Source organism: Reinekea sp. (assembly GCF_982785585.1).
Window position 1 is genome coordinate 1 of sequence record NZ_CEYAVF010000012.1, and the last position, 57,671, is coordinate 57,671.

48 protein-coding genes and 1 tRNA gene (1 of these 49 running past the window's edge) are annotated in these 57,671 nt (G+C 55.3%); 25 read left to right on the plus strand and 24 right to left on the minus strand.

What is annotated here, in order from left to right; all coding sequences use genetic code 11:
* Positions 1 to 237 precede the first annotated feature (237 nt).
* The 3 genes from bamJ to AC4FIC_RS06565 are packed head-to-tail and all read left to right on the plus strand — an operon-like array spanning position 238 to position 2,207.
* Positions 238 to 714 carry a BamJ family beta-barrel-assembly machinery protein gene (gene bamJ / locus AC4FIC_RS06555; RefSeq protein ID WP_273286580.1) on the plus strand — a complete coding sequence of 159 codons (477 nt, stop codon included), beginning with the start codon at positions 238 to 240 and terminating at the stop codon, positions 712 to 714.
* Between the two features lie 9 nt (positions 715 to 723).
* The gene (gene thiL / locus AC4FIC_RS06560; protein ID WP_476194215.1) at positions 724 to 1,686 is read left to right on the plus strand and encodes a thiamine-phosphate kinase; all 963 of its coding nucleotides are present in this window, start codon (positions 724 to 726) and stop codon (positions 1,684 to 1,686) included.
* 41 nt (positions 1,687 to 1,727) lie between these two features.
* Entirely contained in the window at positions 1,728 to 2,207 is a 480-nt protein-coding gene (locus AC4FIC_RS06565) for a phosphatidylglycerophosphatase A family protein (protein WP_100256130.1), read from the plus strand.
* 122 nt (positions 2,208 to 2,329) lie between these two features.
* Here AC4FIC_RS06565 and ptsP read toward each other — a convergent pair whose 3' ends face one another.
* Together ptsP and AC4FIC_RS06575 are read right to left on the minus strand one after the other, a co-directional pair.
* Complete coding sequence (ptsP, locus tag AC4FIC_RS06570; protein WP_100256131.1) at positions 2,330 to 4,576, minus strand: phosphoenolpyruvate--protein phosphotransferase; 2,247 nt, start codon at positions 4,574 to 4,576, stop codon at positions 2,330 to 2,332.
* A 57-nt stretch (positions 4,577 to 4,633) separates the two neighbouring features.
* On the minus strand, positions 4,634 to 8,491 hold the full coding sequence (locus AC4FIC_RS06575) for an FG-GAP-like repeat-containing protein (protein ID WP_476194216.1): 3,858 nt from the start codon (positions 8,489 to 8,491) through the stop codon (positions 4,634 to 4,636).
* A 360-nt stretch (positions 8,492 to 8,851) separates the two neighbouring features.
* On the opposite strand from AC4FIC_RS06575, the gene AC4FIC_RS06580 reads away from it, so the two are divergent.
* The 6 genes from AC4FIC_RS06580 (at position 8,852) to AC4FIC_RS06605 (ending at position 14,091) form a co-directional block, all read left to right on the plus strand.
* Positions 8,852 to 8,928: transfer RNA gene (locus AC4FIC_RS06580), tRNA-Ile, on the plus strand.
* Between the two features lie 307 nt (positions 8,929 to 9,235).
* Positions 9,236 to 10,603 carry a substrate-binding protein gene (locus AC4FIC_RS06585; protein ID WP_100256133.1) on the plus strand — a complete coding sequence of 456 codons (1,368 nt, stop codon included), beginning with the start codon at positions 9,236 to 9,238 and terminating at the stop codon, positions 10,601 to 10,603.
* A 112-nt stretch (positions 10,604 to 10,715) separates the two neighbouring features.
* Positions 10,716 to 11,615, plus strand: a complete 900-nt coding sequence (locus AC4FIC_RS06590) for a branched-chain amino acid ABC transporter permease (protein ID WP_227003746.1) — start codon at positions 10,716 to 10,718, stop codon at positions 11,613 to 11,615.
* Positions 11,615 to 12,589, plus strand: a complete 975-nt coding sequence (locus AC4FIC_RS06595; RefSeq protein WP_100256134.1) for a branched-chain amino acid ABC transporter permease — start codon at positions 11,615 to 11,617, stop codon at positions 12,587 to 12,589. The genes AC4FIC_RS06590 and AC4FIC_RS06595 overlap by 1 nt, the downstream gene beginning before the upstream one ends.
* Before the next feature lie 10 nt (positions 12,590 to 12,599).
* Positions 12,600 to 13,352: an ABC transporter ATP-binding protein gene (locus tag AC4FIC_RS06600; protein WP_100256135.1), complete on the plus strand. Its 753-nt coding sequence runs from the start codon at positions 12,600 to 12,602 to the stop codon at positions 13,350 to 13,352.
* A gap of 10 nt (positions 13,353 to 13,362) precedes the next feature.
* Positions 13,363 to 14,091, plus strand: coding sequence for an ABC transporter ATP-binding protein (locus AC4FIC_RS06605; protein WP_273286570.1), 729 nt, complete (start codon positions 13,363 to 13,365; stop codon positions 14,089 to 14,091).
* A 77-nt stretch (positions 14,092 to 14,168) separates the two neighbouring features.
* Here the strand turns inward: AC4FIC_RS06605 and AC4FIC_RS06610 are convergent, their stop codons facing one another.
* Positions 14,169 to 16,007 (minus strand): carbohydrate binding domain-containing protein, encoded by a 1,839-nt coding sequence (locus AC4FIC_RS06610; protein WP_273286569.1) that lies wholly within the window; start codon positions 16,005 to 16,007, stop codon positions 14,169 to 14,171.
* A gap of 641 nt (positions 16,008 to 16,648) precedes the next feature.
* Between AC4FIC_RS06610 and AC4FIC_RS06615 the strand changes: the two genes are divergently transcribed.
* The 5 genes from AC4FIC_RS06615 to AC4FIC_RS06635 all read left to right on the plus strand — a co-directional run bounded on the left by AC4FIC_RS06615 (position 16,649) and on the right by AC4FIC_RS06635 (position 19,637).
* Positions 16,649 to 17,023 (plus strand): glutaredoxin family protein, encoded by a 375-nt coding sequence (locus tag AC4FIC_RS06615; protein WP_100256138.1) that lies wholly within the window; start codon positions 16,649 to 16,651, stop codon positions 17,021 to 17,023.
* Positions 17,024 to 17,324: 301 nt separating this feature from the next.
* A complete protein-coding gene (locus AC4FIC_RS06620; RefSeq protein ID WP_100256139.1) occupies positions 17,325 to 18,281 on the plus strand; it encodes a CsgG/HfaB family protein in 957 nt (318 codons plus the stop codon).
* A complete protein-coding gene (locus tag AC4FIC_RS06625) occupies positions 18,281 to 18,610 on the plus strand; it encodes a hypothetical protein (protein WP_476194218.1) in 330 nt (109 codons plus the stop codon). Before AC4FIC_RS06620 ends, AC4FIC_RS06625 begins: the two co-directional genes overlap by 1 nt.
* Positions 18,611 to 18,949, plus strand: a complete 339-nt coding sequence (locus AC4FIC_RS06630) for a DUF4810 domain-containing protein (RefSeq protein ID WP_100256141.1) — start codon at positions 18,611 to 18,613, stop codon at positions 18,947 to 18,949.
* Position 18,950: 1 nt separating this feature from the next.
* On the plus strand, positions 18,951 to 19,637 hold the full coding sequence (locus AC4FIC_RS06635) for a DUF799 domain-containing protein (RefSeq protein WP_476194916.1): 687 nt from the start codon (positions 18,951 to 18,953) through the stop codon (positions 19,635 to 19,637).
* A gap of 29 nt (positions 19,638 to 19,666) precedes the next feature.
* Here the strand turns inward: AC4FIC_RS06635 and AC4FIC_RS06640 are convergent, their stop codons facing one another.
* Positions 19,667 to 20,701, minus strand: a complete 1,035-nt coding sequence (locus tag AC4FIC_RS06640; protein WP_100256143.1) for a LacI family DNA-binding transcriptional regulator — start codon at positions 20,699 to 20,701, stop codon at positions 19,667 to 19,669.
* 323 nt (positions 20,702 to 21,024) lie between these two features.
* Here AC4FIC_RS06640 and AC4FIC_RS06645 point away from each other — a divergent pair, with 323 nt between their 5' ends.
* From AC4FIC_RS06645 to AC4FIC_RS06660, 4 genes are all read left to right on the plus strand, one after another.
* Positions 21,025 to 21,924, plus strand: coding sequence for a sugar phosphate isomerase/epimerase family protein (locus AC4FIC_RS06645; protein ID WP_100256144.1), 900 nt, complete (start codon positions 21,025 to 21,027; stop codon positions 21,922 to 21,924).
* A 110-nt stretch (positions 21,925 to 22,034) separates the two neighbouring features.
* Entirely contained in the window at positions 22,035 to 23,207 is a 1,173-nt protein-coding gene (locus tag AC4FIC_RS06650) for a Gfo/Idh/MocA family protein (RefSeq protein ID WP_273286564.1), read from the plus strand.
* A 21-nt stretch (positions 23,208 to 23,228) separates the two neighbouring features.
* Entirely contained in the window at positions 23,229 to 24,170 is a 942-nt protein-coding gene (locus tag AC4FIC_RS06655; protein WP_273286562.1) for a sugar phosphate isomerase/epimerase family protein, read from the plus strand.
* An 87-nt stretch (positions 24,171 to 24,257) separates the two neighbouring features.
* Positions 24,258 to 25,175 (plus strand): TIM barrel protein, encoded by a 918-nt coding sequence (locus AC4FIC_RS06660; protein WP_273286561.1) that lies wholly within the window; start codon positions 24,258 to 24,260, stop codon positions 25,173 to 25,175.
* Positions 25,176 to 25,245: 70 nt separating this feature from the next.
* Here AC4FIC_RS06660 and AC4FIC_RS06665 read toward each other — a convergent pair whose 3' ends face one another.
* Positions 25,246 to 25,455, minus strand: a complete 210-nt coding sequence (locus tag AC4FIC_RS06665) for a cold-shock protein (RefSeq protein ID WP_100256148.1) — start codon at positions 25,453 to 25,455, stop codon at positions 25,246 to 25,248.
* An 804-nt stretch (positions 25,456 to 26,259) separates the two neighbouring features.
* Between AC4FIC_RS06665 and AC4FIC_RS06670 the strand changes: the two genes are divergently transcribed.
* A complete protein-coding gene (locus AC4FIC_RS06670) occupies positions 26,260 to 27,522 on the plus strand; it encodes a TIGR03862 family flavoprotein (protein ID WP_100256149.1) in 1,263 nt (420 codons plus the stop codon).
* A gap of 16 nt (positions 27,523 to 27,538) precedes the next feature.
* On the opposite strand, the gene AC4FIC_RS06675 is transcribed toward AC4FIC_RS06670, so the two are convergent.
* Positions 27,539 to 28,021, minus strand: a complete 483-nt coding sequence (locus AC4FIC_RS06675) for a GNAT family N-acetyltransferase (protein ID WP_158524272.1) — start codon at positions 28,019 to 28,021, stop codon at positions 27,539 to 27,541.
* A 648-nt stretch (positions 28,022 to 28,669) separates the two neighbouring features.
* Between AC4FIC_RS06675 and AC4FIC_RS06680 the strand changes: the two genes are divergently transcribed.
* Positions 28,670 to 32,521: a S8 family serine peptidase gene (locus tag AC4FIC_RS06680; protein WP_273286558.1), complete on the plus strand. Its 3,852-nt coding sequence runs from the start codon at positions 28,670 to 28,672 to the stop codon at positions 32,519 to 32,521.
* A 116-nt stretch (positions 32,522 to 32,637) separates the two neighbouring features.
* Here AC4FIC_RS06680 and AC4FIC_RS06685 read toward each other — a convergent pair whose 3' ends face one another.
* Positions 32,638 to 34,134, minus strand: a complete 1,497-nt coding sequence (locus AC4FIC_RS06685) for an aldehyde dehydrogenase (RefSeq protein WP_287420563.1) — start codon at positions 34,132 to 34,134, stop codon at positions 32,638 to 32,640.
* 241 nt (positions 34,135 to 34,375) lie between these two features.
* Between AC4FIC_RS06685 and aptA the strand changes: the two genes are divergently transcribed.
* The 3 genes from aptA (at position 34,376) to AC4FIC_RS06700 (ending at position 38,955) form a co-directional block, all read left to right on the plus strand.
* A complete protein-coding gene (gene aptA / locus AC4FIC_RS06690) occupies positions 34,376 to 35,692 on the plus strand; it encodes an omega-aminotransferase AptA (protein WP_100256153.1) in 1,317 nt (438 codons plus the stop codon).
* Positions 35,693 to 35,884: 192 nt separating this feature from the next.
* Positions 35,885 to 37,171, plus strand: coding sequence for an NAD(P)/FAD-dependent oxidoreductase (locus tag AC4FIC_RS06695; protein ID WP_100256154.1), 1,287 nt, complete (start codon positions 35,885 to 35,887; stop codon positions 37,169 to 37,171).
* Positions 37,172 to 37,350: 179 nt separating this feature from the next.
* On the plus strand, positions 37,351 to 38,955 hold the full coding sequence (locus AC4FIC_RS06700; RefSeq protein ID WP_100256155.1) for an ABC-F family ATPase: 1,605 nt from the start codon (positions 37,351 to 37,353) through the stop codon (positions 38,953 to 38,955).
* 79 nt (positions 38,956 to 39,034) lie between these two features.
* Here AC4FIC_RS06700 and speB read toward each other — a convergent pair whose 3' ends face one another.
* The 3 genes from speB to AC4FIC_RS06715 form a co-directional block, all read right to left on the minus strand.
* A complete protein-coding gene (gene speB / locus AC4FIC_RS06705; RefSeq protein ID WP_100256156.1) occupies positions 39,035 to 40,015 on the minus strand; it encodes an agmatinase in 981 nt (326 codons plus the stop codon).
* A 259-nt stretch (positions 40,016 to 40,274) separates the two neighbouring features.
* On the minus strand, positions 40,275 to 41,627 hold the full coding sequence (locus AC4FIC_RS06710; protein WP_100256157.1) for a glutamine synthetase family protein: 1,353 nt from the start codon (positions 41,625 to 41,627) through the stop codon (positions 40,275 to 40,277).
* On the minus strand, positions 41,624 to 42,388 hold the full coding sequence (locus AC4FIC_RS06715; RefSeq protein ID WP_100256158.1) for a gamma-glutamyl-gamma-aminobutyrate hydrolase family protein: 765 nt from the start codon (positions 42,386 to 42,388) through the stop codon (positions 41,624 to 41,626). Before AC4FIC_RS06715 ends, AC4FIC_RS06710 begins: the two co-directional genes overlap by 4 nt.
* A gap of 541 nt (positions 42,389 to 42,929) precedes the next feature.
* Here AC4FIC_RS06715 and AC4FIC_RS06720 point away from each other — a divergent pair.
* Complete coding sequence (locus tag AC4FIC_RS06720) at positions 42,930 to 44,291, plus strand: glutamine synthetase family protein (protein ID WP_100256159.1); 1,362 nt, start codon at positions 42,930 to 42,932, stop codon at positions 44,289 to 44,291.
* 26 nt (positions 44,292 to 44,317) lie between these two features.
* Here the strand turns inward: AC4FIC_RS06720 and AC4FIC_RS06725 are convergent, their stop codons facing one another.
* From AC4FIC_RS06725 to AC4FIC_RS06740, 4 genes are all read right to left on the minus strand, one after another.
* Positions 44,318 to 44,995, minus strand: a complete 678-nt coding sequence (locus AC4FIC_RS06725) for a hypothetical protein (protein WP_100256160.1) — start codon at positions 44,993 to 44,995, stop codon at positions 44,318 to 44,320.
* Positions 44,996 to 45,033: 38 nt separating this feature from the next.
* A complete protein-coding gene (locus tag AC4FIC_RS06730) occupies positions 45,034 to 45,846 on the minus strand; it encodes a flagellin N-terminal helical domain-containing protein (RefSeq protein ID WP_100256161.1) in 813 nt (270 codons plus the stop codon).
* 137 nt (positions 45,847 to 45,983) lie between these two features.
* Entirely contained in the window at positions 45,984 to 46,382 is a 399-nt protein-coding gene (pcaC, locus tag AC4FIC_RS06735) for a 4-carboxymuconolactone decarboxylase (protein ID WP_100256162.1), read from the minus strand.
* Positions 46,383 to 46,541: 159 nt separating this feature from the next.
* Entirely contained in the window at positions 46,542 to 47,837 is a 1,296-nt protein-coding gene (locus AC4FIC_RS06740) for an NAD(P)/FAD-dependent oxidoreductase (protein WP_100256163.1), read from the minus strand.
* Positions 47,838 to 48,070: 233 nt separating this feature from the next.
* On the opposite strand from AC4FIC_RS06740, the gene AC4FIC_RS06745 reads away from it, so the two are divergent.
* Complete coding sequence (locus AC4FIC_RS06745) at positions 48,071 to 48,583, plus strand: cupin domain-containing protein (RefSeq protein ID WP_452595866.1); 513 nt, start codon at positions 48,071 to 48,073, stop codon at positions 48,581 to 48,583.
* Positions 48,584 to 48,674: 91 nt separating this feature from the next.
* On the opposite strand, the gene AC4FIC_RS06750 is transcribed toward AC4FIC_RS06745, so the two are convergent.
* The 10 genes from AC4FIC_RS06750 to hypF all read right to left on the minus strand — a co-directional run.
* A complete protein-coding gene (locus tag AC4FIC_RS06750) occupies positions 48,675 to 49,163 on the minus strand; it encodes a hypothetical protein (protein ID WP_100256165.1) in 489 nt (162 codons plus the stop codon).
* 148 nt (positions 49,164 to 49,311) lie between these two features.
* The gene (locus AC4FIC_RS06755; protein WP_100256166.1) at positions 49,312 to 49,824 is read right to left on the minus strand and encodes a hydrogenase maturation protease; all 513 of its coding nucleotides are present in this window, start codon (positions 49,822 to 49,824) and stop codon (positions 49,312 to 49,314) included.
* A 6-nt stretch (positions 49,825 to 49,830) separates the two neighbouring features.
* On the minus strand, positions 49,831 to 51,126 hold the full coding sequence (locus tag AC4FIC_RS06760) for a Ni/Fe hydrogenase subunit alpha (RefSeq protein ID WP_273286546.1): 1,296 nt from the start codon (positions 51,124 to 51,126) through the stop codon (positions 49,831 to 49,833).
* 23 nt (positions 51,127 to 51,149) lie between these two features.
* Positions 51,150 to 51,944, minus strand: a complete 795-nt coding sequence (locus tag AC4FIC_RS06765) for an NADH-quinone oxidoreductase subunit B family protein (protein WP_100256168.1) — start codon at positions 51,942 to 51,944, stop codon at positions 51,150 to 51,152.
* 9 nt (positions 51,945 to 51,953) lie between these two features.
* Positions 51,954 to 52,805 carry an FAD/NAD(P)-binding protein gene (locus AC4FIC_RS06770; protein WP_273286545.1) on the minus strand — a complete coding sequence of 284 codons (852 nt, stop codon included), beginning with the start codon at positions 52,803 to 52,805 and terminating at the stop codon, positions 51,954 to 51,956.
* Complete coding sequence (locus AC4FIC_RS06775) at positions 52,802 to 53,983, minus strand: 4Fe-4S dicluster domain-containing protein (protein ID WP_490359383.1); 1,182 nt, start codon at positions 53,981 to 53,983, stop codon at positions 52,802 to 52,804. Before AC4FIC_RS06775 ends, AC4FIC_RS06770 begins: the two co-directional genes overlap by 4 nt.
* A gap of 71 nt (positions 53,984 to 54,054) precedes the next feature.
* Positions 54,055 to 55,092 carry a hydrogenase expression/formation protein HypE gene (hypE, locus tag AC4FIC_RS06780; RefSeq protein WP_273286541.1) on the minus strand — a complete coding sequence of 346 codons (1,038 nt, stop codon included), beginning with the start codon at positions 55,090 to 55,092 and terminating at the stop codon, positions 54,055 to 54,057.
* A complete protein-coding gene (gene hypD, locus AC4FIC_RS06785; protein WP_287418845.1) occupies positions 55,089 to 56,213 on the minus strand; it encodes a hydrogenase formation protein HypD in 1,125 nt (374 codons plus the stop codon). Before hypD ends, hypE begins: the two co-directional genes overlap by 4 nt.
* Positions 56,200 to 56,481, minus strand: coding sequence for a HypC/HybG/HupF family hydrogenase formation chaperone (locus tag AC4FIC_RS06790; RefSeq protein ID WP_100256173.1), 282 nt, complete (start codon positions 56,479 to 56,481; stop codon positions 56,200 to 56,202). The genes hypD and AC4FIC_RS06790 overlap by 14 nt, the downstream gene beginning before the upstream one ends.
* Positions 56,482 to 56,485: 4 nt before the next feature.
* Positions 56,486 to 57,671: the 3' portion of a carbamoyltransferase HypF gene (gene hypF / locus AC4FIC_RS06795; protein WP_476194912.1), read on the minus strand. Its footprint extends 1,118 nt past the window's final position; the window shows 1,186 of its 2,304 coding nt (coding positions 1,119-2,304); its start codon lies off the right edge, out of view — the gene reads right to left on this strand; the stop codon is at positions 56,486 to 56,488.

A 57,671-nucleotide genomic window follows, 5' to 3' on the forward strand; every position in this document is an offset into this window, starting at 1 on the left:
CTGAACGCGGCATAACGATCCCGCTTGCGTCTGCCGCCACTAACACCCGTTCAGCAAAGCTGAGCGGGTGGCTTCCAACAGCCTGCCAAAGCCTATGCATCCTGCCCGGCGACGGCCTGCTCACGACCCGCTCAAAATTTCCAGTGAATCGATGAATCAACCGATTGCGCTTCCGCGCGCGCGACTAATTCCGTATTATCCGGGCCTTGAGCCATTATTCTAAAGCCGGAGTTCCCTGTGTCTAAAATTATCGTTGCTGTTCTACTGTTGATCATCGCCTCAGTGTTGGTGAATCGTTATTTTACCAACCGTAAATCGGCCGAGGTCAACATTGCTGTCGGCCAGGAATATCTGATCGAGAACCTAAAAAACGTTAATGTGCAAACAACCGACTCAGGCCTGCAATACGAGACGCTGGTGCAGGGCGATGGCAGCGTGCATCCCAAGGCGACCGACAGGGTAACAGTGCATTACCATGGCACCCTGATCGATGGCACCGTGTTCGACAGCTCGGTTGAGCGTGGCCAGACCATCAGCTTTGGCCTGAACCAGGTGATCAAGGGTTGGACCGAAGGCGTTCAGCTGATGGTCGTCGGCGACAAGACCCGCTTCTATATTCCCAGCAAGCTGGGCTATGGCACCCAGGCCGCGGGTAAGATTCCAGCCGGTTCGGTGTTGATATTTGAGGTTGAATTGTTCGGCATTAACGAATAATGCATCCCGATGCATGAATTTGAACTGATCCAACGCTGTTTCGCCGACTGGCCCGTGCGCCATGCCCAGGTCTTAACCGGCATTGGTGACGATGGACTGGTCTGGCAAGACCCCCGTCCGCTGGTGATCTCTACCGACACCGCCGTTGTCGGTCGGCACTTTCCGGTCGATGCCAGCCCCGAACAGGTCGCCGGTCGGGCCTTTCTGCCCGCGCTCAGCGATCTGGCCGCGATGGGCGCCAGCCCAGCCTTCTTTACCCTGGCGCTGACCTTACCGGCGCGCCTCAATAATGCTTCCGAGCCAAACATTGAGAGCTGGATTCAGGCGTTCGCGACTGAGTTGCGTCGGTTGGCCATCGCGCATAAATGCATGCTGGCCGGTGGCGATACCACCGCCGGTGAGCAACTGACCTTGACCCTCAGTGTGCACGGCACCTGTGCCCAGCCGGTGTTGCGCAGCGGCGCGCAGGTGGGCGATGCGGTGTGGGTGACTGGGCAACTCGGTCAGGCCGCCGCGGCCCTGCCGTTGATCCTGGCGGGCAATGCCGCGGCGGCGCCACCGGCCTGGTTAGCCGCCTACTGGCAGCCCAAACCGCAAATCGCACTGGCCGAGCAGTTAGCGGTTTTCCTGCACAGCGCCATCGATATATCCGACGGTCTGCTCGGTGATGCCGGCCATCTGGCGCGCAGCAGCCAAGTCGACCTGCACCTGAACCTTAACGCGCTGCCGCTCGATGCCGATCTAGTGGCCCTGGGTGATCGCGGCCTGCAATACGCCTTGGCCGGCGGCGACGACTATCAGCTGTGCTTTACCGCTGGCATGAATGCCGGCGAGCAGATCGAACGGATCGCCCAATCACTGGGTGTTCGGGTTAGCCGGATCGGCGAGGTAAGGCAAGGCACTGGCCAGTTGCACTGGTATGATGATGACCGAAAACGGGATCTGCCCTGGCAGAGTTTTGAACACTTTTAACAAGAACTTAACTCAACACAACAATTCTGGAGCCCAAACCCATGATAGAACCTATCGAACGCCGCTGGCACAATCACTGGGTGCACTTTTTTGCCTTCGGTTTTGGCAGCGGTGCGGCGCCCAAAGCGCCTGGGACCTTCGGCACCCTGGCGGCCATTCCGCTCTACCTGTTGCTGGCGCAATTGCCGCTCTATGGTTATCTCGCGGCGCTGGTTGCTACCTTTGCCTTTGGTGTCTATGTCTGTGACCGGGCCGCACAGGACATGCAGGTGCACGATCACGGCGGCATCGTCTGGGATGAGTTCGTCGGTTTCTGGATCACCATGGCGTTCTTGCCGGTGCATTGGGTTTGGATCGTTAGTGGCTTTGTGCTGTTCCGGCTGTTCGACATTCTCAAGCCGTTCCCAATCTCCTGGCTCGACAAGCGGGTCAAGGGCGGTTTTGGCATTATGATCGATGATGTCTTGGCGGGTCTGTTTGCCCTAGCGATTCTACAAGCGATCCGCTATAGCTGGTTTTGATTGGCTCGCTCCGCTTTGCGTCGCTCAGAAAGTACCTGTCGCCGATGTTGGCCGGCACGGCCTTGAACGACCGTTAGGGCCGATGAGACAGCGCAAATGCTGCTCGACCGAGCCTACTAAAGTCATTCAAACTGTTCGGTATAGCCGATTTCACTGAGTTTTTGGCTCAATAGCGCTTGGGTGTCCTTGTCGTTGTCCAGCGCAATGGCTTGCTGCAGCAGCGCTTGGCAGTCGGCCATACTGATATGACGGATCAGCCACTTCATCACGGGCAATTTGTAGGCCGACATACTCAGGGTGTGTACCCCCATGCCGAGCAACAGCAGAACAGCGCGCGGATCGGAGGCCATTTCACCGCAGACGCTGACCGGCAGGTCGAGACGTTTGCAGGTTCGGACCAGGTCGTGAATGGCTGCCAAGACGGCCGGATGAAAATGGGAATAGAGATGCGCCACGCGCGGGTTGTTGCGGTCGACGGCGAGCAAGTATTGGGTCAAGTCGTTTGAGCCGATCGACACAAAGTCGATATTGGCGCGTAAGGTGGGCAGCATCCAGATGATCACCGGAACTTCAGCCATAATGCCAACCGGTGGTTTGTGGACCGGGAAACCTTCTTCATTAAGCTGTTTCACAGCCTCATCGATCAGGGCATGCACGCGCACCAATTCGTCTTCTTGGCTCAGCATCGGAACCATGATCTGCAGGTTGTCATAGCCGATATTGGCCAACAACATGGCGCGGATCTGGTCTAACTGGATATTGCGATAATCCAATGTGAAGCGAATGCCGCGCCAACCCAAGAACGGGTTTTCTTCTTTAATTGGGAAATAGGGCAGAGCCTTATCGCCACCGACATCGAGTGTGCGCATCACCACCGGCATCGGCGCATAGGCTTCGAGCACACCGCGATAGATACGCGTCTGTTCCTCTTCGGTCGGGAAGGTGTTGTGCACCATAAAGGGTATTTCAGAGCGGTATAGGCCGACACCTTCGGAGCCCCGTTCCAGTCCGGGTCGTATATCGGCCAGCAGACCGGTGTTGGTATAGAGGCGTATTTTCGCGCCATCGGTCGACTCCGCGGGCAGATACCGCAAATGGGCCAAGTTGGCTTGGCTGGTTCTGTGGTGGGCCATCACCTTGAGGTATTCGTTGGTGACTTGGTCCGGTGCGTTGCCAATGACCAGGCCGCGATGGCCGTCGAGAATTAGATCCAGGCCATGCAACATGCGCAGATCGCCTTCACCCAAGCCGACCACGGCGGGAATGCCGAGGGCATTGGCCAGAACCGAGGTATGTGACAGTTTGGAGCCCTGGTTACTGACCACCCCGGCGATGAATTTCGAGTCAATCCGGGTTAGGTGTTCGATGGTGATGTTTTCACCAATCAAGATTATCGGCACATCGCTGGTGATGACTTCCGGTTCCAGGTTCTGTAATTGACGGTAGACGCGCACGCCGAGCACGCGCAGATCATCGGCACGTGCCTTGAGGTAGAGGTCTTCCATCACATCGAACACGGCGATTTGGGTCATCATGCCCAGTTTCAAGGCCGTGCTGGCACTGACGCCATTGGCCAAGTGGCCCTGGATGGCCGAATGCAATTCTGGGCTGGTCAGCAGCAGCTTGTAGACATTGATCAGCGACGTCAGGGTTTCGGTGATGCCGTGGGTGTGTTCATCGCTCTCGAGTTCTTCGAGGGTATTGTCAAAGGCTTCCTGGATGCGTTGTTGCTCAAATTCCACACTGGTGCCACTGCGTTCTTCTATATCTTCTAAGCGAATATCATTGCGCACCACCCAGCCGCGGGCCATGGCGGTACCCGGCGCGCCGACGATACCGGTGAGGCGGATGACGGTATCGGTACTAACCTTAACGTGGGCCACCTTCTTCAGGCTGGCACCCTGACTGGCGACTAGGTGAGCGCCCATCGTAATCAGAAAAGCCTCCTCCTCCTCGGTGAAGCGACGGGTCTCCTTGACCTGAACCACTAAAACACCGAGCACTGCGCCCAGATGGATCATTGGGATGCCGAGAAAACCTTGATACCGGTCTTCACCGGACTCGACAAAAAATTTGAACTTAGGGTGTTGCTCGGCAAAGGGCAAGTTGAGCAAATGCTGGCGACTGGCAATGGTGCCGACCAGCCCTTCTCCGAGCTCCATGCGAATGATGCCAATGGCCGACTTGGCCAGACCCTCGGTTGCGGTTAGCACCATTTGCTGCATGTCATTCATCAGATACAGACTGCAAACATCGACCTTGAGGGCCGTGCGAATGCGGCGCACGATCATCGATACCAGAGCTTTTTGGCTCTTAACCTGACCGGCGTCGAGCAGGATTTTTTTGGCAAGCAATAACGGGCTTCGCATGGCGGGTACTTTTCGAGGGTCTCCGCGCGATTATACCAGATTCGCGCGCAAGGCCATTCAGTCTGGGGCTATTTTTTTACGTCGGACCAATAAAAGCAGACCCAGCATCCAGGGCAGTCCGGCGCCACCCCGGCTTGTTGGGCTTTGCGCCCCGGCGGGCTGGGGGTTTGCCAAGGGCACCGCGGAGCTGGCAGCCTCATTATTGAGCGCCATGTTGTTCAAATCGGTGCCGGCAAAATCGAGCCGGCTGGTGGCGCTTTGGTTATTGGCGCTGATGATATCGGCTTGGCCACTGTCATCGACGTCGACCATGAGCACGGTATCGGCACCGTCCGTGTCGAGCACGGCAATGGTTATTAAACCACCCCCAGACTGGACTTGCATGACTTCCAAGGCACCGCCGGGGCGCAGTACGGCCAGGTCATCACGGCCATCGCCATCGTAATCGCCGACGCTGAGATCGGCCACCGAGCTACCCAAGGACTGCAGCTGCAGGCTGCTCTGTCCATCCGAGTCGACCGTGAATATCTGCAAACCGGCCGGCTGGGCGTTATCGGCGGCATTGATAAAGACAATATCGCTTGCTTCGCCGTCGCCATCGAGGTCAGCCAAACTCATGCTTTCGGTGAGGTCATCGGCCCCGCCCAGTTCGATGCGCTCGAATTCAAGCAGCTCGGTCGCTCCGACTCGCCCTAGGGCCCGAGCCCACCGGTCCAAGCCGCGATTAAACAACAGCTGATTTGCTTGGCCGTAGTTAGCAAAGAGAATGTCCGGGCGACCATCGCGGTTGAAATCGTGTATCAGCACGGCACGCGCGCGGGTCCGGCCCAGTTCGGCGTGGAAGCTGAAGGTGCCGTCACCATTATTCAGGTAGAGGGTATTGGGGTTATCCCAATTGGCGAAGACCAGGTCAATGTCGCTATCTCCGTCGATATCGCCAAAGGCCACACCTCGACTGTTGGCCAACCCGAGCCGGTCGATCAAGGCGAACTGGCCATTGCCATCGTTGCGATAGACGCTATTGGCCTCGCCGCCCCCATTGGCCAGGACCCAGTCGATATCGCCATCATCGTCGGCATCAAACAAGGCCATGCCATAGCTGTTGGCGGCATCGCCCAAATGGCTGTGTAACACCGGGCGAAACCAGGACCGGTCGAAGCGATAGCTGGTGCTGGCCTGACCTGGGCCATTGGCAAAGAGCAGCTCTGGCCAGCGCCCGCCCTGAATATTGGCGATGCCCAGTGCCCGCACCTGACCCTTGCCGAACGCCGGCACGCTGTATTGGGGAGTTGCTGGGGTGCTGGCGCTAAAGGTCAGGGTGACTCGAGCCTGGTTGTTGTCGGGCAGAACCTCAAAACCGGCGTGTTGGGCAGTGAATCTTAGATCGCTGCTGCCGACCGAGTCCTGGCGCACCGCGAGGGTGAGTTGGGTCGAGTCGGTCAGGCTGAGCACGCATGATTGACGCTCTGGGTCGGTGTCGGGCAGATTGCTCGCCACAGGGCAACGGCTGTCCTGGCTGGACCACTCGCCGTTGAAACTCAGGCTGAGCTCGGCCTCGAGCGAGCTTTTTGGCCCCAGATTGGTCAGCGTTAGGGTGACCGGCACCCAGCCGTTGGTGGACCAGAGGGTGCGTTCGACGGCCAGGCTGACGCTCAGATCGCTGGCACTGAGATCATCGAGAATGGGCAGCGTCCGACTCTCGTAGACCGTCGCACTGCCGTCGCTCACGCCGATCTCGAGGCTGTGCTCGCCGACCGCGCGATAGTCCGGTCGAATCTGCAACAGCCCAGTGGCCGACAGTTCGAGCCAGTCTGGCGCCTGGCGCAGACTAAAGCTCAGGGCGTCGCCATCGAGGTCGAATCCGGTCAACTGAACGTCCAGATCCCGATAAATTTGCCCAGTGGGCAGCGCCGGACCGGTCAATTCGGGCAGATCATTGACCGGAAGCACCGTCAGTAACAGTGGCAGACTGTTGCTACTCAGCTCGCCATCACTCAGCGTCAAGTTGATCGATAGGCTGCCAAACCAGTTGGCATCGGGAATGATCTTATCGGCGGCAATCTGATAATGGTCGCCGCGTTCGAGGCTTAGGCTGAAGTCACTGCTATCGGGGTCGTTCAGGTCGAGCAGAGCCTGGGTGACCAATAGGCTGCCGTCTTCATGAATAGTCTGCGGCGCGATGCTCAGTAACCGGGGGGCGTCATTAACCGCCAGCACATCGATAGTCACCAGGAAGGTAGCGCTGAGCAGTTGGCCATCGTTGATCTGCATGGCGACTGTGAGCGGCCCGGCATAGTCGAGCGCCGGTACCAGCCGATCGCCGTTCACCTGATAATGGTCACCGGGGCTGACCACCAGGCTGAAGACGCTCGAGTCGACATCGCTGAAGAGCAGCAGCTGCTCGTCCAGTAACCGATCTAACGGCAACTCGTTGTCTTCCTCGAACTCTATCAGGCGCTGCCCGGTCAGTTCCGGCGCATCGTTAACCGGCGTTACCACGATGTGAGCGATTACCACCTCGCTCAGGGCCAGGCCATCGCTGACTTGAACGGGGACCAGCAACTCACCCGACCAGTTCGCATCGGGCCGAATCTGCGTGCCCATCACCTGGTAATGGCTGCCGCTGCCGAGCATTAGGCTAAAGCTTTGGCTGTCGGGGTCGACGATGTTCAGGTCGGCGAGGCTCAGAGTCAGGCTGTTGTCTTCGAGTACGGTGAGGGCGCCAATGGCCCCAATGATCGGTGCATCGTTGACCGGGCTGACGGTGAGCACAAAGTTAAAGGGCGCACTGTTGTATTCCAGATCACTGACGCTAACCGGAATGGTCAGCGTGCCAGCGAAGTTTGGCGCCGGGATGATGGTCTGCTGGTCGATCGTGTAGGCGCTCCCCGATGAAATGTTCAGGCTGAGACTGGCCGGCGCTTCATCGATCAGTATCAGGTCGGCCAGTGCCAAGGTGTAGCGCCCATCTTCGCGCACCGTCACTGTCCGCTGGCCAATGATTTGCGGCGGCTCGTTGCGGGTCGTCGCCCAACCCAGGTCCTCCAACATGGTCACCGCTAGATCGGTTTCGGGTATGGTATCGTGCAGGTCGACCATCATCAGCTGCTTGGGCAGCGTGCCGTCGTGTAGGTGCAGGCCGGTGAGCTCGGGCGCGTCATAGCTGCGGGTAAAGAGCAGCAGCGCATCATCGGTACGCCCGAAACTCAGACCGCTGGCGGCGGCCCAGCTGTTGTTACCAGCAAAGGCCAGGTCGGAACTGCGATGGGCGAGGGCGCGGATCTCGGCGCCGGTCATATCGACCACACTGCGGCCGGTGACCGAGGACTTGAGCCCAGTCAGATAGATATCGTCCTGACCGTTGAGCCGTTCACCAGTGGTAACATTGCCCAGCGCGATCAGGCCCAGGCCATGGGCCAGTTCCTGCAATGTCTCAAAATAGAGGCTGTACTGGCTGTAGTCGTAATTGGCGTCGTAGCCGAGATACCATTTTTGGCAGGCCGAACGATTGATCATCCGGGCATTGAAGGCAATATTAATATCGGCCGCTCCGGGCAGCAGGTCGGTGCCGGCCAGGCTATTAGCCAGGGCGATAGGGTAGTGCGTGTTGGCCAGCGGCGCTTGGGGAAAGTTGATCGCACTGGCCGGTGGCTGTGTCTGCACTTGGACATTGTAGGAAAAGCTACAGACCTTATCCACGGTTCCGACATAGACCTCGATTAGGACGTCGGAGCGCAGAGTGTCGGCCCAAAATTGCGCCGCCTCATTCATCACCGTCTGGTAGCTGGCGGTGTAGATCGGGTGGTAGGTCATCATGAAGTTGCTGCCCTGGCCTTGTACCAGAGTGCCCGCAGACACCATGGGTAGGCATAGGGTCAGCAGACCCGTAGCCAAAAACCGATTCATCGCCATCATCACTGCCCCCTATAGATGCAGCTAACCATAGGACCCTAACCCAATTCCTCAACGTAATTTGGCAATGGGATGGCGGAACTGTGAACCGAACGCTGTTATGGGTCCATTAGAACCACGATAGCGTCAATTTCCTGTGCTTTTGGCTGGGCGGGCTCTAAGGTGTCATCTGGGGCCTTATTGGAAATGTCATCGCATTGGCACCCAATAATTGAACTCAGTTTGCCAGCTTGAGCCAATCGGCATACCTGCCCAGGCTCCAATGCGGTCGACGATTTTCGGACTGGAGTTAAAAAACATAGATAAATCAACGATCTGGCTAGACTTGGCCGATGTGCGGGTTATAATGCGCAAGCTTTTTGAGGGCCTTTAGCTCAGTTGGTTAGAGCATACGACTCATAATCGTCAGGTCCCCGGTTCGAGTCCGGGAAGGCCCACCATTCAAAAAGACTCTAAGAACCCGCTTTTGGCGGGTTTTTGCGTTTCTGTGGTGCAGCTTTTGAGCCATTCACACTAAAACGTCAACTTGCGGCCAGTCTTATCCCGCTGCCAAAGACCCTTAATTCCCCGTCCTTCTTAAGCTGAAAGCGGCTTAGATTGCCATTAAGACTTTAGTCTCATTCACTAAAGTCTAATTAACAACAGGCTCTAACTCCTTAGACTAGACCTTACCCTAGAAGCACATCTGGATGTATTCGCTGGCAGTGCTGACTTTGGTTTAACAACAATAATAATATGGAGACTTCTATGACCGACAAGAAATCAGAGAACATCACCAAGCCCGCTTCTGGATGGTCCCGTCGCGATATACTCAAGGCCAGCTCCGTTGGCGCTATTGGTGCAGCAACGCCAATGTTTTATACTCCCAATGCATGGGCCGCCAAAACAAACAGTAACTATCCAGTAATGGGCAGTGAAGTCGTCTTCGGTTTTAACGTGCCGCAAACAGGCGCCTACGCCGACGAGGGCGCCGATGAATTGCGTGCCTACAAGCTGGCGGTTGAACACCTAAACAACGGTGGTGGCATGCTCGAAACCCTGAAGCCAAGCAAGTTAACCGGCAATGGCGTTTTGGGTAAAAAAGTTACCTACGTAACCGGTGATACTCAAACCAACGCAGACGCGTCGCGGACTTCTGCCCGCCGCATGATCGAGCGTGACAAGGTCATTATGGTTACCGGTGGTTCCTCTTCGGGTATCGCCATTGCACAGCAGTATTTGTGTAACGAATTAGGCGTTATTTTTATGTGTGGTTTGACGCACTCAAACGACACCACGGGTAAGGACAAGCAGCGTTACGGTTTCCGTCATTTCTTTAACGCTCACATGACCGGCAAAGCTTTGTCGCCAGTGTTGAGCAAAGAATACGGTAAAGACCGTCGCACTTTCCACCTAACCGCTGACTATTCTTGGGGCCATACCCAGCAAGAGTCTATGCAGGAATTCACCGAGAAAGAAGGTTGGTCAACTGCAGGTAACATCCTGACGCCGTTGAAGACGACCGACTTCTCTCAGTATCTGTCGCAAGTACTAAACTCCGATGCAGACGTGTTGATCCTCAACCACTACGGCGCAAACATGGTTAACTCGCTTACCAATGCGGTTAACTTCGGTATGCGTGACATGCAGAAGAACGGCAAAAACTTAGAAATCGTTGTGCCTTTGTATAGCCGTTTGATGGCCAAAGGTGCAGGTTCTGCCAACATCGACGGTGTATTAGGCACCTCGGGTTGGAACTGGGCGCTAGAAGACGAAGGTTCTAAGGTATTTGTCAAGGCCTTTACCGATGAGTATGGCTTCCCACCTTCCCAGGCAGCTCACACCTGTTATGTGCAGACTCTTCTGTATGCCAACGCGTGTGAAATGGCGGGAACTTTCTACCCACCAGAGGTGATTAAAGCCCTAGAAGACTTTCAATTCACCGGTGCCGGTAACGGTCCTACGCTTTATCGTGGCGAAGATCACCAGTGTATTAAAGACATCTTGGTTATGCAGGGTAAATCACCTTCTGCGCGAACCAGTGACTTTGACTATCTGAAGATCATCGATACGGTTTCTGCCAAGACTGTTGACTATGACCCAGCCATCTTTGGTGGTGATTTAGGTCCAGTCTAGTCTGTCCAATCTGTTAATACAGCTCTAACGCGCGCCAGTAAATGGCGCGCGCCTATATATCTAAAACAATAAAAATGAATTTGTCATAGCAACAAATGGGAGCAGCTCTAAAATGGATATGACCCTCAACGCCTTTACCCTCTCAATCTTAACCGGCCTGCAGCTGGGATCCATTTACGTGCTAATCGCTCTTGGACTAACACTGATTTTTGGCACCTTGGGTGTAGTAAATTTCGCCCACGGAGCTCTGTACCTTATCGCTATCTATTTAGCCGTAAGTATCAATAATTCACTGGGCTTTGGCTTTGCGCTTGTTTTGGTACCGCCAATTCTATTTATAATCGGGGTACTCTTGGAACGCGGTTTAATTAAACGTTTTTACGACCGACCGCACACCGATCAGATTTTGGTAACCTTTGGCTTGGCCATCGTGTTGCAAGAATTATTAAAGTGGGTATTTGGTGCCAACAATATTCCCTTTTCCATCCCCAGCTGGGGCAATGGAATTATAATGTTGCATGAATACCTACCCTTCCTAGACGGATTTGTTGTCTACCCTAAGTGGCGCATGATCTTAGTCGTGGTGGCCATCGTTACGGTAGCGGCCGTATTCGCTCTATTACATCTAACTCGTTTCGGACTGGTTATTCGGGCCGGCATGCGCGATGCAGAAATGCTTCAGTTCTTGGGGGTTAATATTAACCGCCGTTTTATGTTGGTGTTTGGCTTAGGTGCGATGATTGCCGGTATCGCGGGCGTGTTCGGCGGCCCCGTGACACAGGTATCGCCAGAGGTCGGCATGAGATTACTGGTGCCGTCCTTCTTGATTGTGGTTATCGGGGGCATGGGTTCCCTAGGTGGTGCGGTATTGGCTGGTATTTTGATCGGTATGGCTCAGAGCTTTACGGCCCCGTATATCTACCTCAATACCATTATTATCTACGTAATTACCGTTATCATCTTATTGGTCCGTCCGCGTGGTTTATTGGGTGCCAAAGGAGTATTTGAATAATGAATAATGAAAAAAGCTTTTGGCAATATAACAAGGCCGTTTTGGTGTTTTCCGCAGTAGCCCTCACGATGCCTTTCTGGTTCCCGTTCTTAGGTGGCTATTCTGGCTTAGATACAAAGATTATGATCTTTTGTATTTTTCTAGTCGGCTTCGATATCCTATTAGGCTTTACCGGCTATCTATCTTTTGGCCATGCAGCCTTCTTTGGCACATCTGCCTATATAACCGGCATCATGCTGAAGAATTATTCCGACAATATCATTCCAGCCATGATCGTAGCGGTAGCGGCAACAAGCGTTATTGCCTTAATCATCGGATTATTGACGCTCAAAAGAACCGGAATCTATTTTTCCATTCTCACTCTAGCCTTCGCCGAGATGTTTGATTCCATGGCGATGTCGATGTTGCAACGCTGGACCGGTGGTGAAAACGGGCTAACCGGTCTGCCGACACCAATGTTGTTTAGCATGGAAATGAAGGGCGATAATATATTCTACTTCTGTACCCTGATCGCCATTGTCCTGTTTTATGCTGCCAAGCGCATTGAACGCTCGCCTGTGGGCCTGATGATGAAAGCCATTAAGAGTAACCAAGTTCGTTTGGAATACACCGGCATCAGCGCCCTAAAGTATAAGCTCTTAGCCTTTGTGCTGAGCGCAGTGTATGCCGCGATCGCGGGATCACTGATGGTGGTTTACGAGCCATTTGTTGGTCACGAATTCCTCGGTTGGCATCAGTCGGGTGAAGTGGTCATTATGTCGGTTATCGGCGGTGTCGGTACGCTGATCGGACCCATGCTCGGTGCGGCCTTTATGCTGTACTTTGAAAACGTCTTATCGGTCAGCTTGGGTGAGCAATGGTTATTGGTCCTAGGGGTCATCTTTATGGCCGTGGTTATCTTCATGCCCGGTGGTTTTATGGAAGCCGTTGCCCGCCTAAAGAAACGTTTTTTCACCAACGGCGACGCCGAATAGGAGACTGACCATGGCTATACTAGACATACATCAAGTGTCCTTAAGTTTTGGCGGTTTAAAAGCCTTACAAAACGTTAATTTAAAAATTCAACGCGGTACAACCCATGCTTTGATCGGACCGAATGGCGCCGGTAAGTCGACCTTACTTAATGTGTTGACGGGCATGTTGAAGCCCGATGATGGTTCGGTTATGTTCGACGGTAAGCCATTGCTTGATGTCAACGCGCACGACATTACTCAACTGGGTATCGCTAAGGTATTCCAAACACCGGCTATTTTTCCGGAAATGACGGTATTGCAAAATGTCACCATTCCAGTGTTTGCCGCCAGAGACGGTGTTTTTAACTTTAATCTGTTCGAGGGCCGTAAGAAGCAACGTCCGCTGATTGAATTTGCCGAGCAGCAACTGTGCGAGTTGGGTTTAGAAAATCATATGCATATGCTAGCGGGCAGCCTGTCACGCGGTGATAAGCGGCGGTTAGAAATGGCCATCTGTTTGGCCAATAAACCACGGCTATTATTGCTCGATGAGCCGACTGCAGGCATGGCGCGCCATGAAACTGAAAAAACCATTGAGTTGCTGCAAAGTATGAACGACGGCATCACCAAGGTCATCGTTGAACATGATATGAACGTGGTTTTCTCGCTTGCCGATACGATTTCGGTCTTATCGCAAGGTCAAATAATTGCCGAAGGTGCACCCGCTGATATTAAGGGTAACCCTAAAGTCATCGAAGCCTACCTCGGCGAAGCACAGGTTTAAGGAAAAGACTATGTCATCAACTGATCAAGCTCCGAAGTCGTTCTTTTCTTGCCACGACCTCAAGGCCTATTATGGCGAAAGCTATGTGGTCCAGGGTCTCTCTTTTGATATTCCAGAAGGCGATATCGTTGCCTTATTAGGCCGTAACGGTGCGGGTAAAACCTCGACGCTGCGGACCATTGCCCGGGCCAACCAGCCTGCGCTGGCGACGGGCGATATCTGGCTGAATGGCCAAGCCATTCATTCGATGAAACCCTTTGAAGCCGCCCGCGCTGGGATCCAATTGGTCTGTGAGGACCGACGCATTATTCCCGGCGTTACCGTTGAAGAAAACATTATTTTGGCGCAGATTGCCGAACCATTGGGCTGGTCGATTGAGAAGATTTTCGGCCATTTCCCGAAACTGCAGGAGCGGCGTAAGCAAGAAGCGTCTACCCTGTCAGGCGGTGAGCAACAGATGCTTGCGCTCGCCCGAGCCTTAGCGCGGGACGTCAAGCTACTGCTGCTTGATGAGCCCTATGAAGGATTGGCGCCGGTGATTGTGCAAGAAATTGAGCGCATGCTGCTGGAAATTAAGAAAATGGGTATCACCACCATTATCGTCGAGCAGAATGCGGTGGCAGCCCTTAAACTGGCCGACCACGCCATTATTATGGATTCCGGTGTTATCGTCTTTACCGGTACGGCGCAAGAAGTGCTGGAGAACCAAGCATTGCGTGAAGAGTACCTCGCAATCTAACGGATAACCTAGAGTCAACATAAGAAACCCGCACCTGGTGCGGGTTTTTGCGTTTATAAAGGGGAAATTAATGTTGTTTAGTAGCGTGCGAATTGCAGCCCAAATATCTTATAACCAATCTCACCCGCAGGCACCTCTTGGTCGACAAAGAACTGGATCGCCTTAACTTCATGGAAATTAAAGCCCGGCGTATCGAAGACATAGGTTGGGATATAGTAAGACGCCATGTAGCGGGCATAGCGTAATCGATACGTCGAGGGGGCAACGGCCTTGGAGACATGGCCCCAGATATCGACCAAACGCACCTTCAGGCCAGGTTCGCCATGGACCTGGCCGCGGAAGGTCAAGTAGGTATTGAGGTTAGCCACCGACTTGCCGAAATCTCGATCAACAAAGCCGGTGGGTTCAACACCGGTATTTTCAACCGATGTGGTTAGGTTGGCCGCCGCGTAGCCCGAACCATTGTGGCTGAACTGCAGGTCTATCGCGGATACTTCATATTCACCATAGGGGCCGGTGAAGAACGAACCAATCACCACATCCTGCCATTGGTTAGCAACGTTTATGCGCGAGCCATCGGCCATCGCCGTGGTGCTGTAATTATATTCGCCGTTACCCAAGGTATCGCTCAGCCACCAATGACGTTTAGCCTCCATGGCCACCCCCTGTTCGACGACATTGATAAAGCCGATGTTATCGAGGTAAAACACCCCCGAGGATGGGCTGGCATTGTCGTTGAAGCGAATCCAGATCTCTTTAATGCGCCGCAGATCACTCGTCGCCGCCGTCAGGTCGGCCAGTGGAATCCGGACTTCGGTCCAGTCGTCTAGGGCCCAATCGAATAGGTAGTCCGACAACTTGACCGGATTGGCATTGCGGAACGGCGTTTCGATCAGATCGAGCGTGATATCGCCATTAAAATAGCCTTGGTCGCCAGTTTTGATAAAGAAACGCAAGGTGTTGTAAGCGGATAGATCCTTCGGTAAGTCTCGTTCATAAAAACTACTGGGTTCAACTCCTTGGCCATTGGGGTGGGTCGACAGATAGAGATCGATATAGCCGCCATGGAGATGCTCATAGCGAACTTCCAATGAACTCTGACCTTGGTAGGCCTCTGTTAGGCTGGTTTTTAGATCGTGCCAGTCATTGGCCGGGATATAGACGCTGCCCTCATCCCATCGGGACCAGCTGTAATTCCAGGCGCCGTTGAGGTTGAGGCTGGGTATGACGTTAGTTTCTTCGTACGCCCATTTGAATTCGGCAACCTCGGGGTAACGCAAAAAACTAATGTTATCAAGCGTGACCTCAAACGGCACATTGTTGTCGTTCTGATCGACCCGAAACACCACCTCGTTGACATTCCACAGTTGAAAACGATCAAAGTTATTAAAGGCTGGCATAAAGTCAGCCATGGGAACGACCACGCGCTGCCATGCATCGGAAATTTGGACGTAGTCTTTTAGCAGTGCATTCCTTGAACTATGGCCATTGGGTGAACTGATACTAACTGAGAGTGCGGATCGATTTGCGCCCGAACTGCCCTTTATAAAAAATTCTAAGGCGTCGATATACCTCAAGTCTTTGCCATCGAGATATTCTTGATCGTAGGTCGGCTCGGTACCGCTATTGGCATTTGCCGTGGGTATGGTGGCAAAGCCAAACGCCTGGGCAAAGTTATCGGTCTGATCGACATTCAGGTATCTTAAAAAGAGTGCGCTGTGGCCCTCATAGGCATCCGCGGTAAGGGGGATATTACCCCAGGGGTTGTACGATTGAAAATTGTCGTTGGTATGGCTGTAGTTCCAAACGTGATCACCATTATGGTCTTCCCATGCCCAGGGGATGCGTTCAAGGCCATTGGCGCAGAGCCCACCGGCAAACAATAAGGAGAGAGCGAAGAGTAGGGAGGTTTTCATAAAGACTCCTTAATTTTCAAATTGCAGTTATTAGTCAGGACGGGCTTGGTCCGATTGACTATCGACTGCCCAAGGCAAAGGCCTAAGGTTTTTCGGGAGAGTGGCCAAGGACAATGCCCAATCCACTTTACAACGATACGCTGGCCATGTTTAAAAACAATGGAATTGCCCATGAGCAAACTTTAATTAGAAACGTTTAGATTTCGCTCGCAAGTATTTTCAAGCTAAGACGGTTAATTGAACAGTTAGAAAATAATTTCATCGTTTAATCGCCCCTTATTCGGACTGCCTATGTCGACAGGTGAAAACTTGGATTTTGACCTCTGACCTCCAATTGCATATCGACCGCCATACAGCGGCGATTCAGGGGAGCATAGAAGTGCAAGTCAAATCGACCTGACGGCACAATAGTGCGGGAGGGTTGAAAGTGCACAAGCTTGGCGATCGGGAACAAACTGTGCTTCAATGCGCATCCGCATTTGGCGCGGTTAAGCCTTATATTGGGCACTCTGGGTTAACCAGACCATGGCGGCCAGCCTACTATAGTGCGGCGAGGCCACAGGTGCTCACAGGTTAGGGATGGTGCGGAGACTCCCTTACTTAGATCGAATTCCTCCGCGACACCACACAAAGGTATCTACATGTTTCTAGCACGTTGGATCTTAGGCGCGATCATCTTATTGGTAGAACGGCTATACAGCCCAAAGCCTGTGCAGCGCGATAACGACACCCAGGCCGCTGTTGATAACGAGACCGCCCAGCTGACTCTATACCAATACAAGGCTTGTCCTTTTTGCGTCAAGGTTCGTATGGCCATGAAGCGCCAGTCGCTGAGCATAGAGACTCGCGACGCCAAACGCAGTGACAGCGCCAAGGCCGAATTGCTGGCAGGTGGCGGTGTTCTGAAGGTCCCCTGTTTGAAAATTGTCGACCCGCAAGGCGCTACCAGCTGGCTGTACGAATCGTCCGATATTATTGTCTATCTTAATGACCGTTTTAGCCCCAACGTCGCCTAACATGAAGGCCGCCTAGGCGCATCACTTGGCGGTGCCCATTTTTTGGACGTGCCGATCGTCTAGATAATAGAACCCGCCTTGAGCGGGCTTTTTTGTGTTGGCGGGCTGTTAGCTAAGGCGACTCGCGGCTTTAATTGGTTGTGAGCAGCCGATACACCCTAACCAGCAATGTCAGTCAACGTCATTCACAGGATTAGCGGGACGTCGTGGCTAGTGAATAGCCATGCTAATAGGGTTAAACTTATACCTAATCACGTTGTTTTAACCTAAAAAACACAAAATGGCTAAAAAAGGAAACTGTATGCTCCATAGAACGTTGATAGTCGCTGGTGCCTTACTTTTAGCGGGCTGTGTGACAGCCCCCGTGACCCTAACCGGTGTTGAACCCGGTTACACAAGCGAGCAAATGCGCGCAGCCCAACAGGCCATGGCCCCCCAGCGGCTCGCGCTAAAGCGTAAAGTGGCGGTTGGTCGCCTGTCTAATGAAACCACCTACGGCAAGGGACTATTGTCGAACTCACCGGTTGATAAGATGGCCGAGAAAGTAGCCGATATGTTTGTTCAGGGCCTGGCCAATAGCGGCAATTATTTGGTCTTCGAGCGTCCCGACGTTGAACTTTTACAGGGCGAGTCCGATCTGTCCGGCACGGCGTTGGACCTAGTTGGGGTTGATACCCTGATTGTCGGTTCACTAACGGAGTTTGGCCGGGCCACCACGGGTAAGGCCGGTTTTTTTTCCTCTAGTAAAAAACAAGAGGCCAGTGCCACCATCGATCTGCGTCTGGTCGATGTGCGTACCGGGCAGGTGTTGCATTCTATTACCGGCAGCGGTGTAGCCTCCATTGAAGATCAAAACACCATGGGCTTTGGCGCGGTTGCCGGCTACGACGGCAGTATTAACGACCAGGCAATTGGCGCTGCGGTGAATGCCGCGGTTGGCAAATTGGACCTATGGATGCTGCAATCAGCCTGGACATCGGACATCTTAGCCGTTGAAGACGGGTTGATTTTTATCAGTGGTGGCCTGTCACAGGGCATTAAAGGCGGCCAACATTTCCACATTCTGACCAAGGGTAAAGAGGTTAAATCAACTACCACGGGCACTGTGATCACCTTGCCCGGCAAGCAGGTCGCGGAGATCGAGGTGATCTCGTCTTTCGGTGAGACTGAACTCGCGGAGGGCTCGATTACCCAGCTGGTATCAGGTTCCATTGAGGGCCTGGCCATTGACACGTTGCAAGTGAAGGAGATCCAGTGATGCGCTTTATTCTGATGGGATTGGCCGCACTGGTACTGTCCGCCTGTGCGATTAACAACCCGGTGACCGTTCAGTCGGTTGTCGATGATCGGCCCTTGGTGACCTTTAGCGTTAGCGGCTATGACATCGATCAGCTGCAATTGAGTATCGATAATCTGGACTATGGTCCGGTGAGCCAGTATCTGAATATGCTAGACCTGTCGGAAGCTGCGCTGCGTATTATTCCCGGTCAACATCTGATCGTTGTCTTTAACGGTCGGCAGCTTATTTATCAGCGAGATGTCTATCTCGGTGAATCATCGACCCTGACGATCAGGCTGCAACAATAGATGCGAGCGTTGCTGTCGATCCTAGTACTGGCCGGGTTGCTATCAGGTTGTGCGACCCAAGGGCTCTATGATTGGGGCGATTATGAGGCGGACCTGTTCGACTACTACCACCAACCCGGTGATAAAGAGCGGGTCATCGAAAACCTGGTACAGCATCTTGACCGTATGGCCGCGCAGGGTCGAAAGCCGGCGCCCGGTTTGCTGGCCGAAGCGGGCACCTACTATCTGTTGGCAGGCGATGCCGCAACGGCGGTGGATTTTTATCGTCAAGAAGCGGCGGCCTGGCCTGAAAGTCGGCCCATGATGGCGACCCTGATCACTAACTTGGAGGCCAAATAGGATGGATTATCGTGCTATCGCAGTGGCCGTTGTCGTCGGCTTCAGCCTTCTTGTGAGTGGCTGCGCGGTGACTCAGGTGCAGGTCGATACCTTGGCCGACTTTCATCAGAGCCGGCCCAAATCGATACTCATTGTACCGGTGGTCAATAAATCCATTGATGTGATGGCCAGCACCTCGGTGTTAACGACCCTGCCGCGCCAATTGGCCGAAAAGGGCTATTACGTCTTTCCGGTGAACACCGTGAAGGCCCTGTTGGAATTTGAAGGGCTGACCGACCCGCAAGAGGTGCATAATATACCGCCGGCCGACTTGGCGGCCCTGTTCCACTCTGACGCCATGCTCTATGTCACGATTCACCGTTGGACCTCAAAATACGTGGTGTTGGCGACCAAGACCGAAGTCGATTTCGAATATCGATTGGTTGCGGCCGACGGCACGCTGTTGTGGGCCGAACGGGAGAATCTGAGTTACAGCCCGCGGAGTGACCGTAGCGGCAACCCACTCACCGATTTGCTGGTGATGGCTCTGGAGTCCGCGGTAGAGCGGGCCGCACCAAACTATTTGCCGTTAACCCGTGAAGCCAATACCAATGTCTTCTGGAATATGCATCGACCCTTTCCGCCGGGGCCCTATGCCCCTAATTACGTGACCTACTATCAGATGGTAGCGCCGGCAAAGCTGGATTAGGTGAGCGAGAGGACCGCACGGCACGGCCGTCAGATATTCATCGGTGTCAAGATCTCAAATGGAATGGTCTTGTAGAGCGGCGCATCCAGATTTCCGTTACCGATCACTTCAATCATGGTGTCAATCAGTAGCTCGGAGGTGGCGTCTACCGGGTGGCACAAGGATGCGGTGATCAGCTCCTCGCCCAGTCCTCGCCGGGTTTCCGGTCCGGTATCCCGGCAAATGAGCAGTATTTTCTTGCGCCGTTCCTCAGGCACTTCGCGCAGCGCGCGCAGTACGCCCGAGATACCCCCGCCGACAATAAGAATGCCCACCAATTCACTGCTGTTGGCCAGTTGATCGCGCACCATGCGATAGGCCTGGTCCGGCACTTCGTGGGTCGGACGACTTTCTTGCACTATCAGGTGCGGCGCGTGTTCGCGGACATAGGAGCGGAAACTGGCATCGGCTATATCCTGGCATTGGTAGCGATGATTGCCGATCAATACCGCAATGCTGCCTTCGCGGTGTGCCATGCGCGTCATCAGATACCCGGCCGTGCGGCCCAACATCCAATTATCGGTGCCGACATAGGCCGCCCGGTCCGTTGAGGACTGATCGGTGATATAGGTGACCACCGGTTTCCCCATGGCTTTGAGTTCACGAATGGCATTGCCGACCAGCGGATGATCGGCGGCGATCAGTGCGACAGCATCGCATTCCCGGCCCAGAGCAATCAGGCGGCGGGCGATATTTTCCGGCGTCAATTGATCAACAAAATCGATCAGCGGGTTCACAATGTCCGTTTGCCGCTGATGGCAGGCTTGAATTATTTTCGCATTAAGCAGCTGATATAGGGGCCGATGGGACTGTTGCAGCAGGAAGCCCAGTCGATAAGTCGGGGTCGCTTCGGTCAAACGGTATGCGATGGCGCCCAGACCATAATAGCCGATGCGCTCTGCGGCGCTCTGAACCTTCTGCATGGTGCTGTTCCGCACCTGGGCCTTGCCACCGAGAATGCGGTTGACCGTTGAAACGGAGACGCCAGCCTCTGCGGCGACATCGGCGATGGTCGCTCTTTCCATAGGCCCCTCCAGAGGGATGCAATGTCATCATGAATGACACAAAATGACACAATCATGTCTTTATGGCAATGGCTTTGTTCCATACGTTTTATCCTTAGTTAAGCTGTGGCGGAACGAAAATAATCCTGCGCAGAGACCGGGTGGCCAGACCAAGTGATGAACCTCATAACCCTGAGAAGCCTAACGCCGCCGTTTTTGAACGCCGCCGGCGTCCTGCCAGATGCGTGTCTAACCTCGGCCGCACAGGCCGTTGAGATTGTTATCGTCGATTACACAAACGACTGAAACCCTTAAAAATAACCCCTTGTATTTGGAGGCCGCAAATGAAAATTGCCCTTGATCCCTTTATGCACCGACACCTGAGCCTCGAACAGTTGCCATCGAAAGTCGCCGAACTGGGTTATGACTGGATGGAGCTGAGCCCGCGCGGCGATTTTTTGGAATGGTTTAAGGCCCCGAGGGTCTTTCCGGACCGGCTGCGGTCCTTTAAAAAGGCCTTGTCCTCGGCCAATGTCGGCGTTGCTTCACTGCTGCCGATGTACCGCTGGGCATCCAATGATGAGGTCGAGCGCAGTGCCGCAGTGCGGCATTGGAAGCGCGCGATCGAGATCGCCGTGGAACTGGGCGTGGACACCTTGAATTCGGAATTCGGTCGCGGTCCGCACCCGGATAAGGGCAGCTGTTACAGCTGCCACACCGGATCGTTGATGGAAACCTGTGAAGATGCTTGGTGGCGTTCGATGGAAGAGCTGGTGCCGGTGCTGGAGCGCGAGGGCATTAACCTGCACATCGAACCGCACCCGGAAGACTGGGTCGAAACTCTGCAGCCCTCGGTTGATCTGATTCGCACCGTCAACTCGGCCAATGTGAAGTTCCTTTACTGCACGCCGCATACCTTTTATTTCGGCGATGACACCGTTGCCATGCTGCGCGAGTGTGCCGATGTGTTGGCCCATGTGCACATTGCCGATACCTTTAACCATAAGGCCAGTTCCGGTTTGCGTTACATCATCAATCCGCCCGGTTCAACGGCACGGGTGCACCAGCATCTGAACATGGGTCAGGGCGAGGTGCCTTGGGACGACTTCTATCGCACGCTGGCCGAAATCGGCTTCGACGGCATTATGACCGCCTGCGTCTTTGCCTGGGAAGAAAAGGCCGATCAAAGCGGCCGTTTTATGCGCAGCGAAATGCAGCGTTACATCGATAAGTACGCCCAGTAGGTAGCCGTGAATAGGGTGCCTTCGGGCACGGCCTGAGCCATGCCTGCTAATGTCAGGTTCGTCCGGGTGAGACAGATTTGTCAAATAAATTATTTTTTGGAGCACAGATTATGATTAACGGCGAAAAAACAACGGGCCAAGCCCTGCGTTGGGGCATGGTCGGAGGCGGTCGGACCGGGCAGGTGGGTTATAAACATCGCACCGGCGCCCAGCGCGATGGCACCTATCAGTTGCTGGCGGGCGCCTTTGATCTGGATGCGGAACAGGGGCGTGATTTTGGCCGCAACCTTGGCGTGGCAGAGGAGCGCTGTTATGCGACCTACCAGGAGCTGATTGCATCCGAATCGCAACGCGCGGATGGCGTGGAGGTAGTCTCGGTAGCAACCCCGAATTTCAGCCATTATGAAATCACCCGGGCATTGCTGCAGGCCGGCATTCATGTGGTCTGCGAAAAGCCCCTGTTTTTTACCGTGGCCGAATGCGTGGAGATTAAAAAGTTGGCCGAGGAGAAAGGCCTGATCGTCGGCGTGACCTATGGCTTCACCGGTCATCCGCTGGTGCATCAGATGGCCGCTATGGTGGCCAAAGGCATGTTGGGTGATATCCGGTTGATCGATCTGCAATACACCCATGGCTTCAATGCCGGGGACGATAGCGATGCTTCCGAGGCCGTGAAATGGCGCACCAATCCAAAAACCTCCGGTCCGACCTTCGTCTTGGGCGATATTGGCACCCATCTGTATTACCTCAGCGAAGTGGTCTTGCCGGAACTCAAGATTGAAAAGCTGCTCTGCGACCGGAAGTCCTTTATTGCCAGTCGAGAACCGTTGGAAGATCACGCCACGGTGCTGATGCATTACCACAACGGTGCCCGCGGACGCCTATGGGTCACGTCGGTCAATGCCGGCAACATGGGCTCGCAGCGCTATCGGTTTGTGGGCTCGAAGGCGTCAGTGGAATGGTCCGATGCCCACCCCGATCAATTGTCTTATGAGATCCAGGGTGAACCCATTCGCATCTTGCATCACGGCATGCCCTACCTAGAAGCGGAAAGCCTCGCCCTCGATCGCATGGGTGCTTTGCACACCGAAGGCCTGGGTGACAGCTGGGCTAATATTTATCTGTGGATTGCCCAGGCCATTCGAGCGCAGCAACGCGCTGATCAGGTCTTTTTGGCTGGGCATCACTATCCCGGTATCGACGCTGGAACCGAAGGGGTGCGTTGGTTGGAGAATTGCGTGCGCTCGGCCGATGCCGACGCCAGCTGGGTTGAATATACATAAGACTAACTTGGGAACACCACTATGAGATTATCAATTTGTACCGATGCGATGTCCGATTTGTCCTTTACCGATATGCTCGATAAATGCGTCAAGTTGGGTGTTGAAGGACTGGAAATGACTGGCGGAGGTTGGTCGCGCGCGCCGCACTTTCGCGCCGATGAACTGCTCAAAGACAAGGGTCTGTTAAATCGTAAGCTGAAGGAAATTGCGGCGCGCGGCTTGGAAATTGCGGCGCTGAACTGTTCTGCTAATGCGCTTGACCCCGGCCTAATGGGTCAACGTCATCGGCTCGAAATGGAACAAACCATTCGCCTGGCGGGTGACATTGGGGTGAAAAAAATTGTCACCATGTCCGGCCTGCCGGAGGCCGCGCCCGGCGACTCGGTGCCCAACTGGCTGGTTTACACCAAAAGCTGGCCGGACGAGATGCCCGAGCGGGACCGCTATCAATGGCAAGATCGAGCCTTTCCACTCTGGCATGAACTGGTCAAACTCGCGACCGAGGTGGGCGTGGAAAAATTCGCCCTGGAAAACTTCTCGGCCATGCTGGTCTGGAATCCAGAAACCCTGTTCAGGTTGCGCAACGAGGTGGGTCCGATGGTGGGTATGAACCTGGATCCGAGCCATCTGTTCTGGATGGGTGCGGACCCGATTGCCGGGGCCCGAGCCTTGGGTGATGCCATCCACCATGTGCACGGCAAGGATACCCGGATTGAGCGGGGTATGGCCGATGTCAATGGCTTGCTGGAGTTGCGCGACGTCACCGACGTGGCCAATCGAGCCTGGAATTATGTCGCTGTCGGGGCTGGACATGATCTGCAGTGGTGGAAGGAGTTTTTCTCTGTGGTCGGGATGCAGGGCTACAACGATTGGGTCTCGCTAGAAATGGAAGATTTCACAATGTCGACCAATGCCGGCATCCAGTCGTCTATCGACGCTTTGCAGGCGAGCATCCTCAGGTAACACTGTTGCCCGGCACAGCCGAAAGCCTGTGCCGGACTATTTATGTTTAAGGCTTGAAGTACCATGAAGCAATCACCAAGCAGCCCCATGACACTGACCTGTGCCCCCTGTTGCTGGGGCGTCGATGATGTCAACAATCCGCATCTGCCGGCCTGGCGTCAAGTCTTGACCGAGGCAGCGCAAGCCGGTTTTGGCGGATTGGAATTGGGACCCTATGGTTATATGCCCCGGGACGTCGATTTGCTCACCGCAGAGCTTCGGCACAGCGGTCTGTTTATTGTCGCGGGGACAATCTTCGATGATTTGGTCAGTCTCGGCAATCGACAGAATTTGCTCGAGCAAACGGATGCGATTTGCGCGCTCATCCGTCAATTGCCCACGCCGCCGGCCAGCCCGGGTCAGCGTTACGGCGGACCTTATTTGACCGTAATGGATTGGGGGCATGATGAACGTGACTTTAATGCCGGCCATAGCGCCCGAGCGCCGCGCTTAGCGCCGGAGCAGTGGCATAACATGGTCAGTAATATTCGCGCCATCGCTGCCTTGGCGCAAGACAAATACGCAATCCGCACCGTTATACATCCACATGCGGGTGGTTACATCGAATTTGCCGATGAGTTGCACCGCATTGTCAGTGATATCGACAATGACACGGCGGGATTGTGCCTGGACACCGGCCATCTGATGTACGCCGGGATGGATCCGGTTGCGACCTTGCAACGCTATTGGTCTCGGGTCGATTACATCCACTTCAAGGACATCAATCAGACTATTTTTCAACAGGTCCTGGGCAAATCTATACGTTTTTTCGATGCCTGCGCTGAAGGGGTGATGTGTCCAATCGGGCAAGGCAATATTGACTATCCGGCGATTCACACCTTGCTGCGGGAAAAGGCTTATGCGGGCTTTATCACCATTGAACAGGAGCGCGATCCGCGTAACACGGCCTCGGTGCTGGACGATCTCACTTGGTCAAAAAACTACCTGGCCAAGATAGGCTTTTAGTTAGCCCACAACAAAAAGGGCAAAGCCGTTGGCTTTACCCTTAGATTAATCGCGACCCTTAGGTCAACAATTAGATAGCAGTGATGTTTTCTGCTTGTGGGCCTTTCTGGCCTTGAGTTACTACGAACTCAACTTTCTGGCCTTCAGCCAAAGTCTTGAAACCTGAACCTTCAATAGCGCTGAAGTGTGCGAAAACGTCTGGGCCATTTTCTTGCTCGATGAAACCAAAACCTTTAGTTTCGTTGAACCATTTAACTGTGCCAGTAGTTTTGTTAGACATGATATGTGTATCCTGAAAAATATATTATTTGCGCCTGTAAAGGCTTCGATAGCTGAAAAATCGACTGGAACTTAAAAACTTCAGGACGATGACTTACAAAAGCAACGTATTGGAGCAGTTAAAATTTAGACTTTCTTTCTTGCTGAGCGGAATTATAGGCATTCTAGAACCGGTGTCAATGGCAGCTGCGGAATATATTGCCATTAGTTCGCTCCGGCCCACTTTTTTAACGAGTTTTTGACCTTTTGGGCAGCATAAGACAGATCACTGCTGGCCTTAGCCGGGTCGCGTTTAACACGCCGTTAAACCTCGAAGATTAAATAATTGGCTTATTTTTCAATGGCTTAGATGTTACTTATCGAGGCGACCGGGTAGCCGTCGGCAGGGCCCTGATGCGACTGAGACCCTGCCGATGGCCAGAAATCAATGCTGGTTCGGTTGGCGATGCGCAAGAAAATATTTTTTCCGTGCTGCTTTTAAGCAGCCCAGAGCAGTAATATCACCGATGCCAGCGCACCAGGATGCCGATCCAGCTCATAGGTTGTTACCCCTAGTCGAACTCGGCGATAGTAGAGGTCAGCAGAAAATTGCGCCAATGAATAATCCGACCCCAGTAAAGTCCCAACTTTTATCGATATCGTCCTGAGACAGCTCGCCGAGCCAATGCTATTGTGTGTGCCGAGCCGGATTGTCCGGCCAACCCGACCCCCGGAAGTACTCTATGCTCCTGTCGCTCCGTCCTTATTTGTCGCCATTCCGGTTGATGTTTGCTCTGTGGGCCTCGGTCCACATAAGACACTTAGCATGAGCGTGGCCCAGTCTGCAGTCCAGGCCATCGTTATAGGCGCCGGTCCGGCGGGTTTGATGGCCGCCGAACAATTGGTCCAGGCTGGCATGTCGGTGGCCGTTTACGATGCGATGCCCTCGGTCGGCCGCAAGTTATTGCGGGCGGGCATCGGTGGGCTGAATCTTACCCATGCTGAAAATAAAGCCGATTTCATAAGTCGTTTCGGCCAGCAGACCGAAAAGGTCGAGGCTTGGTTGCAGGAATTCGACGCCGACGCGCTGCGTTCTTGGGCCGCCGACCTGGGCATAGAGACCTTTGTCGGCAGTTCTGGCCGAGTTTTCCCAACCGCTAAGAAGGCTGCACCGCTATTGCGTGCCTGGCTGCATCGACTGCGTGTTGGCGGGGCACAATTTCATGTGCGCCACCGCTGGACCGGCTGGGATGATCAGGGCCGACTGCTGTTTAGCCACGCGGATGGCCCATTAGCGGTCACGGCGCCGGTGATTATTTACGCCTTTGGTGGCGGCAGTTGGGCGCGCCTTGGCTCAGATGGCCAATGGCGCAGTCAGTTTACCCAACGGGGCATCCAATGTGCGCCGTTCCGGCCCAGTAACGGCGGCTTCCGTTACGACTGGAGCGACGGCTTTCGCGCCGATCAAGCGGGCCAGCCGTTGAAGTCGGTGGCCCTATCGGTCACCTCGGTCGAGGGCATCGGTTGGCGCAAAAAGGGCGATGCGGTTATTGCCGGGGAAGGTCTGGAGGGCAGTCTTATCTATGCGGCGTCCGCAGCCATCCGTGACCAGATTGAGCAGCAGGGCAGTTGTACTGTTTACTGGGATTTGTTTCCCGACCAGAGCGCGGCGCATTTGGCCCAGGTGCTCAGTCGTCGCCGAGCGGGTGACTCGCTGAGCAATGTTTTGCGTCGGCAACTCAAACTGACGGGTGTAAAGCTAGCGCTATTGAAAGAGCTCAGCAGCAAAGAGCAAATGGGCCGAATAGATGAGCTGCCGAGACTACTCAAGGCACTCCCGCATCATTTAACCGCCTGTCGAGATATCGATGAGGCAATCAGTACCGCCGGCGGGGTTGAGTTCGCTGAACTCACTGAAGGTCTGATGTTGCGTCAGCTGCCGGGTCAGTTTTGCGTCGGTGAGATGCTTGATTGGGAAGCACCCACCGGCGGCTACCTGCTAACCGCCTGTTATGCCAGCGGGGTAGTCGCCGGCCGTGCTGCGCGCGACTATTTACGTCAACAGTCGCTGCCCTCAATTATCCCCTAACCCGCGGTCACCCAGCTCAGAGTGTCTTCGCCATGTTGAGGCCTGTAATATTGAATCCGACGGCTTGATACAAAGCCAAGGCCCGGGTGTTTTCGAAGGCTACTCTCAGCTTAAGTTGCGTCACGCCTTGGTGCTTTAATTTCCGTTCTAAGGCGTCAATAGCCGCTCGACCCAAACCTTTATTGCGCAGCTCCGAGAAGATAACGAAGTCATTAATAAATACGGTATGAGTTTTTTCAGTGTCGGTGAGCCAAAAATATCCGATCTGCTGTGCAGATCTATTCTGTTTGGTGTCGCCATCGATCTCGATGCTGAGTAAGTGATGGCCCGGCTGGGCCTTGCCGGCCGGAAAACTCTCTGCTAACGCGGTTTCGGCTTGCACCAATGCCTGAGCCAATGGCACTCTAAAGTTAAGCGAAATTTCTTGGCCATAGTCGGCAATAAAGTAACGTCGATAGTCGTCAAACTGCGCGGCGTTTAGCGGCTGAAACTTGATCATTATGCGCATATCCACCCTGGTCTATTTACACTCATTAGCCTTTAGGATTTTGTCGCCCATTCGTCGCAGCGACCAACCCGTAGCACTGGCAAGAAACATTTTCCTCGAAACAAACGGCACAAGAATCCTGACCGCTCTAAGCCATGAGTATTGGTTGCTCTTGCGCCGATGTTACGAATCAATTTGATAAAGATTCTAACCGAAATAACCTAGGTCGTTTGATATTTTCACTCCAAGCGAGCCAAGGTGGTTTACTTATTCCCAGGGGGTACTCGGTGGAATTGTAGCCGGGCGGGAACTGACGGTTGCCGCAAAGGTCACGTGCGAGTTCTGATGACAAGCACGCCCCAAAAATTCGATGATAATCCTCGCGCCTATGCGCTTATTGGCCTGCCAAAGGATTGGCTGTGCAATATGAATCCTTTACAGGGATTCCTGTGGCCTATCGAACGGAGGTTGGTTACATACTATTTTTTTGCCTTACCAATTTGTCATATCAGTTCTAGGCCGCAGCCTTATAATAGTAACTTGCTGAAATTTAGAGGGATGTTGCATTAGGGAATCCTCTAAAGAGAGTCGTTCATTAGCTCAATTTATTTATAGGTCTACCGAATAGAGTGGCCTATAAAAAGGAGGAAGGAGGTTATTATGTTAGTTAATAAATTATCTTTAGGGCATTTTCTTTTATCGGTTTTTGGTTTGCTTGCATCGGTCTCAATCGGCGCACAAACCACCATTGTGTCAGACCAGGGGGCGCTGACAAGCGACAATCTGGTCGCGCTGGATATCGCCGCACCCGATCGCTCGGCACAGTGGGAGGCTAACCAACTTATAGTAAAATTCAAGGGTAGCGCTCCTTTCGCCGCGGCAGCCAACCGCGCCGGTCCGGTCAGCCCAGCGTCCAGCCCATCCGTCGCGGGCGAACTGTTGGCCCAACATCAAGCCCGAGTGCTGGACCAATTTAAGCTGAATTCGATCGACTCTGCGTTGCCCGACGGACTGCCGGTTGCCGTACGACTGGCCGCCTCGTCAATCGAAGAGCGAGTGTATTTATTGGAGGTCGACAGCGCCGATGTGAATCCTTTAGCTCAAGCGCTTCAAGCCAGCGGCGAGGTTGAATACGCTGAACCCAATTATCTCTACTATGTGACCATGACCCCCAATGACCCCCTTTACGATAACGGTAATAATCCAGCTTTATGGGGTTTAAACGCCATTCATGCCAATCAGGCTTGGGACCAAACCAGTGGTGCTGGCGCCATTGTGGCGGTGATCGATACGGGTTTGTATCTGGATCATCCCGACATTCGCGACAATGTTTGGCTCAATGTTGATGAAATCGCCAACAATGGTATTGATGACGATCGCAACGGTAAGGTCGATGACACCCACGGTTGGGATTTTGCCAACTCAGACAATTCGCCCAGCGATGGTTATGGTCATGGCACTCATGTGTCCGGCACCATTGCGGCAACCGGTAACAACGGCGTCGGTATTATCGGGGTCGCCCATGGCGCCAAAATCATGCCGTTAAAAGCGCTGCGTGACGATGGTGGCGGCTCGGCCTTCAATATTGCCCTAGCGATCAATTATGCAGCCGATAATCGAGCCGATGTTATCAATATGAGTCTTGCTGGCCAGGGGTTTTCCAGTACGCTCGAGCAGGCGGTCACACGCGCTCTGGTTATGGATGTGGTAGTGATTGCCGCCGCTGGCAACAACATGATCAACTCACAGTATCTCTACCCGGCTAATATACCCGGTCTGATCAGTGTGGGCTCGGTGGCCAATGTGACCGGCGCCTTGCCGACCCTATCCACCTTTTCGAACACTGGTCCCGACATCGATTTGGTGGCGCCGGGCAGTAATATCTTGTCATTAAAAAATGATGGTGGATATAAAACCTCGAGCGGAACCTCCATGGCGGCACCCCACGTCGCCGGACTCGCCGCGCTGATTCGCGCGAAATATCCTGATCTAACACCGGCTCAAGTACGCGCATTATTGGTCAGCACCACCACCGACCTGACCAGTAGCGGCGGCCTGCCGGGTTGGGACGATATATACGGTCACGGACTGATTAACGCGCAGGCAGCCCTGCAGGCCAGCCCAGAGCGTATCACCGCAGCCCCCTTTATCTTCAGCCCCGCTATTAATCTGCCGGCCGGGGAGAGCATTCAATTGAATGGTCCGGTGGTTATACAGGGCTCAACGGTCGGCGTAATGGGCTCACATATCGGTCATTATGAAATAGCCGTGGCTAAAAAAGAGAGCGAAGCGCTGCAATTCGAGACCATCTTTACGGCCGAAGACAGCGTAATACGGGGCAATTTAGGCACTTGGGACACCACGGCCTTCAGTAACGGCACCTATCTAGTGCGCCTGCGCGTCGTCGATCAGGCCGGTCTGCAGGCCGATGTATATCAGCGCGTGTATCTGGACAATACCCTCGCCAGTGGTTGGCCCGCTCTGGTGTCGGGCTGGTTAGGTCATCCGGCGGGCAGCACCGAGGGTAGAGTTCCAGCCCGAACACCGGCGCTGATCGATCTCGATGGCAATGGCGATTTAGAGATACTGACCGTTCAAAACGACCGAGGATGGCACCGAAATGTCTTTGCTTGGCACCACGACGGATCGCGCTTCGGATCCTATGCATTTGCCAGCCCGGAGGTCACTGAAATAGTCACGCCGATCACCCTAGCCGATGTCGATGGGGATACTCAGGACGACATAATCTTTGGCGCGCGTCAGGTGTCAGTCGGCGGTATGGATTCGATTTTTGCCTATAACCTAGAGGGGCAATTGTTACCCGGCTTCCCGGCGGGCTGGTCGGGTGATCGCTATCCGAACCTGACCACGGTAACTACCCTTTATGATCGCGTCGTCGCGGCCGACCTTAATGGCGATGGTAAGAGCGAGTTGATTGTGCAGAAGCTTGACTGGAACAATGGTGGTGCGACCCATTACACCTGGAAGGTAATGGTGATCGGTCCAGACGGCGCCATCACTCAGGGTTGGCCGAAAGAGGTGTTCTTTGCCAACCTTTCGCAATTGTATGCCAATGCGGGCGGAACCGGAGCCCTGCGCCAACTGGTGGTTGCCGACTGGAATTATGATGGCCTGCTCGATGTCATCGCAATTTGGCCCAATATAGACAGCGGTGTGCATGCCCGGGTGTTCAGTGCCAATGGTGTTGAATTAGGCCGAATCAACTTTGCGACTTCGGTACTGAACGATGTGCGGTCGCCGATTGTCGTCGATTTGGATCAGGATGGTGAAGTTGAGTATCTTGTCCATGTTGGCAATAATCTCTACGCCTACAGTATGGGTGGTGCAATCAAGTCGGGTTGGCCGGTCGCCATTGACTCCTCCACCTCGCCCTATGGCGGTGACTTCGGGATCCGGGCTACCGACTTGATTGTTTCCGACATCGACAACAGCGGTGACTTGGAATTGATCCTATCCTCTTCCGAAGAAACCATGATACTAAACAGCGATGGCTCGCTGCGTCAGCCGATCTTTATTCTAAAGCGCAATGGCGGCTTGGACTTTACGGCCCGCACCACCGATATGGATTCCATCGACGGTCAGGGCTTGTTCTATGGCGGCATGAACGCCGAGAATTCCTTGCAAGCTCGGTCGCTGGATGGCAACTTGCTGGAGAACTGGCCCAAACAGGTTGTGCCCATCTCCGGTGGCGTGGCGATCGGCGATCTGGACCAAGACGGTCAGGCCGAAGCCGTTGCGCACTCAATGGATGGCTTTCTCTATGTCTGGCATCTTGACTCCCATAGCGCCAGCGCGCAAGCCTCCCAAAGCTGGCCGGTGTTGAACGGCAATGCCGCGCAAACCCGTGCCATCTACTCGGATTCGGTCAACTTGCCCGGCTGTGTCGCGCAATTTAACGGTTTAAATGTGCGCGGCAGTTTTAATGATTGGGGTAATACGGCCATGATATGGAACCCGAACAGCTGTGTTTGGCAGGCCAACGTGACGGCCGTTGCTGGCGCCAACTTGCGCTTTAAGTTCGACCGCTTCGGTGACTGGAGCGAGAACTATGGCGACACCAACGGCGACCGAATTGCCGAGCTGGGCGGCGGCGACATTCCGCTCGATGCCGGCGCGGGCAGCTACACCATTCGCCTCGATGACCAAAGCCTGGCCTACAGCCTGGAATCGGTTGAGTCGATGCCCAACTCAGCAGCCCTGTCATTGCGTTGCGATAACGGTTACACCGACTTTGGCACCAGCGTCTATATCGCCGGTAATCATCCGGCCTTGGGGAACTGGACGATCAAGAGCGAGCTAAAACTGGTGCCGGCCAACTACCCAAGCTGGAGCGCGACGGTAGAAAATCTGCCGGCGGGAACCGACTTCGAATGGAAGTGCGTTAAGGCCGATGAGCAGAGCCTGGCCGTGGTGCAATGGCAAGTCGGTGGCAACAATACCGCGACGACCGGCAGCGATGGCAGCGTGACCGAGACCAACGGGTCCTTTTAGCAGGCAATAGCGACCTGGGTGACATTGAAAAAAGCGCCATTCGGCGCTTTTTTTTATGCCGGATCGGCGTTTCGGATCACCTTAGCTTAACCACCTTTGGCGCTGCAGACCCGCGCTTACAGCTTGATCCAGGTGGCCTTTAGTTCGCTGTACTTATCGAAAGCATGGAGTGACTTATCCCGGCCATTGCCGCTCTGCTTATAGCCGCCGAAGGGTGCGGTCATATCACCACCATCGTATTGGTTGACCCAAACCGACCCGGCGCGCAAACCACGGGCAAAGCGATGGGCTCGGCCCAAGTTGCCGGTCCAGACGCTGGCCGCTAGGCCATAGATGGAATCATTAGCGATGCGCAGGGCCTCGGCTTCATCATGGAAACGGATCACGGCCAAGACCGGACCAAAAATTTCTTCTTGGGCAATTACCATACCGTTGGTGACGTCTTCGAAGACCGTTGGTTGCACAAACAGGCCGCCGCCGACTGGGCTTACTTGCTGGCCGCCCATCGTCAAACGAGCACCTTGCTTGCTGCCTTGTGCAATATACCGCATGACTCGCGCCAGTTGCGGTTGATCAACGATGGCGCCGACATTGGTAGATGGATCGAGCGGGTTGCCCGGTTGCCAGCCCGTAACGGCGGCACGTACCTTGGCCATAAAGGCATCGGCAATGCTCGCCTCGACCAGTAATCTCGAACCGGCGGTGCAGACTTCGCCGGCGTTGTAGCAGATCGCGGCGGCTGCGGCGATGGCTGCGGCATCGAGATCCGGCGCATCGGCAAAAACCACATTGGCTGACTTGCCACCGGCCTCAGTCCAGACCCGCTTAAGGTTGGATTCGCCAGCGTATATCATCAGTTGTTTGGCAATGGCGGTGGAGCCGGTAAACACCAACGTATCGACGTCCATATGCAGCGCCAAGGCCTTGCCGGCGGTATGGCCGTAACCGGGTAGGACGTTAAAGACGCCATCGGGAATGCCGGCTTGCTGAGCCAGGGCCGCGAGCCGAAGCGCGGTCAGGGGTGATTTTTCCGAGGGTTTCAGAATAAAGCTGTTGCCCATGGCCAGGGCCGGGGAGAATTTCCAAGCTGCCATGATCATGGGGAAGTTCCACGGCACGATTGCGGCGACGACACCGACAGCTTCTCGGGTGACCATGCCTACCTCACCGGGACCGGTGGGTGCAATTTCGTCATAAATCTTATCGACCGCTTCGGCGGTCCAACGCAGCGCGCGCACCGTGCCATTGATGTCGACGGTGCGGGAATCACCGATAGGCTTGCCCATGTCGAGCGTTTCGAGCAGAGCCAGTTCGTCGGCGTTAGCATCGATCAGGTCGGCGAACCGTAACAGGATTGTTTTTCGCGCGGCCGGTGCCAAGCCCGACCAGACGCCAGACTCAAAGGCAGCCCGTGCTGCGGCAACGGCTAAATCGGCATCAGCCTCTGTGCAAGAGGCCACCTGGCAAAGGATGCGTTGATCGATCGGTGAGACGCAGGCAAAGGTGCCCCCGTCGACGGCATCGACATACTGGCCATTAATAAAGGCGCGACCTTCCGCCACCAAGTTGTTGGCTGAAGCTTGCCAAAATTCGAGATTCTGGACATTTGCCATAAACGGGTGCTCCAATATTCGCAACGATTGAGTAGGCTGCAACATACTGCAAAAGGGTCATTAAATTCAATACAGTGCAGACAATAAAGTTTGCTCTTCGCAGCTGCTGGCATGGTTGATCGGGGATTGAGAGTCTGTCAGAGATATTTTACATAAAGGCCGACTTTTGGCTTGATGTTTTTTATTATTGACATAAAATCGGCCATATCTGTTCAATATATTAAACACTAAGGTTGTCCTTATGTCCCAGTCTCCCCGGTCCAGTCTCGATGCTTTTTGGATGCCCTTTAGCGCTAATCGTCAATTTAAAAGCAAGCCACGTATGATGGTCTCGGCCAAGGGCATGTATTACCAGTCCGATGATGGCCGACAGATTCTTGATGGTACGGCTGGCCTCTGGTGCAGCAACGCCGGGCACGGCCGCAGCGAGATCTCTGCCGCAGTGAGTCGACAGATTGACCAGCTCGACTTCGCACCCACCTTTCAGATGGGTCATCCGCTCGCCTTTGAGTTGGCCAATCGGCTGGTGGATATGAGTCCACCCGGGCTGGACCATGTGTTTTTTACCAATTCAGGCTCCGAAGCGGTCGATACGGCGCTGAAAATCGCCTTGGCCTATCACAAGGCAAAAGGGGACAGCGGTCGTACGCGCTTGATCGGACGAGAAAAGGGTTATCACGGCACCGGTTTTGGTGGTATCTCGGTCGGCGGACTAGTGAATAATAGACGTTCGTTCGGGCCCCTGTTGGCCGGTGTCGATCACCTTAAACACGCCTGGACCGCCGGCAGTGAATTCACTCAGGGTTTGCCCTTGCACGGTGCCGACCTAGCGGATGAATTAGAGGGTATGATCGCCTTACATGGCGGCGAAACGATCGCGGCGGTGATCGTCGAACCGATCGTCGGTTCCGGTGGGGTCTGGATGCCGCCGGTCGGCTATTTAGAGCGTCTGCGCGCGATCACCCAGCAGCACGGTATCGTGTTGATCTTTGACGAAGTGATTACCGGTTATGGCCGAATCGGCGATGCCTTTGCGGCAACCCGCTTTGGCGTTACCCCCGATATTATTACCTCAGCCAAGGGCTTAACCAACGGTGCCATCCCGATGGGTGCGGTCTTTGTTGCCGACTTTATGCACCAGGCCTTTATGCAGGGTCCGGAACAGATCATCGAACTGTTTCATGGCTATACCTATTCCGGTCACCCGGTCGCTGCGGCGGCGGGTCTAGCAACCCTCGATATCTACGCAGCAGAGGGTCTGTTTAATAAGGCCTATGAACTGGGCGATTATTTCCAGGCCCAGCTGCACAGTTTGGCCGAGTTTGATGTGTTGAAGGATATCCGCAACTTCGGCCTGGTGGGTGCGCTTGAATTTAAGCCCGGCGCGCAGTTCGGCGCGCGCGGTTACCAGGTATTTGAGCACTGCTTTTGGCAGGGCAATGCCTTGGTGCGCTGCACCGGCGATACCATTGCGGTGTCTCCGCCACTGATCCTCTCTAAGGAGCATATCGATGAGCTTATTGGTGCCTTACGCGCGGCCGTTAAAACGCTCTATTAAACCAGACTGGCGCAAGCTGGATGCTGTTATGCCTGCGTCGCAACGGCCTTATGGGTTAGGTGCAGAAAGATATATAGAATGTCTTTAGCCTGGCCGATGCTAAGATACCCGCCGATATTTATCACGGCCCAGCCGATCTAGGCCATGGGCCGTTCCAGCACATAACAGTCTATGTCACGACGAGGCCTAACGATGACCCAACGCACGCCCCATACCGGTTCCTATTACGCGGCTACCCGAAACGATACGCAGGAACGAGCGATTCTCAGTGACTCGATCGACGCGGATGTGTGTATCGTCGGTGCGGGCTTTACCGGTATCTCCAGTGCCCTGCATCTGGCAGAGGCCGGTTACAAGGTAGTCGTGCTAGAAGCGGCGCGCATCGGTTTCGGTGCCAGCGGGCGCAATGGTGGTCAGCTGGTCAACAGCTACAGCCGCGACCTCGACGTGATCGAAAAAAATTATGGTCCAGAATTGGCCCAAATGCTTGGCGCCATGGCCTTCGAAGGCGGTCGCATTATTCGTGAACGAATAAGCCAATACGATATTCAATGTGACTTTAAGCCGGGCGGTATCTATGCCGCCTTGAATCCCAAGCAGATGCACGCGCTGCAAGACCAAAAGGCGCTCTGGGAACGTCACGGACACAGCGGATTGACCTTGCTCGACCGGGCCGCAATCCGCGCCGAAATCGCTTCCGATGCCTATGTTGGCGGACTATTCGACCCGACCGGTGGCCATGTTCAACCGCTCAACCTGCTCTTGGGTGAGGTGGCCGCATTTGAAGGGCTGGGCGGGCAAGTCTTTGAGGACTCCAAGGTCATCGAGATCGAGCGCAGTACTCGGCCCGTGGTGAAAACCGCCCAGGGTCAGGTCACGGCCAACTATGTTTTGTTGGCTGGTAATGCCTACATGGATCAACTGGTGCCCGAATTGGCCGCCAAATCGATGCCCTGCGGTACGCAGATCGTCGCGACTGAGGTGCTCGATCCAGACGTCGCCCGATCCCTGCTGCCCAACCAATACTGTGTCGAAGACTGTAACTACAAGCTCGACTATTATCGGGTGACCGGTGACAACCGTCTGTTGTACGGCGGTGGCGTGACTTACGGCGGCGGCGACCCGGCCTCGATCGAAACCTTTATGCGCCGTCAGATGGAAACAACCTTCCCCCAGTTAAAAGGCGTTAAGTTTGATTACGCCTGGGGTGGCGACTTCCTCTTGACCATGAGTCGGCTGCCGCAGTTTGGCCGTCTGACCGACACCATCCTCTATGCGCAAGGCTACAGCGGTCACGGTGTGACGACGACGCACCTGGCCGGTCGATTGGTGTGCGAGGCGATCCAGGGGCATCCGCAACGCTTCGATGCCTTCGCCAAATTGAAACATTTTCCGTTCCCCGGGGGTCGCTTGCTGCGCACGCCCTATACTGCGCTCGGCGCGCTCTATTATGGCTTGCGCGATAAGTTCGGCCTCTAGGCTTAGGCTCTTTTTCGCGAGACGTTCTATCAGGCCTATCCAGCCTAGCCTAAGGTGGATTTTTGTCTATTTTATAACCAACCCCTATCGACATTGGGCGCACCTTTCTTTATAGTCGCCGCCCCTTGCGTCGGCTTAAGCCGACGCGGCCCAATTTGCCTCTTCCCAGGATAAATTCAGTGATATCTACCGCAAACATCACCATGCAGTTCGGCGCCGAGCCACTTTTTGAAAACATTTCCGCCAAATTTGGACACGGTCATCGGTATGGCTTAATTGGAGCGAACGGTTGCGGTAAGTCTACCTTTATGAAAATCCTCAGCGGCGAGCTGACGCCGACCTCGGGTAATGTGTCGATCACCCCAGGCGATCGCATCGGTAATTTGAGCCAGGATCAGTTTGCTTTCGAAGAGTACTCGGTTGTCGATGCGGTTATCATGGGCGACGTCGGCCTGTGGAAAGTGAAGCAGGCGCGCGATCGAATTTACGCCAAGCCCGATATGACCGAGGCCGATGGTATGGCTGTGGCCGAATTGGAAATTGAATTTGCCGAAATGGATGGCTACACCGCCGAGAGCCGTGCCGGCGAAATTCTGTTGCAGGCCGGTATCGATGAGTCGTTCCACTTTGGTTTGATGAAGCAGGTAGCACCGGGTTGGAAGCTCCGGGTGTTATTGGCTCAGGCCCTGTTTGCCAATCCGGATATCCTGTTGCTCGACGAACCGACCAACAACTTGGACATCCATACTATTAACTGGTTGGCCGATGTCCTCAATCAGCGCAAATGCACCATGATCATTATTTCGCACGATCGACACTTTTTGAACTCGGTCTGTACCCATATGGCCGATATCGATTATGGCGAATTGCGCGTCTATCCGGGTAACTACGAAGCCTACACCGCGGCATCGTCGCTGATTCAAGAGCAGCTGTTAACCGAAAATGCTAAGAAAAGCGCTGAGATCGACGAGTTACAAAGCTTTGTCAATCGCTTCTCGGCGAACGCCTCCAAGGCCAAACAGGCCAGTTCGCGCGCCAAGAAGATGGACAAGATCAAGCTCGACGAGGTGAAATCCTCCAGCCGTGCGACGCCGAGCATCAGCCTGAAGCAAGACAAGAAGCTCTATCGTCAGGCGCTGGTGCTGGAAGACTTGAGTCATGGCTTCGACCAGTCATCGCTGTTTGACAACGGCAACCTTATTTTGGAAGCCGGCGCTAAGCTGGCGGTGATCGGCGAAAACGGCGCCGGTAAGACGACCTTCTTGCGTTGCCTGATCGGCGATCTGCAGGCCAACGGCGGCGTGGTCAAATGGGCCGAAAACGCCACCATCGGTTATTGCCCGCAGGACAGCACCGAAGACTTCAACTGTGACCTAACCCTGTTTGACTGGATGTCGCAATGGCGTACGCCCAAGCACGATGATCTGATGATTCGCGGCATGCTCGGTCGTCTGCTGTTTACCGCCGATGACTTCAATAAAAAAGCCAAGGTCTGCTCCGGTGGTGAGAAAAACCGTCTGCTCTTTGGTAAATTGATGATGATGGACATCAACGTCCTGATCATGGATGAGCCAACCAACCACTTGGACATCGAAGCTATTGAAGCGCTCAACGTTGCCTTGAAGGAATTCGATGGCACCCTGATCTTCGTCAGCCATGACCGCGCGTTCGTCTCCTCTTTGGCGACTCGAGTGATTGAAATAACCGATCGGGAAGTGATTAACTTCCAGGGCACCTATGATGAATACTTGGCCAGCCAAGAAGCCAAACGGCGTGTTGCTTAACAGGGCACCGGAGCCCTAAAAGTTGGTCAAAAAAAAGGGCCCCGAGGGGCCCTTTTTTAATGGCTGACGATTGTGCGCGTCAATCGGCCGGGGCTTCCGGCTTCTTGAGGACATCGGCCAAGAGGCAGATCATATTGGTCGCCATGGTCGCCGCAGCCAGGGCGGTGATCTCGGCATGATCATAGGGCGGGGCCACCTCGACCACATCACAGCCAATCAGATTCAGGCCGGTGAGACCATGCAACAGTCGGATGCCGGTGATCGTGTCGAAGCCACCACAGACTGGCGTGCCGGTGCCGGGCGCACAGCTGGGGTCGAGAAAATCGACGTCGAAGGTTATGTAACAGGGCCGATCCCCGACCGTCTGTTTGATAATCGCTAAAGCCTTGTCGACGCCCTGTTCGTGCAGCCAAAGCGCATCCAGAACGGTGTAACCGAGGTTGGAATCATTGATCGTGCGCATGCCCAGTTGCACGGAACTGTGCGGGTCGACTATGCCTTCTTTGGCGGCGTGGTAGAACATGGTGCCGTGATCGATGCGCCCCTTGCGGTCCGGCCAGGTATCGCTGTGGGCATCGAAATGAATCAAGGAGATGGGACCATGCTTGTCCGCCAGCGCTTTTAAGATCGGGTAGGTGATGAAATGGTCACCGCCGATCGACAGCGGCGTAACCCCAGCCGCAATGATCGGCTGATACCATTGTGCGATCTGGTCGACCACCGTATGGGGCGAGCCGGGGTCGAACACACAGTCACCAAAGTCGATTACATTTAAGGTATTGAACGGGTCGGCGGTCCAGGGCCAAGGCCGGGCCCAGCTCAGCTGGGTCGAGGCTGCCCGCACCGCCCGAGGCCCGAGCCGGGCACCGGGTCGGTTCGAGGTGGCCAGGTCATAGGGCACGCCGATCACCGCGACATCGACATCGGTTAGGTCACGGGTGTACCGCCGGCGCAAAAAGCTGGTAGCGCCGGCATACATGGCTTCAATTTCTGTGCCGTAGGGCGACTGGCGGGTGAAGGCGAGGTCGCCGCTGGAGTATTGGTCGAAAGTATCCGTCATCGTTAAAATCCGAAAAAGGCAAAGTGGTTCGTACGCTGTGAAGAGCGGAACCGATGCCTAAGCATAACTGGCGAATCGGTGCCCCGTCTTCAATTATTTTGCGCTAATTGCAGGCTGAGGTGTGCGCCCAGGCAGTAGCGTTGCTTTCACCAGCTGCGACCTGCCGGCGAGCACCTAAGAGCAGATGCTTGCCGATGATCAAATTGATCGATGTGGATTGTTTAAAGGGGGCTGAGAGTCAGCCTCAGCTCCGTTTGGATTAGACCGTAGCGAGCAAGTACTGCCGTTCCCAAGAGCTGATCACGCGTTTGAAACCCTCGTATTCGGCCCATCGGGTGGCCACAAAACCGTCGACAAACTTCGTACCTAGGGCGTCGCGGATAACCTCTGAAGAGGCCATCTCATCGAGTGCGGCCTCCAGGTTCCAAGGCACGGTCTCATCGGCTTCACCGCCCATGCGGTACTGGACGGGCTTACGGGGTTTGAGATCTTGCGTCATACCCAGATACCCGCATAGCAGATTTCCGGCCAGGGTCAGGTAAGGGTTGGTGTCGGCACCGGGCAACCGGTTTTCAACGCGCCGCGCCGCAGGGCTCGCCTTGGGCACACGCAAGCCGACAGTGCGGTTGTCTTCACCCCATTCGATATTGACCGGTGCATTGCCATTGGCGCCAGGCAAATACCGACGATAGCTGTTCACGTTGGGGGCGAAAATCGGCATCATCTGCGGAATATAGGTTTGCAGGCCGCCAATGTAGTTATAAAACAGATTCGACGCTGAGCCATCCTTATTAGAAAACAGATTGGCGCCGGATTTCGCATCGGTCAACGATTGGTGAATATGCATTGAACTGCCCGGTTCACCGGAAATTGGCTTGGCCATAAAGGTCGCGCCGATGCCGTGTTTCAGCGCGGCTTCGCGCACCGTGCGTTTGAAAATAAACACTTGGTCGGCCAGCCTGAGCGCCTCGCCATGGCGGAAGTTGAACTCCAACTGAGCCGCCCCCTCTTCGTGAATCAGGGTGTCGATGTCCAAATGCATGTCTTCACACCAATCATAGATATCCTCAATGATTGGATCGAATTCATTGGCCGCATCGATGCTGAAGCTTTGCCGACCGCTTTCCTGACGACCGGATCGACCGATCGGTGGCTCCAGGGGAATATCCGGATCGGTGCAGCGCTTGGTGAGATAAAACTCAACCTCGGGCGCAACGATGGCCAACCAGCCTTTGTCTTCATAGAGTTTCAATACATTTTTCAGAACGGCACGCGACGACAGCGGCATCAGGTTGCCCATGCTGTCGTAACAGTCGTGAATAATTTGGGCAGACGGCTCTTGGGCCCAGGGTACGGTAAAGGCGGCCTTCTCATCGGGCCGTAATTCCATATCGATATCTTGCGGATCGAGCAGCCGATAGTAGATTTCGTTATCGGGATAATCCCCAGTGGTGGTTTGCATCAGCACACTTTCGGGCAAGCGAATGCCTTTTTCGGCAATAAACTTATCGGTCGGCATGATTTTACCGCGTGCAATGCCGGTCTGGTCGGGTGTGATGCATTCTATTTCAGTGATCTTATTGGTTTCTAACCACTTGGTAAGCTCTTTCATCTGTTTTCGATTGACTGACGCGTACGACACGCTTCGCCAAAGGCCTCGAATAGTTGTTTTTGAGTGGGGTTTTCCGTGACTTGCCATTCTGGATGCCATTGTACAGCAAAACCAAATGACATGGCTTCGATCCGCACGGCCTCGACGAGGCCGTCTGGTGCCGTGGCTTCTGCGACTAGCCCATCTGCCAGCCGATTAATACCCTGGGAATGCACCGAGTTAATCTGCATCGTTTCACAGCCATAGATGTCTTTCAGCCGACCTTGGCTACTCAGTTGTACTGAATGGCGCGGCGCAAACTGCTGCTCGAGCGTATCTGCCTTGTTTTCACGATGGTCGGCTTTGCCAGCAACCTCTTGCACCGCCTGGTGTAACGAACCGCCGAGGGCCACATTGATGTCCTGCAAGCCTCGGCACACTCCTAAAAGCGGGATATTGTTGCGCATCACCGCGCGCACAATTTGAAAGGCGCTGTCATCGCGCGCGGCGTCATAGTCGTAGGGCTTGTCGATCTTGCTTTCCTGATAGTGTGCCGGATCGATCATCGAATAGGCGCCGGTTAGAAAGATGCCATCGAGCCGGGCCAGCCACTGATCGATGGCTTGGTCGTCGAGTACCGCGGGAATGATGACCGGGATAACGTTGGCGGCGAGCGTTAAGGCTCGTAAGTACTTATCGCCGGCGGTATGGAATAGGTGGGGCCCGATTTGTTGTACGTCGGAAATTACCCCGACCAGCGGTTTGAGCTGTTCACTAGTCATCAAGTTCACTCTTATTTTCGATATTCCCAGTCTACACGAGCATAAAATATTTTAAACACTGCTCAGGATATATTTGGAGCGTCAGAAGGTCTCGATTGAAGGGCGTTGGAAGGCCTTCATTACGGGCTTTGCAACCTATTGGTCGGCGCGGTCTGGCGAATAAAAAAGCCACCGAATAGATTTGAATTGGCTCGAGAAACCGGCTACATTGTGTTCAATATATCAACCACTCGCCCTTAATACCCTGCTCTTGATTGACGTGCCCTCATCCTCTACTGAATGTGATCGCGACCTGTCGACTCAGGTGATCCATGGCTCAGTATTATCGGAGTCCGACGCAAAAATTCCTATCCCTCTGTCCAGTGTAGACCAAGACTACAATGTTCAAGTATGGCCATGGGATAGGCTGCTCGGGCAACCAAAGCGGATGGGACCAGAATAGTTTTTTTGCTTAGAAGGTTAGTCGTTAACCTTAAATAAAAGGATTGTGCGCCAAGCGCAGTCCACAACGCCCCAACCAGTATGCAAGGCATGACTCTACATGACAGTTAAAGAAGCGACCGATTTCCTTGAAGCTTTTCCCGATGTAACCACGATCGAACTCCTAATATGCGACCTGAACGGTGTCTTACGCGGCAAGCGCGTTGAAAGAGAGTTACTCGAGCGGGTCTTTACCGTGGGGTTTTATCTACCCGGATCGGTAATGTCGCTTGATGCCAGCGGATCAACGGTCGAGGACGCCGGCTTGGGGATGGAGCAAGGCGATCGGGATCGACTCTGTTTCCCCATTGCGGGCACGCTGAGCATCGTACCCTGGCATGAGCTCGGTGATCGCGCTCAGGTGCTCTGTACCATGTTCGAAGACGATACCGACACCCCCTTCTTTGCCGACCCACGCCAAGTTCTGGTGCAGGCGGTCGAGCGGTTCAGTCAGATGGGTTTTGAGGTGGGGATTGCCATGGAGCTGGAATTCTATCTGCTCGATGCCATTCGCGATGACGATGGTCATCTGCAGCCGCCCAAACCACCGGGCAGTTCTCGGCGCATGCGCTCCAACCAGGTGTATTCGATGGACGACCTGGACGAGTATGACTTCTTTATCCGCGATGTTATCGATACGGCCCGGCAGCAGAACATTCCGGCCGATACGGTGATTGCCGAATATGCGCCCGGCCAATTTGAAGTGAACCTGAATTACGGCAGCGACATCTTACAGGCGGTCGATCATTCGGTGCTGCTCAAACGGCTGATCGCCAGCGTCGCAACCAAATATAAGATGGAAGCCACCTTTATGGCCAAACCCTATATTCAGGAAGCCGGCAGCGGTCTGCACCTGCACTTGAGCCTACTGAAAGATGGGGTCAATATTTTCGCCGCCGATGACCCAACCACCAATCCTTATATGCGCCATGCGATTGGCGGCCTATTGGATATGGCCGACAGCACCCAGGGCTTCCTGGCGCCGACCATCAACAGTTTTCGCCGTCTGGCTCCAGATGCCTTTGCCCCGACCACCAAGACCTGGGGTTATGATAATCGCACCGTGGCGCTGCGGATTCCGTCAGGCAGTATCGAGTCTACTCGTATTGAACATCGGATGTGCGGTGCCGACACCAATCCCTACCTGGCCACAGCGGTGCTGTTGGCTGGGGTGACCGAAGGCATTATGAATAAGATTGAGCCGCCGATGCCGATTGATGGTAATGCCTATGAGCAGGACCAGCCCTCGGTGGCCGATAACCAGCGCGATGCCTTACGCAATATGGAAAAGGATCCGCGCGTGAACAAGTGGTTTGGCAAAGACTTTGTCGATGTTTATCAGTCGTGTAAATGGTCGGAGTTGCGGATGTTTGAACAGCAGGTCACACCCATGGAATATGAGCTGCTGTTACCCTATATTTGAGTGACCAGACGGGGGTGTCTGGCGAACTAATCGGCGCGTTGGTAGTTGCTGTAAACCGTCGAAGACTCAACTTCGAGTTTCTTGATACCGCCGATCTTGCCCTTCATATTGAAAGCATATTGGGCCGGAACCGTTTGGTCGTCGACACTCATAAACTGAAACGACATAACCATCATCGAAATTTTGATCGAGAACGCGGGCGAAAAGGTCTCGACGTTCTCGATATGCAATTCTAACAGCCGTTGATCCAGAGAGGACATGATCGCATAGCCGGTCAGGGCATCGGCATTGTCATCGGCCAGTTCCCCGACGTGCGGCACAAAACTCAACCAGACCTTGCCGTCTTCCTGTTTCATGAGCTCAACCGAATTGACTGCGACTATGTCGCGAAACTTTACCGGGTCCTCCTCATCCTGTTGGCGGTCCCTTCGTTTGAGGAATTTTTTGTTTTGCTCTGCGCTGGCAGGCTCATTGTCGACTTCCAATAATTGCCACTGTGGGTCCTGTTGAGGCTCAAATTGGGCGAAATTGCGCGCCTTTGAGCTTTGCGAGACTTGCTGAAAACTAAAGCGTTGGTGCTCTAAGGTCGCGGCTTCATCCAGTTGAGTCAGGAGCCGATTTTCCCATTCCGAATTGGCCAGACTCAGGCTTGCTAGGCAGGATAGCAGCAAGCCGATACCCCATTTTTTGACGATTTGGTGCATGGGGTGTTCGTTCCTTTTAGGGCGCGTTCGGACCGCTCTTAGCGGCCCAGCAGTTGGAGTATGTTGCCGGCTGATTGATTGGCCTGAGCCTGAAGGGCAATGCCGACCCGTTCTTGTATCTGATTTTGAACCATGTTCGTGCTCTCTTTCGCCACATCGGCATCGGTGATGCGTGATCCACTGGCGGTGGAGGCTTCAATCTGTTGACTCAGGGTGTCGATGCGCGCTGAAAATCGGTTCTGCACGGCACCCAGATCGGCGGCTGTTGCGCTAAAGCGATCGAGCAGGTCATCGGCCAATGCGATGGTATTTTGTGCCTGATCGGCGCTATTGACCGAGACATCAGCCAAGCCCAGTTGGGCGGCCTCATCTTGCAGGTTATTGGCGGCGATGACTAGGGTGTCGCCACTATCAGGACCAATTTGGTAAACCGAGTCACTGCCGCCGCGAAACAACGGTTTGCCATTAAAGTTGGACTGCTCCAAAACCGAGTTCATCTGTGCTTTGATTGAGTCGACTTCTTTATTGATCAGCTCGCGATCGGCATCGTTGTAAATGCCATTGGCCGACTGGACCGCCAGCTCGCGAATCCGCTGTGTGCCTTCTACCAAGCTGCTGAGGTCACTGCTGGCGGTTTGCGCCTGAGACATACCGTCCCCGGCATTGCGAATGGCCTGATATTGCCCGCGAGTCTGGGCACTGAAGGTTTCACTGATGGCCAACCCGGCGGCATCGTCTGCGGCACCATTCAGGCGTTGTCCCGAGCTGATCCGATTGAGCGATTGATCCACCGAAACTCGAGCTTGTTGCAGCGGCTGGGTCGAGGGGGCGGAATGAATGGGACCTACCATGGCAGTATCCTGGTTCAACAGTGATGTGACCCTCAAGAATAGCCCTTGTCTTGATGGGCGTCACCTGAGTGCGGGTAATAATTTGTAGTGGGGTTATAACCGTCCGTGCCAATTATTTGGCGTTTTTTGGAGCCGGTTTAGCCGGCCTGATCGGGGTGCTCGGCCTGCCACGCCTCGATTGCGTCCTTGGCGGCTCGAAAGGCCTCGATGCCAGACGGAACACCGCAATAAACGGTCGATTGGAGCAAGACTTCCTGAATCTCAGCTTCCGAACAGCCATTGCGTAATGCGCCCCGGACGTGGACCTTGAGTTCGGTCGAGGCCTTCAGCGCCGCTAAGGTCGCAATGGTGATCAGGCTGCGCGTCTGCGGCGATAAGGCCGGTCGCGTCCATACCTCACCCCAGCAGTTCTCAGTCACCATATCCTGCAACGGCCGGTTAAAATCGGTCGCAGCGTCAATCGCCCGATCGACATATTCATCACCTAAGACGTTACGGCGCATAACCATGCCCTGCTGGTATTTTTCACTCTTCATCGGTATCAGATTCCTAGTTCGGGCGGGAAAGGTGGGCTCGTCGCATCGACCCCAGCGCATCCTGCGATGTTCCACCGACGCTGTCAATCGGCGCATTGACCGATAGCTCAGCGAATTTGATCGATGAGTGGGACCGGCATAAGGACGTTCACGGGTCGGCTAGAACAGATCCTTGGCCCGGTGGTAGAGCATGCCCGCGGCCAATAGCGGTGCCCGGAATTGGCGGCCGCCCGGAAAGCGCAGGTGATGTATTTTCTCAAATAGGGTGATGCGTTCACTTTCCTGCGCGATATGCTCGGCGATAACATGAGCGGCCAGATGGGTGGCGTTGATGCCATGCCCGGCATAGGCTTGGGCATAGTAGACATTAGGCCGTAAGCGACCGATTTGCGGCATTCTATTGGCGCCGATGCCGATCATACCACCCCATTGATAGTCGATTTTGACCTCATTCAGATAGGGAAACACCTTATCCATATGGGGTTTTAGCGCGGCCAGAATCGATGCGGGGTCGCGTCCGGAATAGTTGCACAGGCCGCCAAACAGCAGGCGGCGGTCGGCACTGAGGCGGTAATAATCGAGTGCCACGCGTTGGTCACAGACCGCCATATCCTGAGGGAGTACCCGTTGCCATTGCGCATCGGTTAGCGGCTCGGTGGCAATCAGATAGCTGCCGGCGGGTAATACCTGGCTTTCCAAGTGGCTGTCGAGACCGGCGACATAGGCATTGCCGCAGATTACCAGCCGATCTGCGCTAACCTGGCCGGAGCTGGTGTGGATGGTTTGGCGCTCACCGTAGACGATGTCGAGCACCTTCGATTGTTCAAAAATCTGCACACCCAGCGTCGCAGCGGCCTCGGCTTCCCCTAAGACCAGGTTGAGCGGGTGGACATGACCGCTGCCCATGTCGATCAAGCCGCCGATGTAATTGTCTGAGCCGACCACCTCATGCATCTGGTCGGGCCCGAGGAACTGGGTCTTATGCTTGTAGCCAACACTCTCGAGCCAGGCCTTCTGGCGCTCTAAATCGGCCATATCGCGGGGTTTATGGGCCAGATCGCAAAAGCCCATCTTGAGATCACATTGGATGTTGTATTGGTCGATGCGCTGCTTGACCAGGTCGACCGCTTCCAGACCCATTTGCTCGATGGCCTGCACGCCCGCTTGGCCTAAGGCGTTGTGAAACTGCTCGGCACTATGCCCTAGGCCACGAATTAACTGGCCGCCATTGCGTCCGGAGGCGCCCCAACCGATCCGATAGGCCTCCAGTAGAACCACCTTAAACCCGCGTTCGACCAGTTCCAGAGCGGTGTTGACGCCGCTGAAACCGCCACCAATCACACAAATATCGGCCTCGATCGACGCATGCAGCGTTGGGTAGGTCTGGTGATAAGTGCGACTCGAGGTGTAATAGGAATCCGGATGTTCGGAACTGTGGGTGCGCGGATTAAGCATGAATCACCTGTGTTTAGGATCTGGGGTCTTGAGTAGAGGGGACAAGCATAGCCTCAGGAGAGTAGCTGCTGAACAGAATGTCGTCCAGCATTGGAACGTGCCTGTGTTAAATCGGCAACAGCTGTGCAATATTTTTGATTCCCTTCCTTTAGCTGTATACTGCGGTATCCAACCCAATATCGAGGAACCGCGCATTGGAAGATGTAGGGACTAGGCTTAAGGCTGTCCGAAAATTGTCTGGCTTTTCTCAGCGAGAACTCGCCAAACGCGCTGGTGTCACCAACTCGACCATCTCGATGATAGAAAAGAATAGCGTCAGCCCGAGCATAAGCTCTCTGCGCAAGGTGCTGTCGGGCTTGCCGATGACCTTACTGGAGTTTTTCGATACCGGCGATCAGGGCAATACGGAGCTACCTGTGGTGTATACGCCGGCTCAGTTCCAGAGAACCCAAAGCAATGGTGTATGTTGGGAGCTGATCGGTAAGAATTTTCCCAATCCGCAATTAGGCTTCATGTTAGAAACCTATCCCAGCTTGGCCGATACCGGCGTTGAAGGCTACAGTCACGATGGCGAAGAGGCCGGGTATGTGATTTCTGGCAAAATTGAAATAACTGTCGACGACCAGGTATTTGAGCTGACCGCCGGTCAAGGCTACTATTTTGACTCTCGTCGACCGCACCGTTTTCGCAATCCCTTTGACGAACCCTGTGTCTTGGTGTCGGCCAACACACCAGCCCATTTATAGACTGCTGGGCCATGCCCGTTACGCACTCATAGCGCGGTGCATGAGCGCAGTGGGATCAGTGCAAATCGGTCAGTAACGGCTCAACGTTTTGCTAATTCTGCGCAATGAGTTCCCGGGTCATGTCAGGGAAGGGACCGTCTAGGTCTAACCAAATCAATGAAAAGTAGTCACCAAACATCGGGTCTTCTATCCGGCCAATGGCGCGGTCATTATAGAAGAATCGACTGGTCTGATCGGCGCAAATCTGAAAGCGAAGCCGGTCCTGTTTGCTGATATCCGGCCAGAAGACATTGAGTTCCTGTAACCAACGCTGCTCCTGCTGGGCATCGAGATCAAAGCGCTGCCATTGCTTCTGGGTTTCTGAGAGCAGGTCTTTCTTACTGAACGCTCGCTTGTAAGTTACCTCGAGCTGGAGCGGGTAGATGCCCCGTTGGTAGGCCCCATCGGTGGTCTTCAATTCAACATCGTAAACATCCCAGAGCCACACCTTCAGACTGGAAGAACCGACCAAAAGTGGTGGGGTCTCACAAGCGTCAGCCGCGTAAACCAGATGACTCTTAACCGCGATGAGGATGATCATTACCCATTTCAATGTGAGATTGCGCATCGTGCACCTGAACAGAGAGTTGATTTCCAGTGTATACGATTTCAGCATGGAGGTAGACTTGTTCGACGCGCGTTGGCCGGCCATTTTTTTACTAGCCGTCTTGGCAACGAAAAACATCGGCTCAGAGCGCGTTACTCGGCTCGTGCGCCAATTGCCTAGCGCGCGCCAAGACCTGCTCGGACAGGGGCGCCAGTCGTTGAGCCAAGGTTTGGCAGAGCGGCCCGGCGGGTTTGCTTTGCGGGTTGATTTCAATCGCTAGGATCAGGCATATGGCCGGCAGGCGTCCCAGTGCATTGGCCAACTGCAAACTGGCCAACAGCCCATAACCATGACTGGACAACTGCGCCAAGGCGTCGGGCAATTGGGTTAGGGTGAATTCCTGTAGGCTGCCGAGCGGCTGCTGGCCCGACACCATGGCGTCGACGATCAGGGTGGGTACCTCGGGCTCCAGTCGCTGCGTCAAGGTGAGAATCGGCCGGTCGAGCTGTTGGACGCAGAGGCCGATGTCGCTCGGCAGTCGCACCTCGTTTAAGCGCTCCGCCAGACGCCAACCGATCGAGTCATCGCCAAAAGGGGAGCCGAAGGCGAAAATATTGACCCGTGTCGAGCCAAGGCTGGGTTCATAAGTTGTCATTTCGATCTATCCTCGTCGGTTCAGGCGCAGGTCTAAAAAGTGGGTCGCACAGGAGATACAGGGGTCGTAATTGCGAATCACCTGCTCGCTTAACAGGCGCAAAGCGTCGGCCGGTTGGTCCAGGCCAAACTGGATGAGACTGCTGCGCAGATCCTCTTCGATACGAGCTTGGTTTTGACTGGTCGGTGGCACGATGCGCGCGAACTCGATAATGCCTTGGGCATCGGTGCGATAGTGGTGCCAGAGAATACCGCGCGGTGCCTCGGTGCAGCCAAAGCCTTCACCGGCGCGCGGCACCACACTCATGTTGGGTGTCTGAGTCGGTCGATAGTCGCAGAGCAGCCGAATTGCTTCGACGACGCTAAAATGAATCTCAATCGCCCGGGCCACAATGGAGTGAAACATATTGCGCGATGGGAAAGTTAGGCCCGAGACCAGGGCATTGTCGCGCACCACCTCGGGCAGCTGGGCCCAGTTTAGATTGACCCGAGCCAGCGGGCCGGTGAGATAGGTTTTGCCCTGCAGATGGCAATGCAATGCACTGGAATGAGCCACCTGACTCTCATGGAAGTGCCGGTTGTAGTCGGCAACCGCCAGATCCAAGCCGGCACTGGAGCGCAGTCGACCCCGGTTGATCGCGTATTCATCGGGATGTGATAGAGCGACACTGACGAAGTCATTGCTCAGGTCCGTTAGCGGCAGGGTAGCGGTCCAACCGACCAAGGCGGCGGCCTCGGGCTCGATCGCGCGCAGCCGGGTCAGTAACGCATCGGCATCGGCCTGTGCCGGGGCGCGATAAAAGCCGCCGACACAGGCCCCGACCGGATGTACGGCCCTGCCGCCGAACAGGCTGACCAGATCATTGCCCAGTTCATGCAGCCGCAGACCCCGGCGCAGTTCGTCCGGGTAGCGTTGCGCCATGGCCGGCGCACTGTCAAAACCGAGGAAGTCCGGTGCCGCCAAGAGGTGAATATGCAGGCCATGGCTTTCGAGCCACTCACCGCAATAGAACAGCCGGCGCATGGCCTGCGTCCAGGGTGATATCTGCAGGGCGAAGATCTGCTCCAAAGCCTGGGCCGCACTCATTTGGTAGGCCACCGGGCAGATGCCGCAGATCCGCGCAACCACATCCAAGACCTCCTGATAGGATCGGCCGACCAGCAGTTGTTCAAAAAACCGCGGTGGCTCGTAGATGCGCAATTTAAGGTCATGGATTTGGCCGCGCTCTATGTCCAGTTCCAATGCGCCCTCGCCCTCAACGCGCGCGAGTATGGGTACCCGAATACTGATGTCTGACGTCATAGTGGTCTCCTCGCAGCGGTGCTTTAGGTCGATTCATGCAATTGGCCAGCTGCCTCGGAGAACGCCCGCGCTTGGCCGTTAATGAAGTTAAAGCGTGCGGCAGTTTGCATGGCGGTCAGACCCATGCGGGCAAAACAGTCTGCCAAGGCCCGGTAGTTGACCTGGTTCGCGGGGCCGAAACAGCCGTAGCAGGCGCGGCCGAGCGCTGGGCATAGCGCACCGCAGCCGGTTCGGGTGACCGGACCCATACAGGGCTGCTGGCCAGTCACCAAAATACAGCTTTGGCCGCGCTGCTTACAGGTCATGCAGACGCTATCGCTCGACGTGCTCGGTGGTACGCCTTGGAGCAAAGCGGTGATTAGGCTGACAATCTGGTCACTGCCGATGGGGCACCCCCAGACCTCGAAGTCGACCCTGACATGGCGGTCGACCGAATCCGAACGGGGCAGGCTCTCAATCAGCTCGGGGTGGGGATAGATTGCCTGAGTCCAGGCGGCGACATCCGCAGCGTTCTTGAGCGCTTGAATGCCCCCACTAGTGGCACAGGCGCCGATACTGACCAGGTAGGTGCAGCCGGCGCGAATCCGTTTGATCCGTTCGCTATCGTGCGCGGTGCTGATGCTACCCTCGACAAAGGCGATATCGACCGGTGCCTCGGGTTCAACCGGGCCGGCCTCGGCAAAGTGTACGATCTCGACCCGCTCAGCCAGGGTGAGCAAGGCCGGTCCGAGATTCAAAAAGGCCAGTTGGCAGCCATCGCAGGAGGCAAACTTATGGATCGCGATACGCGGTTTGGCAGGAAGATTAAGTATAGGCATGTTGGGCTCCTAATATCCGCTGATGGCCATCAGCTCTTGCACTTGGGGGTAGGCAAAGACGGGACCATCTTTACAAACAAACTGGCCGCCGAGTTGGCAGTGGCCACAGTGCCCCACGCCACATTGCATATTGCGCTCCATGCTCAGAAACAGCCGATTCGCGGGCAGGCCGAGGTCGATTAGATGGTCCATGGCAGCCTGCAACATTGCTTCCGGGCCACAGGCCATGACCAGAGTGTGCTCAGTGTTTATCTCGATCTGTTTCAGCAGATCGACCACGGTGCCGGTATACCAGGGCCACTGCGGTCCAGCCTGATCGGCCGCGAGCAGGACGTGGGTATCAGGAGCGGCCGCCCAGGCGGAATAGCGGGCGCGATAGACCAGCTCACTGGACCGTTTAACCCCCTGTAGAATCGACAGCGCGCCGAACCGGTCGCGCCGCTGCAGTATATATTGGATTACCGAGGTCACCGGGGCACAGCCCAGTCCGCCGGTTATCACCACGACATCTTGACCTTGGGCTTGAGCCATTGGCCAACCCTGACCGAAGGGGCCACGAATACCAACCTGGTCGCCGGGTCTGAGCCGGGCCATGGCTTGGGTAATGCGCCCAACCACCGCAATGGTATGCGCATAACAATCGGCATCATCGGGATCGGAGACGATGGAAATGGGGATCTCACCCACGCCAAACAGGTACACCATGTTGAATTGCCCAGGCTCGAAACGATACCGTTGTTGCATGTCGGGCTCGGTAAAGCGCAAGCGCCAGGTGAAAACGGTTGGGCTCTCCTGGACGCGATCGATAATATCGGCGACCCAGGGTAGGTAAGCATCGCTTTGCAATCGGTTGGCTTTCATGTTGCCTCCTTCGCTAATTCCGGTTTGTTGTAGCACAGCCGGTTCAGCACCTCGATGATATCGATGCCCGCCGGACAGCAACTGATGCAGCGGCCACAGCCGACACAGCCGAACTCGCCAAACTGTTGTTGCCAGCTGGCAAACTTATGACTGAGCCATTGGCGATAACGTTGCTCGGTGGTGGCGCGCACTACCTGACCGGCGCAATAGCTGTGTTGGTCACTGAAGCAGGAATCCCATTGCCGACTGTGCTCGCTCTGGCTCAGTTCCAGATTGCTCTGATTCACCACCGTGTGGCAAAAGCAGGTTGGACAAGCTTGGGTGCAATTAGCGCAAGCTAGACAGCGCTCGGCAACGGCGGCCCATTCCGGATGCGTCGGCAGATTGAGCAGACTGAGGCATTCTGCTGGGCTGGGCAGCTTTGGTTGGCGGTGCTGCTGTTGACGATACGCCTCAGCCTGTTGCGCTTGGGCGAGTTTGCGTTGGCTACTGGACGCCGGTCGGGCGTTGAGTCGAGTGAGCACCGAACGGCCGGCCTTGGACCCGGATCGGACCAGATAACCCTTGTCCAATTCGGTGAGCGCCAGATCATAGCCGCGCTCGGCGTTTAGGCTGCCGCCCGTGCCAACGCAAAAACACAGATCGCCACTGTGCGTGCAGTTCAGCGCAATAATGAAGAGCTCGCTGCGACGCAATTGATAGCGGATATCGGCATAGGGACCGGCTAAAAAAACTCGATCCTGAATAGCGATGGCCCTTAGGTCACAGGGCCGAACACCGAACAGGGCAACCCGCTCCGGTTCCGGTAAGCTCTGACGAAAGACCAGCTGACCCGATGCATCGGGCCGGGCACACCAGAGCGGCTCGCTTGGTGCAAAGAGCAGCGCTTTGATGCTGGTGGCTGGCACCGACCAGTCAAACGCGCGCTGGCCGGGGTGCACCGGTTGTAGCGCAGCATTCAGTCCGGCGGGGGACGCCGGCGGTGCGCTCAACTTATAGCCGCCGGGCTGTTGCCGATCGCTAACCCCCCAAGGCAGCTGGTCAATAGAGGTCAGCGGGGCGTAGACAATGGCCCCGTCGCGTACTCGCGGCCCGATACACTGATAGCCATCCTCGATCAGGGTAGTGAGTAACTCCTTTAGGTGTTTCCGGGCTAGGTACTGTTCCTGTTTCATCATTGGATTCCTCGGCTGCAGAGTCGGATTTTCGTCCGCCCTGTTCATTCCCCAGGGTCCGTTCATGGGACCCATTAACAGATGCGCGGTAAGGGGTCGCCGTTTAACCAGTCCAGTAGGCGAATACCGCCCAAGGCGGTCTGTAATTCGACCATGGCCTGTGGGTCAGTTGTCACCACGCCAATTCGGCTTGCCCCCTGGCCCAAAGGGTGGGCACGCATCTGGGCGAGTAGACGATCGGCCTGCGCCGCCGGACAGATGGCGATCAACTTGCCCTCGTTGGCCAAATAGTAGGGATCCAGACCGAGCAATTCGCACGCCGACTGTACCGCCGGGGCAATGGCCACGGCCTGCTCGTCGATCAGCATACCGACCCCAGACTGTTGGCAAATTTCATTTAAGGCCGTTGCCAGACCGCCCCGCGTTGGGTCGCGCATGCAACGGATCGTCGGCACCTGACGCACCATTTGTTTGACCAGATCGTGCAGCGCCGCCGAATCTGACCGAATTGGGCTGGTAAAGCCGAGACTGTCGCGCGCCGAGAGGATTGCCACGCCGTGGTCGCCAATGGTGCCGCTGAGCAGGATCTGATCACCCGGTTGCGCCCGGTCGGCGGAGAGGTCGACGCCGTTGGGCACGCTGCCGATTGCGCTGGTGGTAATAAAGACGCCATCGGCCTTGCCGCGTTCAACCACCTTGGTATCGCCGGTCACGATTGGCACCCCAGCGGCTTCGCTAGCACGGGCCATGGATGCCACGATGCGCTGCAGGTCGCGCAGCAGTAAGCCCTCCTCGAGGATAAAACTGACCGCCAAATACAACGGCTCGGCGCCGGCCATGGCGATATCGTTGAGCGTACCGTGCACCGCCAGCGACCCGATATCACCGCCGGGGAAAAACAGGGGCGAGACCACATGCGCGTCGGTGGTCATCACCAGTCTGCGCGTCGGCACATCAAAACGGGCCTGATCGTTTTTCTGTTGCAGCATGGGGTTATCGAAGGCGCGGATAAACATTCGCTCGATCAACTGCGCCGAGGCACGACCGCCGCCGCCGTGCACCAGCTCGATGCGCTCCGGATGACCGGCAGCAACAGGTTGCGAGGTTTTCATAGCGCCTCCCGAAGCGGCTGGCGGCCATAGGCATAGACCGCCGCGCAGGCGCCTTCGGCGGAGACCATGCACGCGCCCAATGGATTGGCCGGCGTGCAGGCCACGGCGAAGAGCTGACAGGCGGCCGGGTCGAGTTGACCGCGCAATACTGCCGGGCAAGCGCAACCGGGATGCTCGCGGCTGGGCCGTTCGGCCAGCGGGAAGTGGCGTTCAGCATCGAAGCTCGCAAAGGCCGGTCGCAATGCCAAGGCACTGGCGGCAATGGTGCCCAAGCCGCGCCATGCAAAGGAAGCGCGTAAGCAAAAAACTTGCGCCATATAGTCTTGCGCCAGCCGGTTGCCGTTGGGCCGGACAACACGATGGTATTGGTTTTCAACCGCGCAGCGCTGGCTGTTCAATTGTCGCACTAGCATCAAAATCGCCTGCAGCAGGTCGAGCGGTTCAAAGCCGGCGATCACTATGGGTTTTCGATAACGCCGCGCCACCTGCTGATAGGCTGCGGTACCGATCACCGTGCTGACATGGGCTGGGCCGATAAAACCATCGATCCAGCTGCCCGGATTGGGTGAGTCGGCCAGCAAGGCATCGAGTGCCGCCGGGGTGAGCAGGTGGTTACAGAACACAAAGAAGTTGCTCAGGCCCAGTTTTTGGGCGCGCAGGATGGCCAGTGCGGTGGCTGGCGTGGTGGTTTCAAAGCCGATGGCAAAGAAGATAATCGCCCGCTGCGGAAGCTGCCTGGCTAGGGTAACGGCATCATCGATGCTGTATAGCATGCGCACGTCGGCTCCCTCGGCCTTAGCCTGTAATAGGGTGCGGCGGTCAGACCCGGGCACACGCAGCATATCGCCGTAGCTGCATAGGATGACGCCGGGCCGGCCGGCCAGCTCAATGGCCTGGTCGACCCGAGCAATGGGTAGCACGCAAACCGGGCAGCCTGGGCCGTGCAGCATTTTAATGGCCTTGGGCAGCAATCCGGGCAGACCATAACGGTAGATGGCATGGGTGTGGCCACCGCAAAATTCCATCAGGCGATAGGTGCGACCGGGCTCAACCGCCTGGCCGATGGCCTGGGCCAGGGTTCTGGCCAAGGCAGCGTCGCGGAACTCTTCAATGTATTTCATCCGTACGCTCCTGTCCGTTTGGGTCGTTTGCCGATTCGGCGCGGCGCGGCTGAAGGTCACTCGCTTCGTGCAGCAGCGCCAGGGTTTGCTCGGCGGCGAGCGGGTCGAGTCGCTCCAGCGCATAGCCGACATGGATAATGACAAATTCACCCAGGCGCACCTGCGGCACCAGGGCGATATTGACGGTTTTAAGAACGTCGCCAACGCGCACCCGAGCCCGGTCGTCGGCCAGCAGCTCGCAGACTTGGGCCGGAATGGCTAGGCACACGATGCTAACCCCTATCCTGCAGGCTGACGGCATAGTCGGCATAATGGGCGGCCAACAGGGCCTGACCCAAACTGATGCCGGCGTCGTTACTGGGGATCCGTTGGGCACAAAAAACCTCCAACCCGGCCTCGCTCAGTCGAGCGCGCACCTGCTCACGCAGAACGGCATTGAGCATACAACCGCCGGCCAGCACCGCGCGGGTGACCTGGAATATCTTGGCCTGAGCAATTAATTTACGGCTGATGCAATCGGCCATACCCTGATGAAATAGGCCGGCCGCCTGAATGGGTGAGGTCATCGGTAGCAGTTGGCCAATCAGCTCGACCAGGTCCCATTTCGGGTCGGCCCCGGCCCGTTCTGCTTGACGCTGATCTGACCCACTGAAAGCATAGGGGTTCAGCAGCGCCTCCAGTTCGAGCGGAAATTGGCCATCGTATTCGGCCCAGTTGCGCTGCAAAATAAGCGCCGCGGCGGCATCAAACCAGCGTCCGGCGGAGGCGGTCGGTGGCGCCTTGCGCAGCAGATGGGGTTGGCGCAAGTAGTGCCGAGCCAGAGGAATATCGGCAAACCGACGCAGCTGGTGGTCGCCGGCCTGAGCCAGTATCAGCGCCGCCAAGGCGGAGCGCCAAGGCTCCAGACTGGCACGCTCACCGCCCAATAGGGGCAGGCTGGTCAGCCGGTCGACATGGCTGAAGGCAAACTTATTGACATAAAAAAACTCCCCGCCCCAGGCTTCTCCGCGCAGGCCATAGCCGTAACCATCGACGGCCACGGCGACCAACGGTTGCTGCAATTGGTGCTCTGCCATCACGGCGGCAACATGGGCATGGTGATGTTGGATCGCAACCGCCGACCGGCCCAAAGGCGTTTGTTGGCTGGTGAAATAATCCGGGTGCAAATCGTGCGCAATCAGCGCATGACGAAGGTTAAAATAATCGTTAAGGCGCGCATTGACCGCCCGGTAGCGCTGCCGGCGCGCACGGGAATCCAAGTCGCCGAGATGTTCGCTGGTATAGAAGGCATTGCCCACGGCCAGAGTAATGCTGCACTTTTGCTGCGCACCCAGTGCCAAGATGGTGGGCAGTTTGGTCTGGTGCCAGGGGGTCTTGATTAACGCCGTGCCCCGGCCATTGCGCACGGCATAGCAGCCAACTCTAGACTGACGCCGGATGCCATCATCGACCGGGGCA

Excerpts from the sequence above, each read along its gene's own strand:
- AC4FIC_RS06765 (WP_100256168.1), bottom strand. The coding sequence starts at position 51,944 with ATGCCTATACTTAATCTTCCTGCCAAACCGCGTATCGCGATCCATAAG.
- AC4FIC_RS06590 (WP_227003746.1), top strand. The coding sequence starts at position 10,716 with ATGGATATGACCCTCAACGCCTTTACCCTCTCAATCTTAACCGGCCTG.
- AC4FIC_RS06605 (WP_273286570.1), top strand. The coding sequence starts at position 13,363 with ATGTCATCAACTGATCAAGCTCCGAAGTCGTTCTTTTCTTGCCACGAC.
- aptA (WP_100256153.1), top strand. The coding sequence starts at position 34,376 with ATGTCCCAGTCTCCCCGGTCCAGTCTCGATGCTTTTTGGATGCCCTTT.
- AC4FIC_RS06625 (WP_476194218.1), top strand. The coding sequence starts at position 18,281 with ATGCGCTTTATTCTGATGGGATTGGCCGCACTGGTACTGTCCGCCTGT.
- AC4FIC_RS06695 (WP_100256154.1), top strand. The coding sequence starts at position 35,885 with ATGACCCAACGCACGCCCCATACCGGTTCCTATTACGCGGCTACCCGA.
- AC4FIC_RS06770 (WP_273286545.1), bottom strand. The coding sequence starts at position 52,805 with ATGAAAGCCAACCGATTGCAAAGCGATGCTTACCTACCCTGGGTCGCC.
- thiL (WP_476194215.1), top strand. The coding sequence starts at position 724 with ATGCATGAATTTGAACTGATCCAACGCTGTTTCGCCGACTGGCCCGTG.
- AC4FIC_RS06760 (WP_273286546.1), bottom strand. The coding sequence starts at position 51,126 with ATGACGTCAGACATCAGTATTCGGGTACCCATACTCGCGCGCGTTGAG.
- speB (WP_100256156.1), bottom strand. The coding sequence starts at position 40,015 with ATGACGGATACTTTCGACCAATACTCCAGCGGCGACCTCGCCTTCACC.
- AC4FIC_RS06660 (WP_273286561.1), top strand. The coding sequence starts at position 24,258 with ATGACACTGACCTGTGCCCCCTGTTGCTGGGGCGTCGATGATGTCAAC.
- AC4FIC_RS06755 (WP_100256166.1), bottom strand. The coding sequence starts at position 49,824 with ATGACAACTTATGAACCCAGCCTTGGCTCGACACGGGTCAATATTTTC.
- AC4FIC_RS06675 (WP_158524272.1), bottom strand. The coding sequence starts at position 28,021 with ATGATCAAGTTTCAGCCGCTAAACGCCGCGCAGTTTGACGACTATCGA.
- AC4FIC_RS06715 (WP_100256158.1), bottom strand. The coding sequence starts at position 42,388 with ATGACTAGTGAACAGCTCAAACCGCTGGTCGGGGTAATTTCCGACGTA.
- AC4FIC_RS06730 (WP_100256161.1), bottom strand. The coding sequence starts at position 45,846 with ATGGTAGGTCCCATTCATTCCGCCCCCTCGACCCAGCCGCTGCAACAA.
- AC4FIC_RS06650 (WP_273286564.1), top strand. The coding sequence starts at position 22,035 with ATGATTAACGGCGAAAAAACAACGGGCCAAGCCCTGCGTTGGGGCATG.
- AC4FIC_RS06595 (WP_100256134.1), top strand. The coding sequence starts at position 11,615 with ATGAATAATGAAAAAAGCTTTTGGCAATATAACAAGGCCGTTTTGGTG.
- AC4FIC_RS06630 (WP_100256141.1), top strand. The coding sequence starts at position 18,611 with ATGCGAGCGTTGCTGTCGATCCTAGTACTGGCCGGGTTGCTATCAGGT.
- AC4FIC_RS06685 (WP_287420563.1), bottom strand. The coding sequence starts at position 34,134 with ATGGCAAATGTCCAGAATCTCGAATTTTGGCAAGCTTCAGCCAACAAC.
- AC4FIC_RS06620 (WP_100256139.1), top strand. The coding sequence starts at position 17,325 with ATGCTCCATAGAACGTTGATAGTCGCTGGTGCCTTACTTTTAGCGGGC.
- AC4FIC_RS06635 (WP_476194916.1), top strand. The coding sequence starts at position 18,951 with ATGGATTATCGTGCTATCGCAGTGGCCGTTGTCGTCGGCTTCAGCCTT.
- AC4FIC_RS06655 (WP_273286562.1), top strand. The coding sequence starts at position 23,229 with ATGAGATTATCAATTTGTACCGATGCGATGTCCGATTTGTCCTTTACC.
- ptsP (WP_100256131.1), bottom strand. The coding sequence starts at position 4,576 with ATGCGAAGCCCGTTATTGCTTGCCAAAAAAATCCTGCTCGACGCCGGT.
- AC4FIC_RS06720 (WP_100256159.1), top strand. The coding sequence starts at position 42,930 with ATGACAGTTAAAGAAGCGACCGATTTCCTTGAAGCTTTTCCCGATGTA.
- AC4FIC_RS06600 (WP_100256135.1), top strand. The coding sequence starts at position 12,600 with ATGGCTATACTAGACATACATCAAGTGTCCTTAAGTTTTGGCGGTTTA.
- AC4FIC_RS06740 (WP_100256163.1), bottom strand. The coding sequence starts at position 47,837 with ATGCTTAATCCGCGCACCCACAGTTCCGAACATCCGGATTCCTATTAC.
- AC4FIC_RS06725 (WP_100256160.1), bottom strand. The coding sequence starts at position 44,995 with ATGCACCAAATCGTCAAAAAATGGGGTATCGGCTTGCTGCTATCCTGC.
- hypE (WP_273286541.1), bottom strand. The coding sequence starts at position 55,092 with ATGAAAACCTCGCAACCTGTTGCTGCCGGTCATCCGGAGCGCATCGAG.
- AC4FIC_RS06750 (WP_100256165.1), bottom strand. The coding sequence starts at position 49,163 with ATGATCATCCTCATCGCGGTTAAGAGTCATCTGGTTTACGCGGCTGAC.
- AC4FIC_RS06610 (WP_273286569.1), bottom strand. The coding sequence starts at position 16,007 with ATGAAAACCTCCCTACTCTTCGCTCTCTCCTTATTGTTTGCCGGTGGG.
- AC4FIC_RS06680 (WP_273286558.1), top strand. The coding sequence starts at position 28,670 with ATGTTAGTTAATAAATTATCTTTAGGGCATTTTCTTTTATCGGTTTTT.
- AC4FIC_RS06615 (WP_100256138.1), top strand. The coding sequence starts at position 16,649 with ATGTTTCTAGCACGTTGGATCTTAGGCGCGATCATCTTATTGGTAGAA.
- AC4FIC_RS06585 (WP_100256133.1), top strand. The coding sequence starts at position 9,236 with ATGACCGACAAGAAATCAGAGAACATCACCAAGCCCGCTTCTGGATGG.
- AC4FIC_RS06640 (WP_100256143.1), bottom strand. The coding sequence starts at position 20,701 with ATGGAAAGAGCGACCATCGCCGATGTCGCCGCAGAGGCTGGCGTCTCC.
- hypD (WP_287418845.1), bottom strand. The coding sequence starts at position 56,213 with ATGAAATACATTGAAGAGTTCCGCGACGCTGCCTTGGCCAGAACCCTG.
- AC4FIC_RS06775 (WP_490359383.1), bottom strand. The coding sequence starts at position 53,983 with ATGATGAAACAGGAACAGTACCTAGCCCGGAAACACCTAAAGGAGTTA.
- AC4FIC_RS06575 (WP_476194216.1), bottom strand. The coding sequence starts at position 8,491 with ATGATGGCGATGAATCGGTTTTTGGCTACGGGTCTGCTGACCCTATGC.
- AC4FIC_RS06565 (WP_100256130.1), top strand. The coding sequence starts at position 1,728 with ATGATAGAACCTATCGAACGCCGCTGGCACAATCACTGGGTGCACTTT.
- pcaC (WP_100256162.1), bottom strand. The coding sequence starts at position 46,382 with ATGAAGAGTGAAAAATACCAGCAGGGCATGGTTATGCGCCGTAACGTC.
- AC4FIC_RS06670 (WP_100256149.1), top strand. The coding sequence starts at position 26,260 with ATGAGCGTGGCCCAGTCTGCAGTCCAGGCCATCGTTATAGGCGCCGGT.
- AC4FIC_RS06710 (WP_100256157.1), bottom strand. The coding sequence starts at position 41,627 with ATGAAAGAGCTTACCAAGTGGTTAGAAACCAATAAGATCACTGAAATA.
- AC4FIC_RS06645 (WP_100256144.1), top strand. The coding sequence starts at position 21,025 with ATGAAAATTGCCCTTGATCCCTTTATGCACCGACACCTGAGCCTCGAA.
- AC4FIC_RS06665 (WP_100256148.1), bottom strand. The coding sequence starts at position 25,455 with ATGTCTAACAAAACTACTGGCACAGTTAAATGGTTCAACGAAACTAAA.